This window comes from Maribacter thermophilus (genome assembly GCF_001020565.1).
GTDB classification, from domain to species: Bacteria; Bacteroidota; Bacteroidia; order Flavobacteriales; family Flavobacteriaceae; genus Maribacter; species Maribacter thermophilus.
Genome location: NZ_LDAS01000001.1, coordinates 1,714,985 through 1,772,655, shown reverse-complemented (window position 1 = coordinate 1,772,655; position 57,671 = coordinate 1,714,985). Strand labels below are relative to the sequence as shown.

Below are 57,671 nucleotides of genomic sequence, written 5' to 3'. Positions count from 1 at the left end.
GTCGTGGCGTTCGGTACCTATAATGGCCAAACCACCAGCTTTTTTTACTTCTTCCGAAAGTTTAATATCCGTACCCCTACCTGCCATGTTCGTAGCGATGGTAACTACGCCCGGTTTACCGGCCTCTGCCACAACATCGGCTTCTTTCTTATGGAGTTTGGCATTTAATACATTGTGGGGTACTTTACGTACGCTCAAAAGTTTTGAGAGCAATTCTGATATTTCTACCGAAGTGGTACCGATCAATACCGGTCTTCCCGCTTTGCTCAATTGGGTAACTTCCTCTATAATGGCATTGTATTTTTCCCTTTTTGTCTTATAGATCAAATCGTTACGGTCATCACGGGCTATAGGCCTGTTTGTAGGGATCTCCATAACATCAAGTTTGTAGATTTCCCAAAATTCCCCTGCTTCGGTTACGGCCGTACCTGTCATACCTGCCAGTTTACGGTACATTCTAAAATAGTTCTGTAAAGTAACGGTGGCAAAGGTTTGTGTTAATGCTTCGATCTTAACGTTTTCTTTTGCTTCAATGGCTTGGTGAAGACCATCGGAATACCTACGGCCGTCCATAATACGACCGGTCTGTTCGTCTACGATCATCACTTTATTGTCCATAACAACATATTCAACGTCCTTTTCAAAAAGCGTATACGCTTTAAGTAATTGACTCATTGTATGGATACGTTCACTTTTTACCGTGAAATCTTTAAAAAGCTCTTCTTTAAGCTCAGCTTCTTTTTCAATATCAAGATTTTGTTCCTCTATCTTGGCGATTTCTGCACCGATATCTGGCATTACAAAGAAATCTTTGTCCTCTGCACCGGATATATAGTTTACACCTTTATCGGTCAACTCTATCTGGTTGTTTTTTTCATCGATAACAAACAACAGGTCTTCGTCTACCTTAGGCATTTCACGGTTGTTGTCTTGCATGTAGAAATTCTCGGTTTTCTGAAGTAGTTGTTTTACACCTTCTTCGCTCAAGAACTTGATCAATGCCTTGTTTTTGGGTAAACCTCTGTAAACCCTTAATAAAAGAAAGCCTCCTTCTTTGGTGTTGCCCTCGGCAATTAATTTTTTGGCTTCGGCCAGTACACCTGTCAAATGTTGTCTCTGTTTCTGGACTATTTCACTGACCTTTGGTTTTAGTTCGTTAAATTCATGTCTGTCACCCTCTGGTACTGGTCCAGAAATAATCAATGGTGTACGGGCATCGTCTATCAATACAGAATCGACTTCATCTACAATAGCGTAGTTGTGTGGTCTTTGCACCAAGTCTTTTGGTGTATGTGCCATGTTGTCCCTTAGGTAATCGAAACCAAACTCGTTATTGGTACCGTAGGTAATATCGGCATTGTATGCGGCCCTTCTACCGTCAGAGTTAGGTTTGTGGTGGTCTATACAATCTACGGACAAACCATGGAATTCGAAAATTGGTGCCATCCAGGCACTATCCCTTTTTGCCAAGTAGTCGTTCACCGTTACAAGGTGTGCGCCATTTCCGGTAAGGGCGTTTAGATATAAAGGTAAAGTAGCCACTAAGGTCTTACCTTCACCCGTTTGCATTTCGGCAATTTTACCTTGGTGTAGTGCAATACCACCGATCAACTGAACATCGTAATGCACCATGTCCCATGTAACTTCTTTACCTGCGGCGTTCCATGAGTTTTTCCAGATGGCCTTATCCTCGTCTAGGGTTACATATTCTTTCTCTCCAGATAATTTTCGGTCATTTTCCGTCGCGGTCACGGTCAAGGTTTCGTTGTTTGCAAAACGCTTGGCGGTCTCTTTGACTACAGCGAATGCTTCGGGAAGAATCTTGTTTAGGGTGTCTTCCGATATTTTATAGGCTTCTTCTTTAAGTTTATCTATTTCTGCATAGATATCCTCGTTTTTGTCAATGTCAGTAGATGCTTTGACTTCTTTTTCAAGAGTGGCAATTTGTTCGGTAATGTTCTTATAAGAATCTTTTATAGTCTGTTTAAAAACAACCGTTTTGTTTCTAAGTTCATCTAAACTTAATTTTTCGAACTCGGATTCGAACGACTTTATCTGATTTACTATAGGCTGTAATTCTTTTACATCTTTTTTTGACTTGTCACCAACGAAAGCCTTTAGTACGGAGTTAATAAAATTCATATGTATTTGTAATTTACATTGAAAATTTGCGAAACCTAAGATTCAATGTGTTTTTCAATAAATTGTTTGTAGCCGATGATCGGTATCGGCACTTCAGTTAAACAAAAGGTGTTCCAGTATGGCTTTGAGCCATAAATTCCTTTTAAGACTGTCAAAATTACATAAAAAAAAAGCCTCCGAGGAGACTTTTTAGTAGTTATTTATGATATCAAATATTAATATTCGTCCTCATTCCAGAGGTAATCTTCTTCGGTTGGGTAGTCTGGCCAAATCTCCTCGATAGACTCATAGATTTCGCCACCCTCTTCCTCCATGGATTGTAAGTTTTCTACAACCTCTAAAGGTGCACCGGTTCTGATTGAGTAATCTATTAACTCATCTTTACTTGCCGGCCAAGGTGCATCACTTAAATAAGACGCTAGTTCTAATGTCCAATACATGGTAATTGTTTGATTTTAAATTTTTTGCAAAAATAATTTTTAAATGTAAATAGCCAAGATAATTTCTATTTATTTCAGCATAGTTATCAACATTTTTTTCGCATTGATAAGTTCATAACGTTTAAAATATGAAATTATTAGTCTTTTTTGTCAGGAATCCATTTGATTTCCTTTACTGATAAATCTCTTGACAATTTTCGTGCCAATACAAAAAGGTAATCGGACAACCTGTTTAGATATGAGAGTACCCTGTCATCAAAGGGTTCGTTTTCATATAACAATACCGCCATTCTTTCAGCCCGTCTGCAAACGGTACGTGCAATATGACAGTATGACACGGTTGTGTGGCCCCCGGGAAGAATAAAATGTGTCATCGGCGGTAGTTCGTTGTCCATGGTATCAATGGCCTTTTCCAAAAAGGCAATATCATTATCATTTATTTTGTCGATGGTAAGGCGCTCGTTCCCATTTTTTAAAATGCTCTTTTCGGGTGCTGTCGCTAAAATGGCGCCAACAGTGAATAGCTTTTTTTGTATCGTAATAAGCTGTTCTTTGCTTAAAGTATCTATATTTTGGTCGCCTATGAGGCCCAACCATGAATTTAGCTCGTCCAAGGTGCCGTAACTCTCTATGCGCATATGGTGTTTAGGTACCCTGGTGCCACCAAAAAGTGCCGTAGTTCCCTTGTCTCCTGTTTTGGTGTATATTTTCATTGATAACAATGGATTGGTTTCTTGAAATGGATAAAGCGGTTATTTGTTGGGGTCGTTTCTCTTGTAATTATCCATAAATTTTCTCGATTTCCTTTCTTTGGATTTTCTTCGGTTAATAATGGTGATTGCCAGGTATATGGCAAATACGACACCTAAAACAATGTAAATAGTGTTGTCCATAATTAAGAGCTTATATTATAAATTTAGGGGTTTATATCCGTATCTTAAAATGTTGTTTTGCCTGCTCTCTCCTAAAAAATATCAAGCCACAGTAAAATAAGTCTATACTGACAGTGACTTCGGGTAGTTTTTTAATGGACTCCCATAGTCTTGTCCGTTCTTTTGAGTTGTGAATGCCTTGCACCAACAGAGCGCTATCATTATGATATATCTGCTTTGATATTTTGTCTAAAAGTTCATTTTTAGAATCTGTAAAAATAATATCGTAGGGCGTGGTGTTGTATTCTAAATGACCGAATTTTGAGTCTAAGGTCGATTTTAACGAATTGTCCGGTTGTATTAAACCTACCTTTTTATATTTAAAATAGGATATGCTTTTGAATAATACATCTTCGGTAATCGAGCACCTTTTGTTTCTTTTTTGATATAAAGATTTGGTAATGAAGTTGTACACAAAAGGAGAATGTACACCGTGTTGGTTGGTGGACGATAACAGAAATTTTAGGTAAGCAAGTAAACGATACACCGGTTAGCCTCTTGAGTAGAATTTGAGCCGGCCAAAGTATATAAAATTATTGGTTTTTTAAAGATGTTATCAAGTAGCTTTAAATGAAAACTGTATTCTTTTAAGCCATTTTGGCCTTGTTTCTTTTGGTCGTAAAAGACAAAGCTTTGGTTACCCTTGCGTTTTTGAACTTGTACAACCTTGCAACCTCGGTGTTGGTTTTAAAATCGGTAGAGTTAACGATTTTGGTAACGATGGTCATTTCCATGGTCTCTACCTTTTCTTCCGTAGTGTTTTTCTGGGCCTGTAGTGTTGTTCCTATAAAAAGGATAAAGAAGATGGTTGCTATTGTTTTCATGACTTGCGTTTGTTACATTATTATAACTACCGCAAGTGTATTTTGAAGGGTGGTGAATCGCTGAAAAACCCCAATTTCTCGTTATCCGACATGTAACCGGACAAAGTGCGAAATTCACTCGATGAACGGTTCGGGCGCCTATTTCACTTTATCGATTTTTAAAGCAGTTAAACCGTAGTTTTTAATTTTTTAAGGAACCTATAGCCTTGTTTAACCCTCCATTTTGGCCGATAGCTCAAACCATCTTTCGGTTTTTGTGTCAATGGCATCGGTAACTTCCCCAAGTTCTACGGATAAAGCTTCTATTTGTTCTCCCGATAAAGAAGTATCTGTAAATTTATTCTGTATTTCCTGTTTTTTGTATTCCAATTTTTGTATTTCGTTCTCTAATTGTTTGAACTCTTTTTGTTCTTGATAGGATAACTTAACGGATTCCGTTTTTTTCCAGGTGTTTTTAGGTGCTTCGGTTTTATCTTTCTGTTCTCTTTTTTCTATTACCTGACTGTCTTCGTAGGCTCTGTAGTCAGAATAGTTTCCGGGAAAATCCTCAATTACGCCCTTGCCCTTAAAGACAAATAGGTGGTCTACTATTTTGTCCATGAAATAGCGATCGTGTGAAACAACGATTAGGCAGCCCTGAAAATCTAACAGGAAGCTTTCCAGTACATTTAAGGTAACAATGTCCAGATCGTTCGTAGGTTCGTCTAGAATAAGGAAATTAGGGTTTTGGATAAGAACTGTGCATAGGTATAACCGCTTGCGTTCTCCTCCACTAAGTTTTTCTACAAAGTCATATTGTTTTTTTCTGTCAAAAAGAAAGCGTTCCAAAAGTTGTTGTGCAGAAATTTGCCTTCCCTTCATCAACGGAATAAAATCTCCGAACTCGCGAATAACATCGATAACTTTCTGACCTTCCTTTATTTGTATGCCTTTTTGGGTATAGTAACCAAACTTGATGGTTTCGCCTACCACTACTTTGCCACTGTCGGGTTGGTCCTTTCCCGATAATATATTCAAGAAGGTAGATTTTCCCGTACCGTTTTTTCCTATAATGCCGACTCTTTCCCCTTTGGTAAAAGAATAATCAAATTTGTCTAAAATGGGTTTATTGGGAAACGATTTTGATATTTTATGAAGCTCAATGATCTTGTTTCCCATGCGCTCCATATTTATTTCCAACTGAACCTCGTGCTCTTTTCTACGTTGGCTGGCCTTTTCTTTTATCGCATTAAAATCGTCTATTCTAGATTTCGACTTTGTAGTCCTTGCTTTTGGCTGGCGTCGCATCCAGCTCAGTTCCTTTTTAAAAAGTATTTCCGACTTATGCTGCTCAACCGCCTGCTGTTCTATTCTTGCTTCTTTCTTTTCTAGGTAATAAGAGTAATTGCCCTTATAGGGGTATAGTGTGCCGTTATCCAACTCCAATATTTCGTTACAGACACGTTCTAGAAAATAGCGGTCATGCGTGACCATGAAAAGCGTTAGGTTTTCTTTTGCGAAATACTCTTCTAGCCACTCTATCATTTCTAGGTCAAGGTGGTTCGTGGGCTCATCAAGAATTAAAAGATCGGGTCTGTTTATAAGTGCATTGGCTAAGGCCAAACGTTTTTTTTGTCCACCTGAAAGCTTTCCTACTTTGGCGTTCAGGTCTTCTAGCTTTAATTTATAAAGAATCTGTTTGTACTGGGTTTCAAAATCCCATGCCTCAAACCTGTCCATGGCCTCAAAGGCTTTTTGGTAAGCCTCTGTGTCTTCTGGGTTTGCCAGTGCTTTCTCGTAATTCGCAATTACCTGAAGTATTTCATTGTCGGAAGCGAAAATGGTTTCCTCGACCGTTAACGAAGGATTCATTATTGGCTCTTGCGCCAAAAACGATACTCTAGTGCTTTTGCGATAATTTACCTGCCCAGTGTCTGGAGTATCGGCTCCCGACAGAATATTTAAAATAGAGGTCTTTCCGCTACCGTTCTTTGCGATCAAGGCAATCTTTTGGTCTTTGTTTATGCCAAAGGAAAGATTTTCGAACAAGACCAATTCCCCGTAGGATTTGGATATATTTTCAACTGTGAGTAGGTTCATGTATTGTTAGGTGTGTTATTGTGTGTTTTGTTTTTTTAGATACATGATTATATAAACATACCTTAAGAACAAAGCCGCTAAGATAAAAATGAGCAATATAGAGAATACCTGAACTTTCAGGATCCATAAAACTATATTTATAAACAAAAGCCCCAGTATTAAGGTCGTATAATTCTGAAACCATTTGGGCAGCTTTCTTTTTGCTATAAAAAAGGCGGCGATAATATTGGGGGCAAAGGCCCACAAAGCATTGAAATTCATTTTGGTAGCTTCATGATCTGTGAAAAACCATAAAAATAATATGAGAACTCCCGCAAGACCTGTAATTGCAAAGAGAGCAACGTCCAACCAACGGGTTCTTTTGTTTTTCTTGAAATCTTTATAGGTGATAACAAAGACCGTTATCATTAACAGTGCCAGCCAAAATATAGGTGTTAAGATAAAAAGGGGGGCGTCTTCTTTTGGAGGGATGTTCAATATAACCTGTTCCTTTTTTACCAAGGGTTCACCGTCTATGGTGGTTTGTTTCATTTGCTCGTAAACATACAAGGGTAAAAACATATGTTCGTAAGGGGTGGCCTTTCTGTCGATTACCGCACCTAGTGCAAGATCAATACCGAAGTTGGACCATGAGTTTACCTCTAGGTTTTGGTGTATTAGCTGCCTAAAGGTATAATGGTCCTTAAAATGTGTGTAATCGTACACGAGTTTGTCCCCCAGGTTTTTTTCAAATACCAAGGGTATCCTAGTGGCGCAGTTGTCAAAAAGAAAATCATATTTATATTTGCGATTTTCTGGTAGTAAGTTATGCTCTAAAAATGACACTATTGCTTTTCGATGATCTAAATTTAGGTTTAGTTTTTGCTCTTTTACCCAGCGTTGTTCCAATTGGTAGCTGCGCATAAAATATTTAAAAGGAATGCGAGATATAGTATAGGCGAGTTTTCCCCGGGTAAAATTCAAATAAAAATTGGGGTCTTCAAAATCGTAGGTACCGTAACCATATACTACATCTATGCCTAAAGAAGGGTCTTTAAAACGTATGGCGCTATGGCCGAATTTGGCTGCTAGTTCATCACCGGTGCCAACGGTGAGCAAGCTTAACTCCGATAATGGGGACAATTGGGGGCCTTGTGAAAAAACTTGGATACCAAAAGTCAAAAAACAATAAAATAGAAATACTTTCTTTAACATGGATTAATCTCGTCGATAACTGAACAAAGATGCGAATAATAACCAATTTATCTTATTTTTACTAAAATTGATTGAAGATATTATGCGAAAACATATCCCCAATTTTATAACTCTTTTAAATGTCTTCTGTGGCTGTGTGGCGACAGTTTTTGCAGTGTTGAACAAGTTGGAAATGGCAGCTTTGTTCGTTGTTTTGGGCATTTTTCTAGATTTTTTCGACGGACTCGCAGCTAGGGTCTTGAACGTTAAAAGCGAATTGGGGCTTCAGCTAGATTCTTTGGCGGATATGATTACAAGCGGTCTTGTGCCGGGTGTTGTTATGTTTCAGTTGCTCGCCATGTCGCAAAGTGGAGGGTGGAGTTTAAATACCACTTCTTTTTTAGAAACAGATAATTTTCAGTGGTCTGCGGTGGTGCCCTTTGCGGGCTTTATAATTACTATGGGATCTGCTTACCGTTTAGCCAAATTTAATTTGGACGAGAATCAGGTTTCTTCCTTTATAGGGCTACCGACTCCTGCCAATGCTTTGCTGATCTTGTCGTTGCCATTGATACTTTTTTACAATGGAAGCAAAGGTATCAGTGAGATTATTCTAAATCAGTGGTTTTTGTTGGTTCTTACGCTTGTAAGTGCTTATTTGCTCAATTGCAATTTGTCGTTGTTCGCATTAAAATTCAAGAATTGGGGCTTTAAGGACAATGCCCTACGATATGTATTTTTGATTGTTAGTTTAATTATGTTGATAACGATGAAATTTTTGGCAATTCCTCTGATTATTGTGTTTTACATAGTTAGTTCTTTCGTGGCACAAAAGTTCTAAGGTGTTTTTTTGATATTGTCCCTAATAATAATTTGATAAGAATATGTCAGACTCCGTACAGGGTGATAACACCGAATTTTGGTTAAGGGGTCCTGTAAAGGGGATACCGTCTTTATTGCAACCTGCGGCGCACGCACTGTTGCAATCAAAAAAGGAACTGAAGATATATACAGAAAATTTACCTTCAGATCTGTTATGGAAAAAGCCCGAAGGTAGGGCATCTATAGGATTTCATATAAGGCATATTACCGGGGTTCTGGATCGGATGATGACCTACGCCAAGGGAAAGGCGTTAACCGAAGAGCAGTTTAAGTATTTGAGAAGCGAAGGGGAGAGAAATGGCTCTTTATCGGCCGATGATCTATGCAATCTTTTTGGTGATCAAGTAGAAAAAATGCTCCGATATTTTGAAGGTATTTCAGAAGATGAGTTAAAAGAGATAAGAACAGTGGGTAGAAAAAAACTTCCATCAACTGTTTTGGGGCTTTTGTTTCATGCGGCAGAACATAGTCAACGGCATGTAGGGCAGTTGTTGGTTACCGTTAGTTGGCTACAATCTTTGCAAAAATAGAAAGTCTAACTAACGGCCGAAAGAAAGATAAAACAAGCATTTTGAATATAGCACCTAGAATAGAATTTTTAGAAGATAAAAAATTGGTAGGTGTATCGCTGTCAATGAGTTTGATAGAGAATAGGACCATAGATCTCTGGAGGTCTTTTATGGTACGCAACAAAGAGATCAAGAACAAGGCCAATTCCGAATATATTTCTTTACAGGTTTATCCAAAGGATTATTACCAGAACTTTAGTCCCGCCAATAAGTTTGTAAAATGGGCTCTTGTAGAGGTTACGGATGCGCATGTCGTACCCGATGGAATGGAAGTTTTTGTACTGTCCAAAGGTAAGTATGCCGTATTTGATTATAAGGGGTTGCCAAACGATGCCAGAATTTTTACCTATATTTTTCAGGAATGGTTGCCCAATTCGAAATACCAATTGGCAAATCGTCCTCATTTTGAAGTGCTTGGGGACAAGTACAAAAATAATGACCCCAATTCAGAAGAGCAGATCTGGATTCCTATACAATAAAAATGAAAGAATCTAGAAAAGTACCTTGGTATTACCTGTTTATGTTGATTTTGGCAGGGGAGAGTGTGTTTATCCTGCCCTTTGTATTACAGCGGGTTTTTAGGCCTACGGTTTTAAAAGTATTTAATTTGGACAATGTTCAGTTAGGTCTGTGTTTTTCGGTATATGGTTTTGTTGCCTTGGTTTCCTATTTGTTCGGTGGTCCGCTGGCGGATAGGTTTCCCCCAAGAAAATTAATAGCGATGGCCTTATGGTTAACCGCATTGGGAGGTTTACTTTTTGCTACTTTTCCAGATTATTCTACATTACAACTTCTATACGGTTTTTGGGGGTTTACCACTATTTTCCTTTTTTGGTCGCCAATGATAAAGGCTACCCGTGTATGGGGTGGGCATCGGTCGCAAGGAAAAGCTTTTGGTTTGTTGGATGGGGGAAGGGGACTTGTAGGGGCTCTTTTTGGTACCATGGGGGTAATGGTATTTTCTTTTTTTATGGTAAACGAGTTGGATCAGGCTTCTCTTGAAGAAAGTAGATCGGCCTTTAGGTATGTTATATTGACCTCTTCTGGTATTGTAACGGTAGTAGGGGCCTTGGTTTGGATGTTCATGAAACTACCGCCCCAAGTAGAGAAAAAAATAATAGTAGAGCGTATTACCGTGTCGCAGGTAAAAGAAGTACTTGCGCTGCCATCGGTATTGTTGCTTATGGTTATTATTCTTTGTGCCTATGTTGGGTACAAGATCACGGATGTTTTCTCCCTCTATGCTCAAGATGTTATGTTGTACAACGAGGTAGCCTCGGCCCAGGTGGGTACCTTTTTGCTTTTCGCAAGACCTTTTGTTGGAATATTGATAGGGGTTTTGGCAGATCGTTCAAGACCTGTTCTATGGCTATTTATTGGTTTTGTTATCGCCTTTTTTGGGGCTTTGGTCTTTGCTTTGGGTATAGTGGTGAACGTTTCTTGGCTCTTGTTTTTGCTTTCTATACTAGTAGTGGCAATAGGGGTATATTCGGTAAGGGCACTTTATTTTTCTGTAATGCAAAGTGGAAAAATTCCTTTATTGTATACCGGTACTGCCGTAGGTCTAATTTCTTTGGTCGGTTATACTCCTGATATTTTTGCCGGGCCGGCCATGGGATATTTGCTAGATACTTCACCAGGTTTAAAAGGGCACCGGCATGTGTTCTGGATGTTGGCGGTGTTTTATTTTGTTGGGGGTATGGCGGCTTACCGATATTTTCGGTTGTATGGTAAAAAGTTGTGAAAGTACCACAAGAACGAATGCGGTTAGAGCTGGTTATTAAAAATCCAGCTTCTTTTTACGAAGTTCAAAATTCTGGCCTAAATAGACCTTACGGACCATCTCGTCTGCAGCAAGATCTTCTGGAATACCTGATTTTAGAATTCCGCCTTCGAACATGAGGTACGAACGTTCTGTAATGGCCAAGGTTTCTTGTACGTTGTGGTCTGTTATTAGAATACCTATATTTTTATTCTTTAATTGGGCCACGATTCGCTGAATATCCTCCACTGCAACGGGGTCTACCCCTGCAAAAGGCTCATCCAACAATATGAATTTTGGGTCGGTCGCCAAGGCCCTCGCTATTTCTGTACGTCGTCTTTCTCCACCCGATAGCAGGTCTCCCCTGTTTTTGCGAATATGTCCTAAGCTGAATTCTTCGATGAGCGACTCCATCTTCATGTGCTGTTCTTTTTTGCTCAACTTTGTAAGTTGAAGAACACTTAAGATGTTTTTCTCTATACTGAGTTTTCTAAAAACCGATGCTTCTTGTGCCAAATAGCCGATACCGTTCTGAGCCCTTTTGTACATAGGAAACTTGGTGATTTCCATATCGTCCAAATAGATGTTTCCCCCGTTTGGTTTGATAAGGCCCACGATCATATAGAACGAGGTTGTTTTTCCTGCCCCGTTAGGTCCAAGAAGACCTACGATTTCTCCTTGGTTTACTTCTAAAGAAATACCTTTGACCACTCTACGGCCACGGTAAGACTTCATTATATTTTCGGCTCTTAGCTTCATTTTTTCAAATCTAACCTATATTCACTTCCAACAAAAGGATTTAGCACTAATTTAACCTTGGGTCGTTTCCAATGTTTCCCAGTACTCGTAAGCCCGTCTTAAGTGTGGAATTACGATGGTACCTCCTATTAGAGTAGCAATACTAAGTGTTTCCATCACTTCTTCTTTGGTGAGGCCTTCTTTGTAGCAGCTCTCTAGGTGGTATTTAACGCAGTCGTCGCAACGCAAAACGGTAGAGGCGACCAAGCCTAAAAGTTCTTTGGTCTTAACATCCAAAGCGCCCGCCGTGAAAGCGTTCGTATCCAAATTAAAAATACGTTTTATTATCTTGTTGTTGTCCGCCAATATTTTATCGTTCATTTTAGAACGATAGGCGTTAAATTCCTCAACTGCGTTTGACATTTGCTTTTGCTTTTTTAGCTTCTTTTTTGGCTTCTCTTTTTAACACTCTTCCAGAAATATAGATACTTACTTGGTATAGGATTAGGACGGGTATTGCCACTATAATTTGACTCGCTACATCAGGAGGTGTAATTACGGCGGAAAGAATCAATACTACCACTAGGGCAATTTTTCTGTACTTTTTCATTATTTCGGGTGTCACCAAGCCTACTTTGGTCAAAAAGAAGATGATGATCGGTAATTCGAAAAGAACACCACATGCAAGTACGGCCGATCTAACGGTACCTATATAAGAGTCTAGGTCAAACTCGTTCAAGACCATTTCACTTACTTGGTAAGTACCCAAAAAGTTAATGGATAACGGAGCCACAATATAATATCCGAAAAGAACACCTAAAAAGAACAAAAGGGATGCTATTAAAATGAATCCTTTAGAGTGTTTACGTTCTTTTTCATAAAGGCCAGGGCTAATAAATTTCCACAGTTCATACAATACGTAAGGAAACCCAACAATAATTCCTACCCAAATAGCAGTCCAGATATCTGCCGAAAATTGCCCCGACATAGTTCTACTCTGAATGGTAAAGGGTAATTTGTCTTTACAAAAATCCGATTCAATGTTTATAAAATTTGCCGCCCTACAGAAAAATTCGTAGGTAGGGAAATCCATCTGTGACGGTCCAAATATGATAACGTCAAAAATAAAACGACTAAAAACAAAAGCCACTATTCCTATAAGGACAACGGCAATTGTAGATCGTATCAAATGCCATCTTAATTCTTCAAGATGGTCTAAAAACGACATCTCGTTCGGGGAGGTTGTGCTTTTGTCTGCCATTATATAATACCTTCGTTTATAAGGTTATGTAAGTGGATTACACCAGCGTATTCACCATCTTGAAGGGCCAATAACTGTGAAATTCCTTTTTGTTGCATTAGTTCCAGGGCCTTAATGGCCAAGGTATCCATTTCGATGGTCTTTGGGTTCTTAGACATTATATCGGCGGCCGTCAACCCTTTTATATTGTCGTGGTTGTTCAACATTCTTCGAATATCGCCGTCGGTTATAATGCCAACCACTTTGTTTTTGTCCAAGACGGCAGTGACGCCTAACATTTTTTTAGAAATCTCTACAATTACTTGTTTTACTTCCGTGTTTAACTGAACCTGTGGAATTTGATTGTTCTTGGCTATGTCAGATACTCTAAGGTAAAGTCTTTTGCCGAGTGTGCCACCAGGATGAAACTTTGCGAAATCGGCACTGCTGAAGCCTCTTAGCTCTAGAAGAACAATGGCCAGTGCATCACCCATAACCAGTTGTGCGGTGGTACTGGTGGTAGGGGCCAGGCCATTTGGGCAAGCCTCCTTTTCCACAAAAGTATTTAAAACGTGGTCTGCTTGTTTGGCCAAAAAAGAATCGGTATTGCCCGTCATACCTATTAGAATGTTTTTTCCTCTTTTTATAAGGGGAACCAACATTTTTATTTCCGGGGTGTTGCCACTTTTAGAAATACATATGACTATATCATTGTCCTGAATTGTTCCCAGGTCGCCATGTATGGCATCGGCCGCATGCATAAAAATAGCAGGTGTTCCGGTAGAATTGAGCGTAGCTACTATTTTAGAAGCTATAATGGCACTTTTTCCAATTCCCGAAATAACAACTCTGCCCTTTGATTCTAGAATGCAATTAACGATTCTGGAGAAGTCTTCGTTCAAAAGTGTTGTAAGATGCCCAATGGCATCCCGCTCTTTTTCAATCGTTCTTCTAGCCAAGTCCAGTATAGTGCTGTCCGGTGTCAATGTATTATTCAATTTTATCAATGGTATTCCTAAAAGAATGTGTTATCTTTAAGATTGCAAAATTACGTAAACTTAATTTTATAGGATCTCTATCAGATAATAATTTGGTTGTACGTTATAGATTTTTGAGATTTGATTTTGATATAGGTTAAAAGCGAATTATAATTGCGGTGACCTTGAAAATTTGATATACTTTATAAAATTGAGTGAGATTGATATACATGCCTCGTTAAAGAAATATTTTGGATTTTCACAATTCAAGGGGCTACAGGAGGACGTTATTAAGAATATTTTACAAGGGAAAAATACTTTTGTGATCATGCCCACAGGAGGGGGCAAATCGCTTTGCTATCAGCTTCCTGCATTAATGCAAGAAGGTACGGCAATCGTGGTTTCGCCATTAATTGCCCTGATGAAGAACCAGGTAGATGCCATACGAGGGGTGTCTTCACAGACGGGTATAGCCCATGTGTTAAATTCTTCGCTTAACAAAACGGAAGTAAAACAGGTAAAACAAGATATAGTAGATGGCGTTACCAAACTACTGTACGTTGCCCCCGAATCACTGACCAAAGAGGAGAATGTTGAGTTTTTGCGTTCGGTGAAAATTTCTTTCGTGGCGGTAGATGAGGCCCATTGTATTTCTGAATGGGGACATGATTTTAGGCCAGAGTACAGAAACTTAAGGTCTATTGTGGCCAGATTGGGAGAGAACATTCCTATGATCGGATTAACGGCCACGGCTACCCCTAAGGTGCAAGAAGACATAATTAAGAACCTTGGTATCAACGATGCCAAACTTTTTAAAGCATCTTTTAACAGACCTAACCTATTTTACGAGGTTCGTACAAAGACCGAAAATGTAGATGCCGATATTATTCGTTTTGTAAAACAGAATGCCGGTAAATCGGGGATCATTTATTGTTTAAGCAGGAAAAAAGTCGAGGAACTGGCCCAGGTCTTGCAGGTTAACGGGATTAGTGCGGTACCTTATCATGCCGGTTTCGATGCCAAAACACGGTCTAAGTATCAAGATATGTTCTTAATGGAGGACGTAGATGTTGTAGTGGCTACCATCGCTTTTGGTATGGGTATAGACAAACCGGATGTTAGGTATGTGATCCATCACGATATTCCGAAAAGTATCGAAAGTTATTACCAAGAAACCGGACGTGCCGGAAGAGATGGGGGAGAAGGCCATTGTTTGGCGTTCTACTCGTACAAAGATATAGAGAAGCTAGAGAAATTTATGTCCGGTAAACCTGTTGCCGAACAAGAAATAGGTAATGCATTGTTGCAAGAGGTGGTTGCGTATGCCGAGACCTCTATGTCCAGAAGAAAATTTATGCTCCACTATTTTGGCGAGGAATTCGACGAGGTAAATGGTGAAGGTGCCGATATGGACGATAACACCAGAAATCCAAAAGAAAAGGTAGAGGCCAAGGACGATGTGGTAAAACTTTTAAAGGTTGTTCAGGGAACCAGCGAAAAATTTAAATCCAAAGAAATTGTAAATGCCCTGAGAGGTAAGAACAACGCAATTATCAGTTCTCATAAAACAAACGAAAAAGATTTTTTTGGAATTGGTTCTGATAAGGATAAAGGCCATTGGATGGCATTGATCAGACAAACCCTTGTGGCCGGTCTGCTAAAAAAGGAAATAGAGCAATACGGAGTATTGCATCTTACAGAAAAGGGGCTGGTATTTTTAGAGAATCCTACTTCGTTTATGATGACGAAAGACCATGTATACAATGAAGAAAATGACAATGCTATTGTTGGAGCTTCAAAATCGGGAGGTGTTGCCGATGAAAAATTGTTGAAGCAGTTAAAGGATTTGAGAAAGGCGCAGGCCAATAAGCTTAAGGTGCCTCCTTTTGTGGTCTTCCAAGATCCGTCGTTAGAAGACATGGCGCTCAAATACCCAATATCTCTAGAAGAATTGCTTAATGTACATGGTGTTGGTGAGGGTAAAGCCAAAAAATACGGCACCCCTTTTGTTAACTTCATAAGAACATATGTAGAGGAAAATGAGATTGTAAGACCCGATGACCTTGTGGTTAAAAGTACAGGGGCAAATTCTGCCTTAAAATTATACATTATTCAAAACGTAGATAGAAAATTGCCTTTAGATGACATTGCTTCGGCCAAAGGGTTGGAAATTCCCGAGCTTATTAAAGAAATGGAGCAAATCGTATTTAGCGGAACTAAACTGAACCTCGATTATTGGATAGATGAGGTTTTGGATGAGGACCAACAAGAAGAGATACACGATTATTTTCTGGAGGCCGAAACTGATAATTTGGAAGAGGCCATGAAAGAATTTGATGGAGATTATGAAGATGAGGAACTAAGGTTGTACCGTCTTAAATTTATAAGTGAAGTGGCCAATTAAGGTTTTTACTTAATTTTGTTCTTATTTTTTTGTTGAACTGTCTGTGATATAAAAACAAAAATCCCATTTCATTTAGAAATGGGATTTTTAGTTATACCAAGTCTGTGCTATCTGGCCGTGGTACCGTTGCCTGCACCGTTAATTTTTCCTCTTCTGAGCTGTCTTTGGATTTTTTTAATTGCCGATTCTATTGATTTTTCGGGTTCAATAATATTGTATTCTCCCCAAAAATCGGGGTCAGCAAAACCAATGGCCTCATCACTCAGAATAATATCCGATTTTACACGGTCTTTGTATTTTGGGATCGTGTTGTCTGTATTTCTTTCCCAATCGGTTATGGCCATTTCACAACTCATGCTGTATACAGAGTTAAACAGTCTCTTGTCCCAGTCTACCTTAAATTCTAAGAGAACATTGCTGTACCCATAATACCATTTACCATCTTTTTCCCTGTAATCTACCCTATAGGCTACTTCTGTTGGCCAAACCTCTGCATTTTTCGGTTTTTTTCTTACGAACATTTTAGAGGCCAGGTCCTTATTGGTGATGTTAAGTGAGTAAATGGCACTGGTCAGAATTTTATTTTCCGCATCTATATATAGTTTTCCGGTGTATAACGGGTCTATGATTTCGGGTTTTTGTTCAAATTTTATAACATAAATTAATTTGTCTCCCACGCGTGTAGAGTTGACAAAAGAAAAATTATAGTGTTCAAAATAGTTGTCTGAAAAAATGTAATTCGGGTATTTTACCATATCAACAAATAGCGCGTTAAAAGGCCCCCCTTGCAATTTCAGTGCTACGGTGTCCAGTTTACTATAATCGGTACTTTTTCTGGCCTTGAACAGTTTTAGGGCATCGGTTCGGTCATTTGAATAAGGGGCTTTGTAAATATTTACAACAGCCTCTGACAAGCTTACGTTTTTTCTTCTTTTCTTTATGGTTTCCCTATAAAAGGCGGTCATTACCGTTGGATGATCTATATAGTTCTCACCTCTCTTTTTAAGTGTTTCCCTCACCAGTCTGGCGGCATCTCTGGGTACTATTAGGCTTACTTCTGGAAGCTCGGTAATAAGTTCTTTCATACCTATCTTGTTTTTGTCTTCGGAAAAGTTGGACAGTGGGAGTGACAGGGTTTGATAACCTAAAAATGAGATAATAACATTGTTGCCCGCGTTTTCTTCGGGTACTTTTAATAAAAAGGCGCCCTCTGTGTTGGTAATGGTGCTAATGTTTGTGCCTTCTAAAGTAAGGGTGGCAAATACCAAAGGTTTTTTGGTTTGCTGGTCAAATACCTCCCCTAAGTATTCTTTGTATTTATCTTCTTGGGCGTAAAGTGTAATATTGTTGATGACAATGGCCAAAACCGATAAAAGAAGAATACGAAACAGGGAATTTTTGTCTAGTGTAAGTGCTTTCCGTTTCATATCTGTGATTTTTGTTGATTTAAGATTCCTTTTATTTCTAAGTTAGTGATTTTTAGGTTGATATACTGTTAATTTTATTGATTAATAATTATAGATACCTCTAAACCCTCTTTAGGATGCCTTTGAAATTTTTAGGTATTCTGATGGGTTGTAGTTCGTAAATTTTTTAAATGCTCTATAAAAAGAGGCCTTACTGTTAAATCCGACCTCAAATGCCAATTGCGACATGGTCAATTGCTTGTTCTCGTAATCTATTAGCATGTTTTTGGCTTCCATGATCCTGTATCTGTTCACAAAATCAAAAAAGGATAGGTTAAAATGTTCGTTGATTATCTGTGAGGTCTGGTTTCTAGAAAGATTTAAAAGTAGGCTAAGGTCATCCAATCGTAGTTCGTTATCCAGATATGGCTTTTGATTTTGCATTATTTCCACCAGCTTTTCTTTCATCTCTAGGGAGAGGGCCGGTGAAATACCGCTTTTTCTATATTTTATGAAAGGTAGTACCTCTCTAAGGTTTTTACCTTCAAAAACATCGGGCTGTACAAAACCGAAAAAGGCCAGTAGTCCTATAAAACCTACGATGACTATATCTACGAAATAATCATATTTTGGGTCCATAATATTAAATCGGACCAGAAATATGTATAGTGAGAACATGAATACAAATCCGGCATAAGAGCCAACGAACCATTTAAGCCAAACATTTTCTCGATACCCAAGCTTTCTATTTTTTCTAAAACTTTGAAACGAAAATACAGCGTAAAAAGACATTAGTAATATTACCAACCAAATTCCGTACGAAGGCCAGGGAACATGTTGGAATACCGTACCTGCTTCTACAAGCTGTAGTTTTTCATCCGTAGGTAAAAAATAAAAAGGTGAAAGCGCTCCAAATATTAGAAGAAAGGGGATAAGAAAAACTAAATCAGTAATCTTAAAGGTGACTTTTTTGGTAACACGTCTTATATACATGTATACCAAAGGACCATAAATGGCCCAAACGGGAAAGTGTACTAAATTAAAATGAACGAAAGGTTCGGTTTCCAATACACCTGACCATCTTAAGACATTGTTCAGTAATTCAAAAGAAAACAAAAATGTATATGCTGCTAAAAACCTGTTTGCGACTACATCCCCTTTCTTTTTTATGACGAACATTATAGAAAGTGCAATCCCAATAAGAATAAAAACCGTAAAAAGACCTATTATGAACCACATAGTAAAAAATGTTCTTTTTACTAATTTAACAATAGGGGGCAAAAAAGGTGTCTCTTATTGTAGGGTTTTTGGCAATTGCCTATAAATAGGAGGATGCGGCAGTGTTAGTTTTTGAGGTGTTATTTTGCCTAGTCATCCGTTTTTGTGGAGTTGCTCACCAATCTATTTATTTCTTTCAGCTCTTGAGACGTAAGATCTCTCCATTTTCCTACGGGTATGTCTAGATGTACGTTCATTATTCGGATTCTTTTTAATTTTTTCACCCTGTAATCCAAGTATTCGCACATTCTCCTTATTTGTCTATTTAGACCCTGTGTCAATATTATCCTAAATTGATATTTACTTACTTGTGCTACTTCGCATTTACGGGTAACCGTATCCAAAATAGGAACGCCCGCTCTCATTTTTTTTAAGAAGATGGGGGTTATGGGTTTGTCCACGGTTACCAGATATTCCTTTTCATGGTTGTTTCGGGCCCGTAATATTTTGTTGACTATATCGCCGTCGTTGGTCAAAAAAATCAGGCCTTCGCTGGGCTTGTCCAATCTGCCTATCGGAAATATTCTTTCCGGATAATTTATAAAATCAATAATATTGTCTTTTTCTACCCCTGTGTCCGTAGTGCAGACAATGCCCACAGGTTTGTTAAAAGCAATATAGACCGATTCTTTTTTAGGTTTTGAAACCGTCTCGCCGTCCACTTGTACCAAGTCGCCTTCAACGATTTTGGTTCCCATCTCTGGTACTTTTCCGTTAATGGTGACCCTACCTTGTTCTATAAGTTTGTCGGCAGCTCTTCTAGAGCAGTAACCTGCTTCGCTTAAGTATTTATTTATTCTGGTTTCCTTCATTTGCTTCGGCATAGATTATAATGCTATATCTAGTCGTTTTGTCTTTCTAATTCAAGTCTGTAGATCTCTCTGCCCAATTCCGCTAAAAATGGCAGCCCTATTTCTTCATATTCATAAATATCATCGTTAAAGATACCATTCTTGTTTACTAGAATAGTGGCGGTCAATAAAAAATCTATATTGTTTTTGGTGTCTTTTATATATGCGCAGTCGGTTAGCGTACCATAGGCAAAACCTACCTTGTTGTATATCTCAAGATGGTCGGGTATGGTGTTCTTATTATCGCCGAACATAAAAAACTTACAATAGCCATCGTAGTATTCGTTGGGATCGTACCCGGCATTACGGGGAAGGGTTCGCATGGTATTTAATAAAAAAGAAGCCTGTTCCTTAGAAATGTCGAACCTTTTTTCTTTGGCGAATAGTTCTGGGAAAATTACCCGTTTAAGTACCTCGTGTTGCGAGGTTATGGGGTAGTAGTTTTTTAATGAAAAATTAAAAGGGGCGTCTATAAGTTCTTCGTCTTCAAAATAACCTTTTCCTTTTTCTATTTTGTTTAGCGCTAAAGGTTTTGGAGCGGTATTTATACTGGGGTCGGTAATGCCAATAGTGCTGTCGTTGAGGTATATGATCAGGGGCTTGGTCCTTAAATCTTCACTATGGTGCCCAAGCCTGTGCGATATGCGAACGGGGCCGACTCCCTTGAGCTGTAGTGATCGGTTAATGGCGTCTTGCCCCAGCAATTCAAACAAGCGGTTGTTTGCTAGGTTGTCGCTTACCGCAAAAATTTGAGAGATATCTTTCGCAAATGTAGACTCTATGGAGTCTCCTTCTACAAAATACTTTACGTCCCTATCTAAGGTATCTGTTTGGTTGAGTCTTTCCAAGGCCAAAACGGCAATAGGAAACTTCACAGTACTGGCAGGATAAAAATAATTATGATCGTTTACCTGAAAATCATAATCGGTGAGAAGCAAACTGTCATTTCTTCTGTCTATTTTGGTATATCTTATTTGAACTTCATAGGTGTCCAGACTATCCATTACCCTAGCTATTTTTTCATTCTGGGAAGACAGGGCTTCTTGCAGTAGGTTTGGGTTTTCCTGTTCTCCCTTACAAGAAAAAATAAGTCCCATTGTCATGGGCAATAGAAGAATATGTTTAAAACAGGAGTGTCTAGTTTTCTTCATAAATTTCTCCTCTATGAGGTTTTAAGGCATCTCTCACTGGAATCATATTGGGTTCCTCTACAACCATATAGGCAATACTGTGCAATTCGTTTATCTTGGAGAAACCGGTAATGGTAAGGTTTAATTTTTCGATTGCGATAAATTCCTTTAAATGTATTTCGTGGTGCTCCGCTGTTTTTAAGGATTCCGGACCTCTAAAATCCCAAATAAGTTTTATTTTTCTATTCAAAATGAAAGGGTTTTATCAGCCAAAATTAATCTTTGATTTTAAGAGAACCATACATATTACACGAGATTTATTAAATGGATGTACATGTTTATGGTTCACCCCAGAAAGATAATTTAAAATTTGGACACCTAAAATTGTGTTAACTAAAACCGCCACCGTTTGTACAGGATGATCTAATTGCTATTTTTGCACGATGTTTATGTCTCAAATAACAAAATATAGATCGGTTCTTTTTATGGGGGCTATCTTGTTGTGCTCTATATTTTTATCCTGTAGCTCGTATTTTAAAAAGAAAGAGGAAAAAGAACCTTTGGCGCGGGTCGGGGAGACATACCTTTATAAAGAAGATGTTGCCCCGTTGATTACAGAGGGTATGTCTAAAGGGGATAGTGCCTCTTTTGTTGCCAATTACATAAATAATTGGGCATCAAAGCAATTGTTGTTATCCAAATCAAAAATTAATCTGCCGGAAGAAAAACTTAAAGAGTTCAATGCTCTTGTAGATGCGTACCGTACAGATCTGTATACCAGGGCCTATAAAGAGGCATTGGTTTCACAAGGTGCGGATTCGGTGGTGACAGAAAACCAGTTGCAAAAATTCTATGAGGAACAGAAAGAGAACTTTAAACTAAAAGAACGTATTGTACGTATTCGTTTTATAGAGTTGCCTACAAACTTTTTAAATAGGGAAGAAGTTACAAAAAGACTTAAAAGCTTTGAAAAAGAGGATTTGGTTTATCTCGACTCTATTGGGGTGCAGTTCAAAAAGCTAAATTTCAACGATTCTATCTGGGTAAGTAGCTCTAGGATTTTTGAAGAGATACCTCCCATAACCTTTGATAATCAGGATAGATACTTAAAAAAATCACAATTTTTTGAATTAGAGGATTCAATCGGGGTATATTTGGGAAAAATAGAGGAAGTAAAGGAGGTGAACGATATTGCCCCACTTTCCTATATAGCGCCTACCATAAAACAAGTTTTATTAAGCCGCAGAAAAATGGACTACCTGCGCAAATTAGAAACTGAAATCATAGATGAAGCAATTAAAAAGAAAGAATTTGAAGTTTTTACAAACGATAAATAGAGCCGGTTATGTGTTATTGTTAAGCATAAGTTGTGGGGCTCTTTACGCGCAAGATGTCAATACAGAGGTAGTAGACCAACAGGCAGAAGCAATGGATAGCGTTGCAGAAGCCACTGTTGAAACCAAAAAGGACTCTACAAACAATTTTAAAAAACTAAAATTGGACGGTATTGCCGCAGTGGTAGGTGATTACGTAATATTGGAATCAGACATTGAAAAGACCTTGATCGATTTAAAAAGCCAAGGCGCATCTACAGAAGATATTACCCGTTGTAGTCTTTTGGGCAAATTAATGGAAGATAGGTTGTATGCGCACCAAGCTGTTCAGGATAGTATATTGGTGTCCGACGATGAGGTGAATGCCGTAGGAGATAGACAACTTCAGTCCTTAGTACAGCAAATAGGGTCCATAGAAAAAGTGCTGAAGTATTACAAAAAGGAGGATGAGCAGAGTTTTAGGGAAGAGTTGTTCAAGATCAACAAGCTTAGAATGCTTTCCGAGAAAATGCAGCAAGATATTATTGCCGATATAGAAATAACGCCAGAGGAGGTTCGTCAGTTCTTTAATAAAATACCAGAGGACGAACGTCCTGTATTTGGTGCGGAATTGGAAATTGCCCAAATTGTAAAGGCACCTAAACCAACAGAGGCCGAAAAGCAAAAGGTTATAGATAAACTGAACCAGATTAAAGCTGATGTAGAGGATAACGATGCAAGTTTTAGTGTAAAGGCGATATTGTATTCACAAGATCCAGGTTCAAAGTCCAAAGGTGGATTTTATAGTATCACCAAGGATACCGGTTTTGATAAAACATTTAAGGATGTGGCCTTTAGTTTAAGGGAAGGAGAGGTCTCAGAACCTTTTGAGACCATTTTTGGGTATCACATCATATATATTGAAAAAATTAGGGGGCAAGAGCTGGATCTAAGGCATATTTTAATGCAGCCAGAAATATCCCAAGAAGCATTGGACGAGGCGAAGAGGGAGTTGGATACCATTCGAAAGAAAATTATGGATGGTGAATTTACCTTTGCCGAAGCAGCACTAAATTTTTCAGATGAAAAGGAAACCAAATTCGACGGGGGGCTTTTAAGAAACCCAAAAGACTTTAGTTCTCGTTTTGAGTTGACAAAAATGGATCCAACACTCTACAATCAAGTAAGAAATCTAAAGGACAATGAAATTTCTTATCCAATATTGGAAGAAGATCCCAGAGGGGGGGCTTCAAAATATAAGATACTTCAGGTAACCAATCGCTATGATGAACATGTAGCCGATTTTGCAAAGGATTATACCAAAATACAGGAGTTGGCCCTTACGGAAAAGCAGTACAAGGCCATTAAAAAATGGATGGACGAACACATCGAGGATACCTACGTAAGTGTAAACGAGGCGAATAGAGAATGCGATTTTGCTAATAACTGGGTAAAAGAATAGGTATGTCTGATGTTGAAGCGGTCAAACTTCTGGTACAGAAGCACAACGCACTTAAAAGTGAAATAGCCAAGATTATCGTTGGCCAAGACAATGTTGTTGATCAAATTCTGCTTTCTATTTATACGGGCGGGCATTCCCTTTTGATAGGTGTTCCCGGTCTCGCAAAAACCTTAATGGTAAATACTATAGCCCAGGCGCTTGGCTTAGATTTTAAGCGCATACAGTTTACCCCGGATTTAATGCCCAGTGATATTTTGGGTAGTGAGGTTCTAGATCAGAACAGAAATTTCAAATTTATTAAAGGCCCCATATTCTCGAATATTATTTTGGCCGATGAGATAAACAGAACACCGCCAAAAACCCAGGCAGCGTTGTTAGAGGCCATGCAAGAAAGAGCCGTTACCATTGCCGGGCAGCAGTATAAATTAGAGTTGCCCTATTTTGTATTGGCAACCCAAAACCCTATTGAGCAAGAAGGAACATACCCATTGCCAGAAGCGCAGTTGGATCGTTTTATGTTTGCGATAGAGTTAAAATACCCTACGGTAAAAGAAGAAATACAGATAGTAAAAAATACGACCTCTACTTCAAAAGTACAGGTGAGACCCCAGTTTAATGCTGAGGAAATTCTTAATGTACAGCAGTTGGTCAGAAGGGTGCCAGTGCCCGATAATGTGGTAGAGTACGCCGTAAACCTGGTCAACGGTACCCGGCCAAATTTAGAAACGGCATCCGATTATGTAAAGCAATACGTTGATTGGGGGGCTGGCCCAAGAGCATCGCAAAACCTTATATTGGCTGCAAAGGCTCATGCAGCGGTCAACGGAAAATACTCTCCCGACATAGAAGATGTTCAGAAAGTTGCCTATGGTATATTGAAGCATCGTATAATCAAAAACTACAAAGCCGAAGCCGAGGGCATTTCGGAAGAGGCTATTATAGGTAAGTTACTTTAATATTTAGTGCGGTGCCGCCTGATATATGGTCGTAATGAGGCTCTTTTTTGGTGTTCTTTTTTTAAACTTAGGGGGGTAAATTACATGGATTGGCAAAAAAGCTATTAATCCTGTGACTTAAATTTTAATTGCCCCATAGATTTTCTTAATTTTACGGAATTGCTTTAACCTTAAAATAAATAAATAATGGCATTCGATATTGATATGATTAAAGGGGTGTACGCCAATATGGCCGAACGGGTGGATAAAGCTCGTGAACTAGTGGGGAGACCGCTGACCCTTTCGGAGAAGATTTTGTATTCACATCTTTGGGACGGTAGCCCGACGAAGGTATTTACAAGAGGTAAGGATTATGTTGATTTTGCTCCGGATCGTATTGCATGTCAAGATGCAACGGCACAAATGGCATTGCTTCAATTTATGCAAGCAGGTAAGCCAAAAGTGGCCGTACCTACAACGGTACACTGCGACCATTTGATTCAGGCTAAAAGTGGTGCTGCGGCCGATTTAAAGTCTGCGAACAGTACCAGTGCGGAAGTATTTGACTTTCTAGAATCCGTGTCCAATAAATATGGTATAGGTTTTTGGAAACCGGGAGCCGGTATTATTCACCAAGTTGTTTTGGAGAATTATGCTTTTCCTGGTGGAATGATGATCGGTACCGATTCTCACACCGTAAACGCCGGTGGATTGGGAATGGTGGCTATTGGTGTCGGTGGGGCCGATGCCGTAGATGTAATGGCAGGTATGGCTTGGGAGCTGAAGTTTCCAAAATTGATAGGGGTAAGATTGACCGGTAAAATTTCTGGTTGGACCGCTCCAAAAGATGTAATCTTAAAAGTAGCCGAAATATTGACCGTAAAAGGTGGTACAGGTGCTATCGTAGAATATTTTGGTCCTGGGGCCAAAGCTTTGTCATGTACGGGTAAAGGTACCATATGTAATATGGGGGCTGAGATAGGAGCTACCACTTCTACCTTTGGATATGACGAATCTATGGAAAGGTACCTTAGGGCTACCGATAGGGCAGATGTTGCCGATGCGGCCAATGCCGTTAAGGAACATTTGACTGCGGATGCCGAAGTGTATGCAGATCCAGAGAAATATTTTGATCAAGTGATCGATATTGACCTTTCTAAACTTACACCGCTTTTAAACGGACCTTTTACTCCGGATCTATCTACTCCCGTAGGAAAGGATATGACAAAAAAGGCAACCGAGAACGAATGGCCTATGCAAGTTGAGTGGGGTCTGATCGGTTCTTGTACCAACTCTTCTTATGAAGATTTATCAAGGGCTTCCTCGATTGCACAGCAAGCCTTGGACAAAGGATTGAAAATAAAAGCGGAATTAGGAATCAACCCTGGTTCTGAGCAAGTACGTTACACTGCGGAGAGAGATGGTATTTTGGGTATATTCGAAAAATTGGATGCCAAAATATTTACAAATGCATGTGGACCATGTATCGGGCAATGGGCAAGATATAGTGATCCCAAAAATGCACCTAAGAACAGTATAGTACATTCTTTTAACAGAAACTTTGCCAAACGTGCGGATGGCAACCCTAATACACACGCTTTTGTGGCATCTCCAGAAATTACCGCGGCCATTGCAATTGCGGGCCGATTGGATTTTAATCCTATGGAGGACACTTTGATCAATGAAGACGGTCAAGAAGTAAAATTCGATGAACCAACAGGATGGGAATTGCCTCCAAAAGGTTTTGAAGTAGAGGATGCCGGTTATTTGGCACCTATAGAAGATGGTTCTGGAGTTGAAGTTGTCGTTAGTCCGGAGTCGGAAAGACTACAATTGCTAGAGCCCTTTGTACCTATTAAGAACGAAGAGTTGCAAGGTGTTAAATTATTGATCAAGGCCTATGGTAAATGTACTACCGACCATATTTCTATGGCCGGACCTTGGTTGCGTTTTAGAGGGCATTTGGACAACATTGCCAACAATACCCTTATAGGTGCTGTCAATGCTTTTAACAAAAAGACAAATTTGGTAAAAAACCAATTGACAGGTGAATATGAAGGTGTGCCAGATACGCAAAGGGCATATAAGGCCAAAGGAATAAAATCTATCGTTGTGGGTGATCATAACTATGGAGAAGGCTCCTCTAGAGAACATGCCGCTATGCAACCTAGACATTTAGGTGTTGCCGCTGTCTTGGTCAAGTCTTTTGCTCGTATCCATGAAACTAATTTGAAGAAACAAGGTATGTTAGGGTTAACGTTCGCCAATGAGAACGATTATGACCTAATTCAAGAAGATGATACCTTTAACTTCTTGGATATTGCAGATTTTGCACCCGACAAGCCTTTAACTATTGAGGTTGTTCATGCAGATGGCAGTAAAGATACCATTATGGCGAACCATACCTATAACGAAGCTCAGATTGGCTGGTTTAGGGAAGGTTCTGCATTGAATGTAATCAAAAAGGAAAACGCTGCTTAACATATAAAGCAAAATAAGTAAAGAAAACTCCCGATAATATTCGGGAGTTTTTTAGTTTTGGGTACTACATTTTAAAAATGAAGAGACAAACTGTTTATACGCTTTTAATAATCGCTTTTGTTTTATCTTTTTTCGTGACCCCTCTAGGTGACTACAGCAAAATTTTATTGAATAGATGGTTGGCAACCGCCCCTACCATTATCAGTAAGGAGAATAGGGGTAAAATATCGGATTACGATTGGAAATTGAAAGATGAAAAATGGAATCAGTTTAATTTTGAAGAGGCTAGGGGCAAGGTGGTTTTTATCTCTTTCTGGACTTCATGGCATTTACCGTCGCAAGCGCAATTGAAAGACATTCAATATTTATACGATAAGTATAAGGGAAGGGTAAATTTTTATATCATAACCAATGAGGAGCGGGCGCCTGTAGAATTGTTTATGGAAAAAGAAGGGTATACATTTCCGGTTACCTATCAAATTATTGGCGAGAGGAGTCCCCTGGGTATTTTAAAGCCGCCAGGATCTTATATTTTGGATAAGAACGGTTATGTGGTGGTCCATCAAAATGCAGTTGCCGATTGGGACAACTCAAAGACCGATCGTTTAATTCAAAGCTTACTGGAAGAGTAGGGCTTGTAGTTTTACTTTTTAAAGTATTTAAAGGGAACCATTAACATCCCAAAACATTCCCCGTCTTTTTTGCCTAAATGTTTATGGTGCATCTTGTGGGCTCTTCTAACTCCTTTTGCATACCAATGATTGGCATTTCTAAATAGTTTAAACCTTTGGTGAATAAAAATATCATGAACTAAAAAATAGGCGATACCATAGGCTAAAATTCCAAGACCTAATGGCCATCCATACCAGTAACCGGTGCTTCCCAAATAAAATAGCACCATACTTACAATGGCATAAAAAATAAAAAAGGCGTCATTTCTTTCGAACCAAGAATCATGGTCTTTTTGGTGATGATCTTTATGTAGGCTCCATAAAAAACCATGCATAATATATTTATGGGTAAACCAGGCCATGAATTCCATAAAAAGGAAGGTGCCTAAAAAAATCGATATCCAGATTATAACATTCATTTAGACTAAATTCATTTTGTATTTTACATAAGACCGTGCCAAAAGGCTAAACTTTTCATAGTTGGGTACTCTTATACGAGCACTTTTAATATCCAAAGAAGGGGTGTTCTGTAGTTTTTTTAATAGGCGATAATAATATCGGTAAGCTGTAAAAACCCCAAATTTGGCTTCTATAGGTAGTTTTATGATGCCAGAGTAACCTAGTTTAAAATCGGCCTTGATTTCATTTACAATTGCGGTTTTAGAGCTTTCGTTGAGGGCAGAAAGATCTGTGTTGGGAAAATAAGACCTATTTAGTTCTTCAAAATCGGTTTTTACATCCCTGAGGAAATTTACTTTTTGAAATGCCGACCCCAAGGCCATTGCCGACTCTTTAAGGTTGTCATATAGTTCGTCAGAGCCCTTTACAAAAACTTTTAGGCACATTAGGCCTACAACGTCCGCAGAACCATAGATGTACTCTTTATATTCTTCATTTGTCTTGTAAATAGTCTTGGTTAGGTCTGTCCTCATGCTTTTCATAAAAGAGGAGACTAAGTGTTTTGGAATGCGATACTTGTGAAAAGTATGCTGAAATGAATTTAAAATGGGGTTTAAGCTGATTCTATTGATCAATGCTGCTTCAAGATCTTCTTCGAATTTATTAAAGAGTAGATGCTTATCGTATTCATGAAAAGTGTCCACGATTTCGTCCGCAAACCGCACAAAACCATAAATGTTGTATATATCGCCCCTTATGGAGCTATGAAGCATTTTAGTTGCCAAGGCAAAGGAAGTGCTATAGTTTTCGGTAACTATTTTGCTGCATTGATACGATACCTTGTCAAATGTTGGTTTCATAGCTATAAGTTAGGTATTTTTTATGATAAGTTCAGAAACTAGTTTTCCAGAGATCAAAGAAGGGGGAACACCGGGGCCAGGCACCGTAAGCTGACCTGTAAAGAACAAGTGCTTTACTTTTTTACTTTTAAGTCTAGGTCTTAAAAAGGCGGTTTGCGAAAGGGTATTTGCCATGCCGTAGGCATTTCCCTTGTATGAGTTGTACCGCTCTTTAAAATCGTTTACACAAAAGGTTTCCTTAAATAAGATATTGTTTTTGATCTCTTGGCCTGTTCTAAGTTCAAACCTATCCATGATAATATTAAAATATTGCTCCCGTAGTTGGGGAGTATCTTTGAGATTAGGGGCAATGGGGACCAGAAAAAAACCTGTCTCACAGTTTTCCGGAGCCATTCCCTTATCGCTTATGGATGGAAAATTGGCGTAGAAAAGTGGGGCGGAAGGCCATTGGGGGGTATCGTATATTTCTTTTGAGTGGGTATCAAAATCCGTGTCAAAGAAAAGATTGTGGTGTTCTATGTTTTTCAACTTTTTGTTAAACCCGATATAGAAAAGAAGTGATGAGGGGGCGAAGGTTTTTTTGTTCCAATACGATTCAGGGTATTGTCTGTGGTCTTTGTCCAAAAGACTCTCTGAATGATGGTAGTCGGCACCGCTAAGAACAATATCGCATGTAATGGTTTTTTCATTGCAGATGATGCCTACGCTCTTGTTGTTTTTTACCAAAATCTTATCGACAGGGCTATTGGTGTGTATTTTGACTCCGAGTTCTGTAGCCAAAGATGCCATAGCTTTAATAACTTGGTACATACCGCCCTTTGGGTGCCACGTGCCAAGGCCAAAGTCAGCGAAATTCATAAAGCTATAAAATGAAGGGGTGTTGCTTGCCTTTGCACCAAGAAAAAGAACGGGAAACTCTAAGGTGGCGATTAATTTTGGGTTGTTAAACTTTTTCCTAACAACGTTACTGATGGTTTTAAAAAACTGGTCTACTTTTAATATGGTTTCTTTGGTGACCAATTCAAACGGTGAGAGTCCTGGTCTAAGCACAATCTTGTTAATGGCAATATCGTAGTTTTCTTGGGCTTCGGAAATAAATTTTCTGAGTTTGGAGGCGCTTCCTTTTTCAATCCGTTCAAATTCCGTACATATTTTGTCCATAGAGTCCCCAATGGTAATGACATCGTCGGAAAAGAAAATTTTATAGGCCGGACTCAGCTTGTCCAAGGTATAATAGTCAGATGTGCTTTTGTCGAAATCATTAAAAAACTTGTCAAAAATATCGGGCATCCAGTACCAACTGGGTCCCATGTCGAACGTGAATCCGTCTTTGGTCAATTGAGATGCCCTACCACCGATAACGTCGTTTTTTTCGTAGATGGCTACCTCGTAGCCTGCTTTTGCCAAATAGCAAGATGCGGATAACGAAGAAAAACCAGAACCGATTATAACAACGTTTTTGTTCATAAGCGACTTTATAGTTCGTTGACCACTTGGTCTATAGAGGTGAATGTTTTTATATAGTTGGGCAATTTTGAAACCTCTACATGTTTTACCTGTCTGCCCAATATCCAAAAATTGGGATTTGAATATTTTGAGGCCATATTTTCAAAGTTGCGTATGTATGTGTTAATGTGGTCTTTGTCCGGTTTTACCGTAAAGTATGATAGGAAATAGATGTTCTCAAAGTATCTCATAACATCTACAAGGTTTTCCAGCGGTACGGTTTGCCCTAGGTAAACGCATTTGTAACCCTTTGATAAAATCTCATAATTAAGGTATAGAAGGCCTATTTCATGAATTTCATTTTCTGGTAAGAACGAAACAAATACTTTGTCGGTCTTGGTAGGGGTGGGTTGTTGGACTTTTTCTGTGTTGATTAAGATTTTCTGTTTTATCAAGCCGGTAATAAAATGCTCATGGGCGGGGCTTATGGTATCTGTCTGCCACAACAATCCAATTTCGTTTAACAAAGGAATAAATGTTTCTTTGAATACTTCTCTAAAACTACGGGTGCTCAGCAATTTGTTGTACGTTTCAAAAAAAAGTGTTTGGTCAAAGTTGACCATGGCCAATTTGAACGTATTTAAGACATGGGAGTTATTGTTCTTTTTTGATACCACTTCTTTGACTCTTAGTGGTATTTCTGCTTCTGGTATTTTGGCTATTTTGGATATTTTGTAACCATTGTGATATAGTAATGTTACATTTAAGAGCTTTTGTAAGCTGGCGATACTATAGTTTCTAATGTTGGTATCGGTACGTTCGGGAGATAAAAGGTTGTACCTTTTTTCCCAGATTCTAATGGTGTGTGCTTTAATGCCTGAAAGGTTTTCCAAGTCCCTAATGCTAAATACTTTTTTTGGCATTGTTTATTTATTTATGTAAAAAGTTAAACAAATTTACGATTTAAGATGAAACAAAGCCTTTAAAAGAAGTTAAATTGTTCAAAAACAAAAAAAGGCCGGGTAAATTACCCGGCCTTAAGTGCCCACGACTAGATTCGAACTAGCACGTTCTTACGAACACTACCCCCTCAAGGTAGCGTGTCTACCAATTTCACCACGTGGGCAAATTTTATTTTAGCGTCGGTAAAGATATAAAGGTATCTTTTAAATCAAAGAAAAAATCATCTATAACTGTGTAAAAGAACCCTATTTATCTATTGTTCAAAACATTCTTTGGTCTTCTGTTTGCCAAAACCAATTTTAAACTAAACCTCTCTTACAAAAATGTTTCTACCGAATGCTTTTTCAACACAAAAAATAAAGCCTTGTCTATCTTTAGATAAGCAAGGCTTTTGTATTTGAAAGTGACCGGGCTGGGGCTCGAACCCAGGACCCTCTCCTTAAAAGGGAGATGCTCTACCAACTGAGCTACCAGGTCATAATTTCAGTGCAAATCTTTTCCCGTTTGCGGGTGCAAATATAAAACCATTTATTTATTTCACAAGCCTATTTGGTGAGAAATTTATTTTTTTTTGAAATCAGGTCAAATTAGCTGAATTTTACAGAAAATGTCAGAGGTGAAAATTGTATTGTTGGGATATATGGGCAGTGGTAAGACCACCATTGGAAAAATTTTGGCTAAAGAATTGAAATGTAATTTTTTAGATTTGGATGAGTACATTGAAACTGCCGAAAAAAAGGATGTAAAAAGTATCTTTAAAGAGAAGGGAGAGGTGTATTTTCGAAAAAAGGAAAATTTTTACCTCAACGAAATTTTAGCAAAAAAAAATAATTTTGTTTTGTCTCTTGGAGGGGGAACACCTTGTTTTGGAAATAATATGCAGCAGATTAATGAGGCTACCCAAAACTCTTTTTACATTAGAACGGATATAGCGGATCTTACGGCCAGACTTTTGAACCAAAAGGCGGAAAGACCTTTAATTGCGAATTTGAGCAATAACGAACTTCCCGAGTTTATAGCCAAACATCTTTTTGAAAGGAGCTATTTCTATAATCAGGCACACCATACAGTACACAATAAAAATAAGACCCCAGAAACGGCAGCGCAAGAAATAAGAGAACGTTTAGTCTAGGAAAACGCGATTTTTTTTAGGCTCGAACAGTACGTTTACGTGCTCTTGCAAAGATGTGGAAAGTGAAATTCCCTTAAAATCGGCCTTAACAGGATATTTTTTGTGGTTTCGGTTTACCAATACAGCTGTTTTAAGCTGTTTTAAAGGAGTTTTTAAAAAGTGGTGTACACCGTATATCAACGTGGTACCCGAATTTAGGACATCATCTACTAAAACCACTGATTTGTTTTTGTAATCTTCTTCGGGCAATGATGTAGATACCCCGCTTTCCAATGGGTTGGACTTATCCATCATTACCTTGCACAAGGTAATTTCTGCCGGGGTAATTTTTTTAAGTACGGTTATTATTTTTTTAGCAAAATTAAGACCGCCACCCACAATGCCTGCAACTATGATCTCTTTTTCCGTTACGTTGGCCTCATAGATCTGATAGGCGATACGTTCTATTTTGTGCTGAATTTGTTGGTGGGTAAGAATGTTTTGTTCCATAATCAAAATTACTCTTTACGAGTTTACAAGTTAGCTATGTTTTTATGATTTTTATGTATTGCTGGGTAGATTTGTGTTAAAATCGACCGCATGGTGCTTAATCCGTTTCGTCTAAAGGAGTGTCGAGATAATCGTCTATTTCTCTCCGGTCTTTTTTTGTAGGGCGTCCTGTTCCTTTCTTTCTATAATATTCTTTGGAAAACTTTAAAAGTTCGCTATGTTCAAAAGCTTCTTTTGGTGTGGTATCCTTTCTGTAGATATCCACTAATTTGGCCCCGACCCTGCTAGGGGGTATGTCCAAAACCGTAAACTGATAGTCGATTTGATTTTTTCTTACTACAATTTTATCCATAGGAAAAACCTCCCGACCAGGTTTGGCCACTTGGTCATTGATCTTTACATGCCCTTTTTTACACGCAGTGGTGGCAAGGTTGCGAGTTTTAAAATAACGGGTACTCCATAAGTATTTGTCAATGCGCATGGCAAACTAAAATCTTTGTTAACTTAACTCCACAAAAATAAGGGAAAATTGTATCTTGCAAGCTTAAAATATTGTTGATGAAATTGAAAAATATCTTTGGTGTAGCTCTGGCAATTGGTTGCATATGGTCATGTAAAAATGATGATGATGACGAAATAGAAGTAGTTCCGCCTAGATCTATTATTGAAGTGTCGGCGGAAGATGATGAGGAGATTGTATCTTTTTTGAAAACGCATTTTTTTAATTATGAGGACTTTCAAAATCCCCCTGCCGATTTTGATTACAAAGTTGTTTTTGACACTATTGCCGGTGATAATAGTGACAAGGTCTCTATATATGACAGTAATGAACTTGAAGGTATAGAGTTAGGCTCAGAGGTAATATCCGTTAAATCTTCTGATTTTGGTATCTCTGACGAAGAAGAAGCCGACCATACCTTATATTATTTAATTGCTAGGCAAGGAGCTAAGGAAGGGAAACCGACCATTGGTGATAATGTCTACTTAAGATATGAAGGGTTGCTTTTAGACGGTACGTTGTTCGATGCTTCAGCCAATCAGCCCGTACAATTCAATCTTTCTACCGTGGTTAGAGGATTTGGTAATGGTATGGAATACTTTCAAACCGGTATGGGGCCTATAGAAAATGGAGACGGTACGGTAAGTTATGAAGGTTATGGGGTAGGGGCGATATTTATACCTTCTGGTTTGGCCTATTTTAATAATACTTCGGGGTCTGTAATATCTTCTTATTCTCCCTTGATCTTTAAAGTAGATGCTTTTGCCTATGAAAAAGATACCGATTATGACGGTGATGGCATCCCTTCTTATTTGGAGGATGTTGATGGAGATGGTAATTTAAATAACGACAATACGGATGTAGAAACCGAATTTACATCGTATTTGGCCAACTATAACGACCCTGATGATGATGGGGACGGTATACCTACCATAGAGGAAATAGAATTGGACGATGACGGTAATTTTGTAGGCTTCATTGATACCGATGGTGATGGGGTTCCAGACCATTTGGATAATGACTTATAATAATAGTATGGCATTATAAAATAAAAAGCTCTCATTTAGTATGAGAGCTTTTTTTGTTTTTTGTTGGTTATGACGAACTATATTTTTAAGGATAAACTTAAAATCAGTTGATCAGGCCTAGTGTCTATTCTACTGGTGCCTACCGTAGTAATGTTCGTATTGATAAAGGTAGCTTCGTTATCGCTAAAACCTCTTTCGTAACGTAGGTCTATTCCTAATTTACCAAGGTTTACCCCGGCACCTATGTTCATACCAACGGTAAAATCGTTTTCTACATCGTCTATCGTAATACCATCGTACTCGGTATCCAATATATATTGAAAAGAAGGACCGGCAAAAACATGCAATGGGCCAATAACTTTAACACCCAATAAAATAGGAGCGTCTAGTTTGCTCATGTCAAAATCGTCACCATTGTAATCAGATTTGGTTTTTGTATAGACCAATTCTGGGCGCACATAAATTTTTGCTACACCGAGTTTACCAAAAATACCAAAATGGTAGCCTACATTTCTATCAGGGTTACGGGCAACATCACCTGCAGATTCAAAATAATCGCCATTGGCATTATAGTTTAAACCTGCTTTAATACCGAATCCGGATTCACTCTGGGCCATCGCTGATAACCCTGTCAATAACATAACAGTGAGAAAAAGTACTTTTTTCATATAGTTTTATTTTAATTGAAATAACTGATATCAAGAACAATACCAATTATTTCAATACTCGTTATACCATCAAAACGGTAGGTGTTCGCGTTTATTGTTTCATAAAACGGACATCAATGTTAATTCTTGGTCTATGTACATTGTTCGTTATTATTGGTAGAAACATAAAAGCATCTTTAACTTTTATTAAGTTTTATAGACTAGTAGTTCATTATCTTTGCAACTTTATTCTAGACTATTGAAATTTACTTTACATAAAACCGATACGCTTAGCAAGGCAAGAGCAGGTACCATGGTTACAGATCATGGAAAGATACAGACACCTATATTTATGCCTGTTGGCACCGTGGCATCTGTAAAAGGAGTGCATCAAAAGGAATTACGGGAAGAAATAGATCCTGATATTATTTTAGGAAATACCTACCATCTGTTTTTACGACCAAAAACCGAAATACTTCATAAAGCAGGTGGGCTGCACAAGTTTATGGGATGGGATCGTAATATCTTGACAGATAGTGGCGGGTATCAGGTATATTCTTTATCGGCCAACAGAAAGATAAAAGAGGAAGGAGTCAAGTTTAAATCGCATATAGACGGTTCCATGCATATGTTTACGCCCGAAAATGTTATGGAAATTCAAAGGGTGATAGGGGCCGATATTATTATGGCTTTTGATGAATGTACCCCGTACCCATGTGATTACAACTACGCTAAAAGATCTATGCATATGACCCACCGTTGGTTAGATAGATGTATAGATCACTTGAAAAAAACACCTTTCGCCTATGATTATTCCCAAAGTTTTTTTCCAATAGTACAAGGGTCTACCTATAAAGATTTGAGAAAACAATCTGCGGAGTATATCGCCAATGCCGGAGCTGAAGGCAATGCTATTGGAGGGCTTTCTGTTGGGGAACCGGCAGAAGAAATGTATGCCATGACAGAGGTGGTGTGCGATATTTTGCCCGAAGACAAGCCAAGATATTTAATGGGAGTGGGTACGCCCATTAATATATTGGAGAACATTGCTTTGGGTATAGACATGTTTGATTGTGTAATGCCTACAAGAAATGCCAGAAACGGAATGCTATTTACGGCACACGGAACCATAAACATCAAGAACAAAAAATGGGAAGATGATTTTTCTCCCATAGATGAAATGGGAACTACATTTGTAGATAGGGAATACTCCAAGGCTTATTTAAGGCACTTATTTGCCGCCAACGAGTATTTGGGCAAACAAATTGCAACGATACACAACCTAGGTTTTTATCTTTGGTTGGTTCGTGAAGCCAGAAAACATATATTGGAGGGGGATTTTTATACCTGGAAAAACAGTATGGTAAAACAAATGGATAAAAGACTATAGTGCTTACAATTATAGATAAATATATACTAAAGCGTTATCTGACCACCTTTGCGGTGATGTTGCTCTTGTTCATACCCATAGGGATCATGGCAAACCTCGCCGAACAGATTGGTAAGATGATAGATAATGAGGCACCTTTAAATGAAATATTGGTGTATTATCTAAACTTTACGATATATATAGGCAGTCTTTTATTTCCCATTTTTCTTTTTTTATCGGTCATATTTTTTACCTCAAAATTGGCCAATAATACAGAGATTGTTGCGATTTTAAGTTCCGGGGTCTCTTATGGAAGGTTTTTAAGGCCCTATTTGATAGGGGCCACCATTATTGCCATAATTATGTTTTTTATGACCATGTTTATTGTGCCACAGGCAAGTATTGGTTTTAACGAATTTAAATACAAGTACTTAAAGCGTGGTAAGCAAGATAGGGTCACCAATAATATATTTAACCAATTGAACGAAACCGATTTTATCTACGTAAGTAGTTTTGATCCGGCAAGGCAATTAGGGCATAATTTCACCTTTGAAAGGTTTAACGAAAATAATAAGTTGGATTTTAAGATTTCTGCACAGAACATAAGATGGGTAGAGAAAGATAGCAATTACAGGTTAACCTCGTATGTAAAACGTAAAATGGTGGGCGACTCGGCCCACATAGAAAGAAAAAGAAGATTGGATACCGTCTTTTCTTTTAAGATAGATGATCTTACTCCGGTATCTTATGTTGCGGAAACCAAAAATTTGTTCGAATTAGATAAGTTTATTGCGGATCAAAAACGTAAGGGAGCTTCAAATATTAATACCTATATTTTGGTGAAATATAAAAGGTGGGCCTTACCGTTGACGGCCTTTATCTTAACGATTATTGCCGTAGCTGTATCCTCTGTAAAAAGAAGGGGAGGAATGGGAGTGAACCTTGCCTTTGGTATATTGGTGGCCTTTGTTTTTATCTTTTTTGACAAGGTTTTTGGTACGTTGGCAGAGCAATCCGGTTTTTCTCCTTTGTTGGCCGTTATTATTCCAAACGTACTCTTTGGTATCTTGGCTTTTTATCTTTTACAAAATGCAAAAAGATAGGACGTTAAACCTAATCCATTTACATTTTATAGTTTTTATCTGGGGGTTTACGGCCATTTTAGGTAAGTTAATATCCATAGATTCCTTGCCCTTGGTTTGGTATCGAATGACCATTGCTGCATTGGCGATTCTTGGTTATATGCTTGTTTCGGGTTTTAGTTTTAAGGTTGATAAAAAAACTTTTTTATGGTTGGTATTGGCCGGTATTGTGGTTGCAGGGCATTGGGTTACGTTTTTCTATGCAATTAAGATAGCTACTGTTTCGGTTGCGTTGGCCATGATGTCCACAGGAGCTTTTTTTACCGCCTTGTTAGAACCGTTGTTGTTTAAGCGTAAAGTGATCGCCTATGAAATTCTATTTGGATTAGCGGTGATAATGGGGCTAATGCTCATTTTTAGGGTAGAGTCTACCTATAAAGAAGGAATGGTCGTAGCATTGTTATCCGCATTTTTGGCCGCTGTTTTTTCCCTCATCAATGCAAAATTGGTTAAAAATCATAGGCCCTCTGTGATATCATTTTATGAGTTGGGGATAGGTGTACTCTTCTTGTCATTGATTATGGGGTATAGAACTAATTTCGATTTGCACTTTTTTGAAATTGACATGGCCGATTGGTTTTATTTATTGATTTTGGGGCTTGTTTGCACTTCCTATGCTTTTATAGCCTCTATAAAGGTTATGCGCGTTTTAACCCCTTATACAGTAATGCTAACGACAAATCTAGAGCCTATATATGGTATTGTACTGGCATGGTTTATTTTTGGGGCCGACGAAAAGATGAACCCTTTGTTTTATGTGGGTGCTTTAATTATACTGATTACAGTAGTCTTGAACGGAATACTAAAATATAAGACTCGGATAAAATAGGTGGAGCGCTCTAGAATACTTATTAAAGTTTTATCTTTGCCTGCACAACTAACTAAATCTTATTAGAGAACTATGGAGTATTTGGATTTTGAGCTTCCAATAAAAGAGCTGGAGGAGCAATTGGACAAGTGTATGATTATTGGGGAGGAGAGTGATGTTGATGTTACGGAAACCTGTAAGCAGATAGAGAAGAAACTGAACGATACTAGAAAAGAAATATATAAGAACCTGACTGCATGGCAACGTGTTCAACTTTCTAGACATCCTAATAGACCCTATACCCTAGATTATATAAATGCCATTTGTGGTGATACTTTTTTAGAATTGCATGGCGATCGTACCGTTAAGGACGATAAGGCAATGATCGGTGGTCTTGGTAAAATAGGAGACCAAAGTTTTATGTTCATAGGTCAGCAAAAAGGATATAATACCAAGACACGGCAATACCGTAATTTTGGTATGGCAAACCCCGAAGGATACAGAAAGGCATTGCGTTTAATGAAATCTGCCGAAAAATTTGGAATTCCTATAGTTACTTTAATAGACACTCCAGGTGCCTATCCTGGTATTGAGGCAGAAGAACGAGGCCAAGGTGAGGCAATCGCCAGAAATATATTTGAAATGACCAAGCTAAAAGTGCCCATTATTGTCGCCATTATAGGTGAAGGAGCTTCTGGAGGTGCCCTAGGTATAGGCGTAGGCGATAAGGTACTAATGTTGGAAAACACATGGTATTCGGTCATATCACCAGAATCATGTTCTTCTATCTTATGGAGAAGTTGGGAGTATAAGGAAAAAGCGGCAGAAGCCTTAAAACTTACCGCTACCGACATGAAAAAATTGAAATTGATCGATGAAATTGTTAGAGAACCTGCTGGCGGAGCACATGCCAATAGAGAAAAGACTTTTGAAATCCTGAAAAATAAAATTGTTTCAAATTTCGAGGAATTACAAAAGTTATCACCAAAAGAATTGGTGAAACTACGAATGGAAAAATATGCAAATATGGGTGTATTTAATGGTTGAGATACCATTTTAGGAACCTGACGACAAACCGAGGATGAAAATCTTCGGTTTTTTTATCTTATCAACATAAAATTGTAATTTACTAACAACCAATTGTTAGTTAACTGTGAACATCGAAAACGTGATTTTTCAAGTTAACTAAAGGTTAATTGTATATTTTCGCAATATGGAGAACACAAAACCTATCGTTGGTCGAAAGATCGACAAATCTACGATTATAAACCTTGAAAGGGGTAAAATTCCACCTCAAGCCGTTGATTTAGAGGAGGTTGTGTTGGGTGCAATGATGATTGATAAAAAAGGTGTTGATGAAGTTATCGATATTTTGCATCCCGATGTTTTCTATAAGGATGCCCACAGGTTTATATATGAGGCTATATTTGTTTTATTCGAAGAGTCACAACCTGTAGATTTATTAACTGTTTCATCCCAGTTAAAGAAGGCGGGAAAACTTGAGGCGGCCGGAGGGGACTTTTATTTGATAAAATTGACCCAAAAAGTGGCATCTTCTGCCCATATCGAGTTTCATGCAAGAATAATTCTCCAAAAGTACATTCAGCGAAGTCTTATAAAAATATCGAACGAGATAATCGAAGAAGCCTACGATGAATCTACCGATGTTTTTGATCTATTGGATGCCGCAGAAGCTAAATTGTACGATGTTACCCAAGGTAACTTAAAACGATCGGCAGAAACCGCACAAAATTTGGTGATTCAGGCAAAGAAGAGAATCGAGGAGATCGCCAATAAAGAAGGCTTAAGTGGTATACCATCCGGTTTTGATAAATTGGATAAGTTGACATCCGGTTGGCAGCCTAGTGATTTGATCATTGTTGCTGCCCGTCCAGGTATGGGTAAAACGGCACTTACCCTATCTATGGCCAGGAACATGGCCGTTAATTCAAATACCCCGGTTGCATTCTTTTCTCTTGAAATGTCATCCGTACAGTTGATTACAAGGTTGATTTCTTCCGAAACCGGACTTTCTTCAGAGAAATTAAGGACAGGAAAATTAGAAAAACATGAATGGGAGCAATTGAACGTAAAGGTGAAGACCCTTGAAAAAGCTCCATTGTTTATAGATGATACCCCTTCTCTTTCAATTTTCGATTTAAGGGCAAAGGCACGTAGGTTAGCATCACAGCATGGCATTAAAATGATCATGATAGATTATTTGCAGTTGATGACCGCCGGTGGAAGCCAAAAAGGAGGGAACAGGGAGCAGGAAATTTCAACCATATCTCGAAACTTAAAGGCTTTGGCAAAAGAATTGAACGTACCCGTTATAGCCCTGTCACAGCTCTCACGTGCAGTAGAAACCCGTGGCGGAAGTAAGAGACCTATTCTTTCCGATTTAAGGGAATCTGGAGCTATTGAGCAAGATGCGGATATTGTATCGTTCATATACAGACCGGAATATTATAAAATAGAGGAATGGGACGATGAAGAACGTACCCCTACCCAAGGCCAGGCAGAATTTATTGTAGCCAAGCACAGAAATGGAGGGCTAGAAAACATTCGTCTTAAGTTTATTGGTAGTCAAGGTAAGTTCGATAACCTAGACGATTTTGATTCTCCGTTCGAGTTCCAGTCTAAAATGAACGCTAACGAAGAGAATCCGTTCACGACCAAAAACTTGCCCAGTGCAGACGATGCCTTTGGTAGTTCTATGAATCAAGGAATGCCGGAAGACGATGATGTACCGTTCTAAAATAGGATATTGCTGTAAGGAGGGTAGTATAAATCGGCTGGTGTAAGCATTCATAGGTCACTTAATACATGCACTTTTCAAAATCTTTAACGATTCTTAAAATATCGTTTTATTGTTTTTCGTTTACTTTTGAGTAGACTTCACAATATAAAAGGTATGCGTAAAGGTTTTTTGGTTCTAGTTCTTTTCTTTTTTTCGATGTCGCTTTTTGCTTCGTCGATTCTTATTCCCATGGATGCCGACACCCAAAAGAATCATTTGAAGGCATATGGAATTACGTACTGGGTGTTATCCAAACAACAAAAGGTGCAATGGCTTTTAAATTATAGGGGAGGTTCCTTTTTATTACCGGACGGGGAAGTAATTAGAAAAGAATGTCAGATCAGGGGTGTATCTTTTGAAGTTTTGTCAGACGATCAGGCTAATAATATATTAGACGAAATAAGTAGTCCGTCAAGAAATCAGGATGCCGTTATTTTAGAAAAAGCACCAAAAATAGCAGTTTATTCACCTAAGGGGAATCAGCCTTGGGATGATGCGGTTACCATGGCATTGACCTATGCCGAAATTCCGTACGTTACCATCTATGATGAGGAAGTTTTAACCGATAAATTGGCTCTGTACGATTGGTTGCATTTGCACCATGAAGATTTTACGGGACAATACGGTAAGTTTTATGGGGCCTATAGGGCGGCTCCTTGGTACATAGAAGGAAAAAAAGAGGCGGAGAAACTGGCAAAAAAAATGGGGTATGACAAGGTTTCTGAAGAGAAACTTGCGGTAGCCCTAAAAATAAGAAACTATGTAATAGGTGGGGGGTTTATGTTCGCTATGTGTTCCGCTACGGATAGTTTTGATATTGCGCTGGCGGCAGAGAATGTTGATATCTGTGAGCCTATGTTCGATGGAGATCCTTCCGACCCTAATTACCAAGCAAGTTTGGATTATGGTAACACTTTTGCTTTTACGGATTTTACATTGGAACGTAATCCGTTAAAATATGAGTTTTCGTCTATTGACATGACTTCGCAAAGAGGTAATGTTCCTAAAGAATCCGATTATTTTAGTTTAATGGATTTTTCCGCAAAATGGGATCCGGTACCTACTATGTTGTGTCAAAATCATACATCTTTGGTAAAAGGGTTTATGGGGCAGACGACGGCTTTTAAAAGAGAGGAAATAAAACCTACGGTATTGGTTTTAGGAGAGAATAAGATAAATGGAGAGGCCAGGTATATACATGGAATAAAGGGGAAAGGCTTTTTCACTTTTTATGGAGGGCACGATCCGGAAGATTACCAACATAGGGTTGGCGATCCAAAAACGGAGTTGGAACTGCACCCTACTTCTCCCGGTTATCGCTTAATTCTCAATAACGTGCTTTTTCCGGCAGCAAAGAAAAAGAAACAAAAGACCTGATAAGAATCTTTACTCGTTAGAAGTATACTGTATAAATAAAAAAACCGTGGTCTAAGACCACGGTTTTTCTTTATAATAAATGTTCTTGCTTTCTGGTTTATTGGAACAACAAGATTGGTACTATAATTTTAGAATACACCTATAAAATGGCTTCCTTCTACGTTTACCAATTCTGCACCCTTGGTAACTTCACCTGTTTCTGTTTCTATAACATAGATGTTTCCGTTCTGCCCTACAGGAGCTTCTGTAACGTATATTTCAGTTCCGTCTACCACAAAACCTTGGTATTGGAATAGGTAGAAATCTGTATCATATGGAATGTCATCAATTTTTACAGCTGTTTTAGCATTTAAGTCAGCTAAGGCGAAAAAGCCTTGTGCTCCTGCAACACCTTCTGCAGATCCGTTATGACGGTAAGCAATAACAGCTTTTCCGTTAGCGGCAGGTCTCCAAGCAAGAATGTAAGCACCTTCTACACCTAAGGCATCATCTAAATTAAAAACATACGAGTCGTCATATTCGTTATCGGCGTCAATTTTTAAAATATGAGAACCCTCAGGGTCACTTTGGTTTGCTTGGTATACACTTCCGTTGTATTCAAAGGCATTGATACTACGATATCCATTAGTGTTTCCGTGTCCTACGGTAGAGGTAATCACAGTTGGGTTTAACAAAGAAGGGTAATCCAATACAATGGTCTTAGAGCCTAATATCTCGTAATCACTGTCACTTTCTCCTGTGGCAGGGTCAACTTTGCTTAAACGGGCGCCGATATATAATTTATCTCCGGCGGCATTAAGTGTAGGCATGTCAATTCTTGAGATGTAGTAACCGGCAGCTTCTTCTTCTTCGCTCAAAGGAACACTATGCTCTTGAAAATTGTTTATTTGAGAATTTACCAAATCTAATGTTACAATACCCATAGTAGCATTTGTACGGGTGTAATTTCCTTCTTCGTCAGTTTCAATTTCTGTAGATACATAAACAGCGGCTCCCGTTTGGTCTCCGTCAAATAATTTTATCCATCTTGGAGCGGTACCTACATAGGGGGCGATACTTATCTCTGATCCTGTTTGTGTAAAAGTTTGTCCGCCTTCTACAGTGTATTTGGAGTAATTTCCTCCTGTATCGCCGGCATAGCTTATATTAAAAATAGTATTGCCGTCTTCAGAAGACTGTAAGCGGGCGGTTCTATTGGAAGGTACTATAAATCCGTTATCAAATGGTTCTATAGAGACCGTAGGATCTTTCGCATCTTCACTGCTTACGGCATAAATTAAAGTCCCTCCGTTTCCGTCTCCAGGCTCTTCGCCCATTCTTGCCGCTGCAACGGTAATCCATCTAGAATCAGTTTCGTTTCCTGTCTCAGTTTCCGTTTCGGTATCAATATCAACATCAACAGAATTGTCATCGCTACTACAAGCGGTCATTAGGCCTACCGTTAGTACAGTAGCGGCCAAGGTTTTATAATTCAAAAAGAATCGTTTCATATTAAAAAGTATTTATATGGTTAAAAATTATTGATTCGATAATTTATTTTTAAATAAAAAGCCCTTCCGGGTTTTTGTACCGATAGGTTGTCGTATACCGGTTTGTCAAATATGTTTTTGATGTCGAAACTTGCTACAAATCTGTTGCCTGGAAATATGTAACTAAGTCCAAAGTCTTGTTGTAGTTGCTCGGGTACTTTAAAAAAGTCATCGCCCACAGTATTGGAACCTTGTGAAACCAGATAAGAAAACTCATCGGTATAGTATAGGTTGTAAAAGAGGTTTAATTGCGATTTTTTCTGTACAACATTTTTAAATGAATAGCGCAAACCACCGTTCATGGTAAAAAATGGTGTATTTGGTACGTCAATTTCTACCCCATTGTTTTCGATAGTCAGATCAAAACGGGAAATATTGAAGTTGAGCCCAAAATTGTTGTTATAGGTATAGTTCAATTGCGCATCTATGCCTTTAGAGGTTCCGCTGCCTTGGTTTACATAAAGTATTAACTCATCATCTACATTTAATGAAGTTTCTATAGGCAGACCAATTCTGTCTTTTATGTTTCTTGTGAAAAGATTGGTAGAAACGGTAAATTGGTGTTTTTTAATATTGAACGCCCCAAACCGAAATCCAAGATTATAATTATCGCTTTGTTCTGGGTTAATACTGGAATTGGCTACTACGTTATCACCGTCATTACCGAATATTTCGGTTTCGTTCGGTAATCGTATGGCTTTTTCAGCCGAGGCCAAAAGTGTAACGTTTGGGGTAATGGCATAAGAAGCGGCAAAGCCATACCCATCATATTTTTTATTGCTGCTTACAACTTCGTCGACTATGATGTCGTTACCGTTTGTATCGGTTGCAATAGCAGGGTCTACACTGGTCGTTTTTTGTTGATAGTGTTTTCCGAATATACTAGCTTTTAATTTTTCATCGAAAGCGTTTAGTTCGTAGGTTAGGGAAAATATGTTTTTGTGTAGATCCCTAGTGCCATAAAATGTATTTTCCAAAATTGTACGTAAAGGATCGCTATCTTCCCTGTCGATCCCACTATACACATGGTTCAGTAAAAACTTGTGATGGTCGTTAATGGCATAGGACAGACCAGATCTAATAGATGCTACGTTTCTTTTTATTTGGGCCAATGTAGGTCCTCCTTCTTGTTGAGAGCCCCATGTATATTGATATTCATCTCCTTTATAATCTATAGCTCTTTCTCCTGTCCAGCTATAGGCCCATGCAACAGTGTCATTAACAGTACGGTTTCTCTTGCCATATGCACCGTTTATATTTACATCCAACCCCTTGGTAAAAAGGTCTTTCTTTTGGTACGTGAGATTGGCCAATAAGGCATCTGATTCCAAGAATCGATCCTTATAAGGGGTAATGGTCATAAAAGCTCCATGCTGTACTTCTTTGTAGTCGTCGGACCCTGTAATACCGATGAAAAACTGATCGGCCCATTTTACATCTGTATAACCAATCTGCACCAAACCACCCGTAGATCTATATGCATCGTTAAATCTTCTTGCGGTAATAGGCGTTTGTACCCCACCTAGACCTGTAACAACGACACTTCTTCCTGAAACTTTGTAATTGTTGTCGGAGTAATTGTTAAAAAGAGAAGCTTTTACGGTAAACCCTGAATTTTTAGAACGGTAGGTACCGTTAACACTTGCTTGTATGGTGTTGAAAGACCCATAAGAAAGAGAGGCATTTAAATTGTTCTTGGCTTCTTTGTGAAGTACTATATTGATGGCCCCACCCAAAGCATCATCTGCCAGATGTCCGGGTACTACACCTTTATAAACCTCAATATTCTTGATCATTGATGGGGGAATACTGTTTAGGTTAAATGAAGAACCGTAGATGGAGATGGGGATACCGTCTATGAAAATTTTTACGGCATCACCCGAAAGACCGTTTAAACTATAGTTGACATCCGAACCTAAACCTCCATTTTGACGGATTTTTACACCGACCGTTGTATTTAGCAATTCATTTGTTTGAATATTTCTAAGGCTAGCCTCTTTTGTTTTTACGGCGTTTACAGCAAAACCTTCTGTTTCTGTCTCTGTCTCCGTAGACTTACCGTTTACGGTTACCTCATCTAAATTCTCTGCTGTTTCCTGTAGGGTGAAATTAATTCTAATGGAATTGGAACTTTCATTGATCTCAATGGTTTTTGACCGTTTGCCATAACCGATAAATGAAACAATGATTTTTTGTTTTCCAAAAGGAATCTTACTTATGGTATAAGATCCACTATCATCTGTCAGCACCCCAAGTTTTAGGCCTTCTACCACAACATTTGCATAGGGCAGGGGATTTCCGGAAGTATCGGTTACTTTACCGGAAATGGTACCAAAAGTTTGCTGTCCGTGGACTGATGAGAAAACTATAAGAAATAAAACAATGTATAAGTTCTTCATATCATTAAAAAAAGACCTTTCTTTTTATTAAGATTTAGTCTAAATAGATAACTTTGCAAATCTAAAAACAGGATTTGGGGTATAGTACCGCAAAAAGAATTTTTATATACGCAAAAGGAAGTAATGAAGTTAGAGGAGAACAGTACTGATTATGGAAATTTGCTGTGTAAAGAAATACACGTGAAGCAGTTGTTTAAAGACAGTTATTTCGAGAATTCTGTTCAGTTTAACAATGTGGAAGTCACGAATAAAGATGATGTTGCGTTTATAAACGGTATTGATTTTTCTAATCCACAACAACTTTTCGAATTTGATTCGGAAATAAGGGTTATCAGTGATCAGCACTTGATTAAATTCCATTTTTCGTTAGAAGGTACCTATTCTTATCAACCCTTGAGCCATATAAAATACTTGGTTCAAATTCCCGAGAATCACTGTAATATGTTTTATTACCCTACTACCGAAGGGCGTGATATATTTTATAAGGGCAATGCGAAAGTGTTTGAGATCTATATAAAACCAAAGTTATTGCCAAAGCTTCTCGGTACTCATTTTAAAAAATCGTTCGGGAAACTACAGCATGCTATTCTAAACTCTAATTCTTTTGTGTTGTGGGACAAAAGCAAATTTATACCGCCCCAGATTCGTAGTAAGATCAATGAGATTGTGCAATGCCCTTACAAAGGTGAGATAAGAAAAAGGTATTTAGAGAGCAAACTGACTGTGTTGTTGATCGATTTTTTGATGGGAAGACAAACATTGGAAATATCGAAGAACAATAATAAACTGATGAATTCCGATTATTTGGCCTTGGTAAAGGTAGAAGCCCATATTAGAAAAAATCTGAAGGAACCGCTTAAGATTTTGGATCTTGCCGAAATAGCCGGATTTAATGCGACAAAATTAAAACGTGATTTTAAAAAGGTGTATGGCATGCCCATTTTTAGGTATATTACCGCATTGAGAATGGAAGCGGCAAAAAGTTTAATAGCCCAAGATGGGGCAACTATAGCCCATGCCGCCTATGAGGTTGGTTATTCTAACCCTCAGCATTTTACCAAAGCTTTTAAAAGAACCATGGGGTATTTGCCAAGTAATCTAAAATAAGATAGATCGTTGCACGATTGATTTCCACTTTACGGCTTATGTGAAAAAGAGTTGTCGACTTTCAATAATAATGATTATTGTCCGTTTTGTTCCAAAAACCAATTATATTGAAAAGTGCTTCTCTACTATTAATATTCCTTTTTTTGTCCGTTTTTATTGCATGGGGCCAAAACCCAAAACAAAAATCCGTTGACTATTATTCGTGGAACTATCCCTTGGTGAAAAGTATATCAAGGAATATTGGTTTTTCGGTAGATGAAGAGCCCTTACCTGTAAGAGCGGCTATATTTTATAGAAATGGGGAGGAAGTTGATTTTTTGGAAGGTCGAAATGTAAAAACTACCATCTCTTCAAGTTTTGTTAACGATTTAGATCTATGGTCATATAAAACAGTACCTTTTGATAAGGCAGATGTAAGAGTGTATTTTGTTCCGCAACCTACTGTATTTAAAGTAATAGGGTATAAGGAAAAGCGTGGTGTAAATGGGGATGAGGACAGGTATACGGGTCAATTGAAAATGCTGAGAAGTTTAAAAATAGAAGTAAAGGATACTCAAAACAATATGCTGTATGAAACTGTTTTAGAGGATGTTAATGAGCTTCATAGCATTTCAGCGTTTGAAAACCAATCTATTAAAACAGAGCAAAAGGCGATAGATTTAATGAAGGCTCATTTTTTGGAAAACCCGGAAAAATATTTTGCACGGGCTGGTGGAAGTTTGTCCGGACCTTTATATTATAAGATGATAGTGCACTTACAAGATGTATTAGATGTAAGACGTAAAAAATCGACCTTATACCTATATTCCTATAACAAGAAAAAGGGATATGATTTTTCCGAACTTCAAAACTCCATAGATCAACTTGTTAATTTGGCCGACATTGATCCTGGTCCACATTATCAATCGCTATTGGAGGATAGACTACTTCCTAAAATCGATTTTTGGAGGACCCAGGTAACAAAGTATAATAAAAAGGACAAGAAGGAACGTAAGATTGTTTGGGGGCTTTTGGCCAACATTTCTGGAGCATATTACGCTTTAGGTGAAAATGAAAAGGCTTTGGAGGTATATAAGGAAATTGAACAGTTGAACTATAGAGCAAGTTATACCTATCTAAAAGACATGCCTTTAGAGCAGATTTCCAAAAAAGAAAACTTTTTTGGTGAAGGAAAAGATCAAACTACTGGAGCACCACCAAACTTTAAAGGTTCTCATAACCCTAGTTACGTGTTTTATCAAAATACAGGTGCAAGGCTCTTAGGGGTTAATGAAGCCATGCGGTCGAAAGCTGACCTTCAGAAAAACGAAGAAAAAGCATTGGTCTTGTATAAGTTATTGAGCCATTATGAGTATTTGGCCGAATTAAAGAGATTAAGTAAAAAATTCAATGATAAGGGTGATGTCAATGTCGGTTTTGAAGAAACAGATGCGTATTTTGTTGAAGTGTTTAATAGGGAAATAAAAGAATCGGAGGAGATTAAATATCTGGATTTAAGTGTTCTTGAGGATAAGGAGAAAATTTTGGTCACCAAGATATCACAAGAATTAATCGATTTTTACGAAGTTTATGATAAGGAAATATCTCTGAACAAAACCATCTCCAGTGATTCAGAAGAACTTAAAAGACTGTTCGATAAGCGGATGGTTATTTTATCTAAGCTCTTTTTGGATGAAAAATATGAAAAAAGGGAACTGGACAATAGCATTGTTCAGCTTACAGATCTTATGTTGACGGTGAATAACGAAACTATTAGACAATTACCCTTACTAGAGCTCCTGTTAGATGAATTATCCAGTGAGAATAAACTTCGCTATACAGATAACCCCCGGCTTTTTAAGCAATTGTTTAAAAGGTACCAGAAAACATACGTGTTGTTGTTTGTAGGTGAAACCACTATAAAAAAGTATTTACATCATAGTGCCATAAATGGTATTAAAGAGGAACTAAATGATTATTACAGATTTTATAGGGCCGATTTTGATGAGGTCGAGAGTAAGTATAAAAACTTGCATAACGAGGCGAGAGTAGTTAAAATATTATCAACCTTCATAAAATAAAATGATAAAATTTAAAAGGATTATTTTTATCTGTGTCGTTGTGCTGGTACATAGTTGTGGCTCTATGGCTTTAAGTAGTTATGAAATGTCCCCATCGCATCACGAACCTTTTGATGTGACTAATAATTTAGAAATAGAAGTGTTGTTAGTGGAGGAGGTTTCCTATGATTCCAATGCTATTAATGTTGATTATGAAATTAAAAATAACTCGAACGAATTATTTAAGCCCGACTTTGGAAAATTCAAGGTGTTTTTTAGCATCTTTACCCAAGATGGTAGAGAAATTGGGCATTACAAGAATTTGTACAAACAGATAGCCCCTAACTCCAGCATTATTTTATCTGAGAAGATCAACTTGTCCGTTTATAGATATAAGACCATAAAGGCAAGAATACTTGTAGAATAACATGGAATTAACTTGTTACCAGCTTTTCTAGAATTCGCTCTACACCCAAATTGGTATTGCTATCGGTAAGGTAGTTGGCCGCTTTTTTTACATTCGGATGCGCATTTTCCATCGCGAAGCTAAAATGGGCCAAGGACAACATTTCAAGGTCATTGTTATAATCGCCAAAGACCATAGTTTCTTCCGGTTTAATATTATAAAGTTCCTGTACCTTGTTCAAGGCATAACCTTTGTGGGCATTTGGACTTGAGATGTCTACCCAATTTTCTCCGGATACCTTTACTTTTAATTTTTTTTCTAAATGGGATACACTGGGGTAAATATATTGCTCTGAGCTTTCAAAGTGATAGATGGCGATTTTGAGTATTTCCCCATCAAATTCTTTTAGGTCTTCCAATACTTTGTAATCTGTATAATATTCCCTTAGTTTTGATTCAAATTTTTCCGAACCTTTTTTAATATAGGCATTGTGTTTGCCGCAAAGTACAGGATAAATATTGTCAACAGGTTCTAAAATATCCAATACCGTATTTTTGTCTTGGTAGGGTAGAGGGGTAGACAAGAGTTCTGTGTTCTGTTGCATGGCAAAACCGCCATTTTCGGCAATTACGATAATATCATTTTTTATCGGAAGTAATTTATCTACGATACTATGGTATTGTCTACCGCTGGCAGCAACAAAAATAATGCCCTGTTGTTTCATTTTTTTGAAAAGCTCAAAAAAACGATCGCTAACTTCGTGGTTGTCGTTTAAAAGAGTTCCGTCCATGTCGGAAACGACCATTTTAACCTTTGATAGATCCATATATAAACAATAATAAATGGTAAAGATATTTCAATGAAGCCTATTAAAAGGAAGAAAGCTGAAAGTTTTACCTTTATTTAATAATATTTGAAAATGAAGCTATATCAAAAAGAACTTGTATTACGGCCATATAAACGTGGGTATCATTTGATAACGGAAGAAATTTTGGGGAGTATACCAGAAATTAGGCATATTCAAAAAGGTTTTTTGCAGGTATTCATCAAGCATACATCGGCTAGTTTAACGATTAATGAAAATGCCGACCCAACCGTTAGAGAAGATTTTGAAAGTCATATCAATGTTATGGTACCTGAAGATGCTCCTTATTACATCCATACGTACGAAGGTCCTGATGATATGCCGGCGCACATAAAAGCATCATTAATGGGAGCATCGGTACAAGTACCAATTACAAACGGAAAATTAAATATAGGAATATGGCAAGGTGTGTATCTTTGTGAACATAGAAATTATGCCCAGGGTAGAGGGTTGGTGATAACAGCTTGGGGTATGTAGAAGAGTATGCCAATAGTACGGCCCAATAAGTTATGTTGTGATAACCTTTATGTATGGCAAAATGGTTGGTTTCGTTATTTAAAGTAGAAAAAATGGACCAAAATAAAAAAATCCGATTCGTTAGAATCGGATTTTTTAAAGTGAGATATATTGTTTGTTATTTTACTTGCTCAACGATTGCTTTAAAAGCATCAGGGTGGTTCATGGCCAAATCGGCTAAAACTTTTCTGTTAAGTTCTATGTTATTGGCTTTTACCTTACCCATAAACTGAGAGTAAGACATTCCGTGTAATCTGGCACCTGCATTAATACGGGTAATCCATAAAGAACGGAAAGTTCTTTTCTTGTTTCTACGGTCTCTGTAAGCATATAACATTGCTTTTTCAACCGCATTTTTGGCTACTGTCCAAACGTTTTTACGTCTTCCAAAGTAACCTTTGGCTTGCTTCATCACCTTTTTTCTTCTGGCTCTAGAAGCTACTGCATTTACTGATCTTGGCATTTTTTTAAATTTTTTGTAGTAGGCGTCCTAATCAATTCAGGAACTTTTTTGGCCTAACTCCATGGTTAATAATTTTACCTTTTGTTGTTCAATTACTTTAAGCGTAATTGTTCTTTAATACTGTTAACATCATGCTGGTGTACCAGGGTATCATGTGTCAACGCAAGCTTACGCTTCTTAGACTTCTTTGTAAGAATGTGACTTTTAAAAGCGTGCTTTCTTTTAATTTTACCGGTACCGGTAAGCTTAAAACGCTTTTTGGCACTCGATTTTGTTTTTTGTTTAGGCATTTTCTCCTATTTATTTAATTAATCTCACTTTATTATGCTGAAACTGCCCATAACAAGTATAGGCAGCACTCAGTATTTTCTAATGCATTTCAAGTACAAAGAAATGCTTTTTATTTTCCTTTAGTTTTAGGGGCGATGAACATGGTCATTCTTTTACCCTCTAATTTTGGCATTTGTTCAACTTTTCCAAGTTCTTCCAGTTCAGATGCCAATTTCAATAACAATATTTCACCTTGGTCCTTATATACGATAGACCTACCTTTAAAGAAAACATATGCCTTTAATTTAGCTCCGTCTTTCAAGAATTTCTCGGCATGCTTCTTTTTAAACTCGTAATCGTGATCGTCGGTATTAGGGCCAAACCTAATTTCTTTAACAACAACCTTAGAGGCTTTGGCCTTCATGGCCTTGTCTCTTTTCTTCTGTTCGTATAAGAATTTCTTATAATCGATTATTTTACAAACAGGAGGATTCGCCTTAGGTGAAATCTCCACCAAATCCAATTCAAGTTCTTTGGAAATATCCAAAGCCTTTCTTATTGGATATACTCCAACTTCCACATTGTCTCCTACTAATCTTACTTCTGGAGCAAGAATCTTTTCATTAATGTTGTGAGGGTTTTTGTTTTCCCTTCTAGGTTGAGGCCTGAATCTTTTACGTATTGCTATGACTTAATATTTTTTAATTAAACTTAATTTTTCTAAAACGACTTTAAGGTACTATTTATTTCTTTTGTTACCAAGTCATTAAATTGTTCAATGGTGATTGCTCCTAAATCTTCACCTCCGTGTCTTCTAACGGATATAGTATTTGCAATCTCATCATTTTCTCCAACAACGAGCATGAATGGTATTTTATTCATCTCGGCTTCCCTGATCTTTTTGCCTACAGTTTCGTTTCTGTTGTCAATTAGGGCGCGAATTTCGTTATTTTCTAATGATTTTAAAACTTTTTCAGCATATTTTTCATGTTTCTCGCTGACCGGCAATACAATAGCTTGATCGGGAATCAGCCATAATGGAAAATTACCCCCCGTATGCTCCAGTAACAGGGCTATAAAACGTTCCATGCTTCCAAAAGGAGCTCTATGGATCATTACAGGTCTGTGCATTTCATTGTCACTTCCCTTATAGGTAAGATCAAATCTTTCCGGTAAATTGTAATCTACTTGTATGGTTCCTAGTTGCCATTGTCTTCCAAGGGCGTCCTTTACCATAAAGTCCAACTTTGGTCCGTAAAAGGCAGCTTCACCACTTTCTATTACATAATCCAGACCTTTTTCTTTGGCTGCATTGATTATTGCTTGTTCTGCTTTTTCCCAATTTTCAACACTTCCTATATATTTATCCGGATTATCCAAGTCCCTTACCGATACTTGGGCCGTGAAATTGTCAAAACCTAAAGAACCTAATACATATAAGGATAGGTCTATTACATTTTTAAATTCTTGATCTAGTTGGTCAGGTGTGCAGAAAATATGGGCATCGTCTTGAGTAAAACCTCTTACACGTGTTAGGCCATGTAGTTCACCACTTTGTTCATACCTATATACGGTACCAAATTCAGCATACCTTTTAGGAAGTTCTTTATAGCTAAACGGTTTTGTGTTGTATATCTCGCAGTGGTGAGGACAGTTCATGGGTTTTAGAAGAAATTCTTCGTCTTTCTTCGGTGTGGTTATAGGTTGAAAACTGTCTTCGCCATATTTAGCATAATGACCAGAGGTAACATAGAGCTCTTTTTGGCCAATATGTGGGGTTACCACCATTTCATAACCAGCTTTCTTTTGGGCTTTTTTCAGAAAGTTTTCCAGGCGTTCTCTTAAAGCTGCGCCTTTTGGTAACCATAAAGGAAGTCCTTGTCCTACTTTTTGCGAAAAGGTGAAAAGCTCCAATTCTTTTCCTAGTTTTCTATGGTCTCGTTTTTTTGCCTCTTCTAGAAGCTCCAAATACTCTTTTAATTCCTTTTGTTTTGGGAACGATATACCGTACACCCTTGTTAGTTGAGGCTTGTTTTCATCACCTCTCCAGTATGCGCCGGCAACACTTAAGATTTTAATGGCCTTTACAATACCTGTATTGGGGATATGTCCTCCACGGCATAAATCGGTAAAGGTATCGTGGTCGCAAAAAGTGATAGTGCCGTCTTCCAGGTTTTCGATAAGTTCAACCTTATATTCGTTTCCTTGGTCTTTATAAAATTTAAGGGCATCCGCCTTAGAAACAGAACGCATTTTATAATCGTGCTTGCCACGTGCAATTTCCAATGCTTTTTGTTCTATTTTAGGAAAATCCTTTTCTGAAATAGTACCATTGGGTAGGTCTACATCATAATAGAAGCCGTTGTCAATTGCGGGGCCAATGGTTAATTTAACCCCAGGGTATAATTCTTCCAAGGCCTGTGCTACAATATGTGATGTAGAATGCCAAAATGCCGTTTTACCTTCCTTGTCATTCCATGTATATAAGGTTAGGGATCCGTTGGTAGATAAAGGTGTGGTGGTTTCTACTATTGTGTTATTGAATTTTGCTGAAATAACATTTCTTGCAAGTCCTTCACTTATAGTCTTTGCAACGCCCATTGGGGTAATGCCTTTGTCAAATTCTTTAATAGAGCCGTCCGGCAAAGTAATTTCTATCATCTTTTATTTTTGTAACAGGAAGACAAAGATAATATGTTGTGATAATGTCCACAATATATTGTAGCTATGTTTTGTGATAATTATACATATATAGGTAGTTGTTTATGTTTTGTTGTGGCTTTACAGATATTACTTCTGTACATGTGGTTAGGCTTTCCTATTATATAGGTGATTTTTTATATTGCTTTTCATAGAGCGATGCATTTTTTTAGGGTGTAGTGGAGGTTGTAAGATGTTCTTTTATAGGGTGTTTGAAAAGGGGTGTGAATTTTATGTCAAAAAAAAGTGATTTTTTTCTTTTTAATTTAAAAAAGGGTCTTACATTTGCAGCCCGTTAGACGGATACCCTTAGGGGTTCCGCGGGGAGATCCTGGGGATCGCGACGTTCATTGTTTTTTGAGGTTTTACGGGGGCCGGAAAAGAAAAAATAATTTTTTTCAAAAAAGGTTGCCGGTTTAAAAAACAGTTGTATATTTGCACCCGCTTAGGCAAACAGCCAAGCAAAAAAAACGGGGAACGGCGCAGTTCGGGAGACGTTTTTACAGGAATGGAAGTTCATTGAAATATTGTGGAGAAAAGTCGTTTTGGGAGGTTTAGGTCTTCTAGGGCGACGGTAGAAAAAGATAACAAAGAATTAGATCGAGAGAATCGGGGCCGTGGACGGATTCGGTAGTCGTTGGGACGAATATATACAGAACAACGATGAAGAGTTTGATCCTGGCTCAGGATGAACGCTAGCGGCAGGCCTAACACATGCAAGTCGAGGGGCAGCGGGAGAAAGCTTGCTTTCTTGCCGGCGACCGGCGCACGGGTGCGCACCGCGTATGGAACCTACCTTTTACAGGGGAATAGCCCAGGGAAACTTGGATTAATGCCCCGTAGTACCTATGGGAGGCATCTCTTATAGGTTAAAGGCTTCGGCCGGTAGAAGATGGCCATGCGTCCCATTAGCTAGATGGTAAGGTAACGGCTTACCATGGCTACGATGGGTAGGGGCCCTGAGAGGGGGATCCCCCACACTGGTACTGAGACACGGACCAGACTCCTACGGGAGGCAGCAGTGAGGAATATTGGACAATGGGCGGGAGCCTGATCCAGCCATGCCGCGTGCAGGAAGAATGCCCTATGGGTAGTAAACTGCTTTTATACGGGAAGAAAAAAGGGTACGTGTACCCTACTGACGGTACCGTAAGAATAAGGACCGGCTAACTCCGTGCCAGCAGCCGCGGTAATACGGAGGGTCCGAGCGTTATCCGGAATTATTGGGTTTAAAGGGTCCGTAGGCGGGCCGGTAAGTCAGGGGTGAAAGTCTGTAGCTCAACTATAGAATTGCCTTTGATACTGCTGGTCTTGAGTTATGGTGAAGTTGGCGGAATATGTAGTGTAGCGGTGAAATGCATAGATATTACATAGAACACCGATTGCGAAGGCAGCTGACTAACCATATACTGACGCTGATGGACGAAAGCGTGGGGAGCGAACAGGATTAGATACCCTGGTAGTCCACGCCGTAAACGATGGATACTAGCTGTCCGGGTCCTTGAGACCTGGGCGGCCAAGCGAAAGTGATAAGTATCCCACCTGGGGAGTACGTTCGCAAGAATGAAACTCAAAGGAATTGACGGGGGCCCGCACAAGCGGTGGAGCATGTGGTTTAATTCGATGATACGCGAGGAACCTTACCAGGGCTTAAATGCATATTGACAGGGGTAGAGATACCTTTTCCTTCGGGCAATTTGCAAGGTGCTGCATGGTTGTCGTCAGCTCGTGCCGTGAGGTGTCAGGTTAAGTCCTATAACGAGCGCAACCCCTACCGTTAGTTGCCAGCATGTCAAGATGGGGACTCTAACGGGACTGCCGGTGCAAACCGTGAGGAAGGTGGGGATGACGTCAAATCATCACGGCCCTTACGTCCTGGGCCACACACGTGCTACAATGGCAGGTACAGAGAGCAGCCACGTCGCAAGGCGGAGCGAATCTATAAAACCTGTCACAGTTCGGATCGGGGTCTGCAACTCGACCCCGTGAAGCTGGAATCGCTAGTAATCGGATATCAGCCATGATCCGGTGAATACGTTCCCGGGCCTTGTACACACCGCCCGTCAAGCCATGGAAGCCGGGAGTGCCTGAAGTCCGTCACCGCAAGGAGCGGCCTAGGGCAAGATCGGTAACTAGGGCTAAGTCGTAACAAGGTAGCCGTACCGGAAGGTGCGGCTGGAACACCTCCTTTCTAGAGATTGTCCTTTTGAAGGACGGTCCCCGACGACTGTCGGAAGAGGTCTTCGGTCCCGTTTTTTCGATTTATATAATGAGCTGTTGTTTTTTTTAAGGAAAGTTTCTCCGCGATAACGATATATACAAATACGGACCTTCTTACGGGGAGGGAAGTAGGGACAGTCCCATAGCTCAGCTGGTTAGAGCGCTACACTGATAATGTAGAGGTCGGCAGTTCGAGTCTGCCTGGGACTACGAGCCCCCTGAAAGGGGATACGTTCATAGATTGAAGTACTGGAAATTCTGGAAGTTGGGTCAACTGTCAACTGTAAAGCGGCAACGGGCCACTTGCAGGAAACGGGGGATTAGCTCAGCTGGCTAGAGCGCCTGCCTTGCACGCAGGAGGTCATCGGTTCGACTCCGATATTCTCCACGATCCGCGAAGCGGAAGAACGTTCATTGACATATTGGAACAGGGAAGATAGGGACAAGGGTCCTTATCGACCTAAAAAGAAAGAAACACGAATCTTTATTAAGAGTAAAGAGTACGAATA

53 protein-coding genes, 4 tRNA genes and 1 rRNA gene (1 of these 58 cut by a window edge) are annotated in these 57,671 nt (G+C 38.6%); 25 read left to right on the top strand and 33 right to left on the bottom strand.

Features of this window, described 5'->3' with window-relative positions:
• The 8 genes from secA to AB657_RS07610 all read right to left on the bottom strand — a co-directional run.
• Positions 1-2,142 carry the 5' portion of a preprotein translocase subunit SecA gene (gene secA / locus AB657_RS07640; protein ID WP_047245947.1) on the bottom strand. Its footprint begins 1,221 nt before the window's first position, so only the first 2,142 of its 3,363 coding nucleotides appear in the window; it begins with the start codon at positions 2,140-2,142; the stop codon falls past the left edge of the window.
• 215 nt (positions 2,143-2,357) lie between these two features.
• Complete coding sequence (locus tag AB657_RS07635; RefSeq protein WP_027064442.1) at positions 2,358-2,582, bottom strand: DUF2795 domain-containing protein; 225 nt, start codon at positions 2,580-2,582, stop codon at positions 2,358-2,360.
• A 137-nt stretch (positions 2,583-2,719) separates the two neighbouring features.
• Positions 2,720-3,295 (bottom strand): cob(I)yrinic acid a,c-diamide adenosyltransferase, encoded by a 576-nt coding sequence (locus AB657_RS07630; protein WP_047245946.1) that lies wholly within the window; start codon positions 3,293-3,295, stop codon positions 2,720-2,722.
• A 39-nt stretch (positions 3,296-3,334) separates the two neighbouring features.
• Positions 3,335-3,475, bottom strand: coding sequence for a hypothetical protein (locus tag AB657_RS18070; RefSeq protein WP_198146890.1), 141 nt, complete (start codon positions 3,473-3,475; stop codon positions 3,335-3,337).
• A 31-nt stretch (positions 3,476-3,506) separates the two neighbouring features.
• Positions 3,507-4,001 (bottom strand): uroporphyrinogen decarboxylase/cobalamine-independent methonine synthase family protein, encoded by a 495-nt coding sequence (locus tag AB657_RS18065; RefSeq protein WP_047245945.1) that lies wholly within the window; start codon positions 3,999-4,001, stop codon positions 3,507-3,509.
• A 100-nt stretch (positions 4,002-4,101) separates the two neighbouring features.
• Complete coding sequence (locus AB657_RS07620; RefSeq protein ID WP_047245944.1) at positions 4,102-4,338, bottom strand: hypothetical protein; 237 nt, start codon at positions 4,336-4,338, stop codon at positions 4,102-4,104.
• A gap of 210 nt (positions 4,339-4,548) precedes the next feature.
• Positions 4,549-6,417, bottom strand: a complete 1,869-nt coding sequence (locus tag AB657_RS07615) for an ABC-F family ATP-binding cassette domain-containing protein (protein ID WP_047245943.1) — start codon at positions 6,415-6,417, stop codon at positions 4,549-4,551.
• A gap of 15 nt (positions 6,418-6,432) precedes the next feature.
• Positions 6,433-7,539 carry a lipoprotein N-acyltransferase Lnb domain-containing protein gene (locus AB657_RS07610; RefSeq protein ID WP_232304858.1) on the bottom strand — a complete coding sequence of 369 codons (1,107 nt, stop codon included), beginning with the start codon at positions 7,537-7,539 and terminating at the stop codon, positions 6,433-6,435.
• Between the two features lie 154 nt (positions 7,540-7,693).
• Here AB657_RS07610 and AB657_RS07605 point away from each other — a divergent pair, with 154 nt between their 5' ends.
• Genes AB657_RS07605 through AB657_RS07590 form a run of 4 tightly spaced genes read left to right on the top strand, consistent with a single transcriptional unit; the run spans position 7,694 to position 10,785 of the window.
• A complete protein-coding gene (locus AB657_RS07605) occupies positions 7,694-8,431 on the top strand; it encodes a CDP-alcohol phosphatidyltransferase family protein (RefSeq protein ID WP_047245941.1) in 738 nt (245 codons plus the stop codon).
• 43 nt (positions 8,432-8,474) lie between these two features.
• Positions 8,475-9,002: a DinB family protein gene (locus AB657_RS07600; RefSeq protein ID WP_047245940.1), complete on the top strand. Its 528-nt coding sequence runs from the start codon at positions 8,475-8,477 to the stop codon at positions 9,000-9,002.
• A gap of 41 nt (positions 9,003-9,043) precedes the next feature.
• Entirely contained in the window at positions 9,044-9,520 is a 477-nt protein-coding gene (locus AB657_RS07595; protein WP_232304857.1) for a GyrI-like domain-containing protein, read from the top strand.
• 2 nt (positions 9,521-9,522) lie between these two features.
• The gene (locus AB657_RS07590; protein WP_047245939.1) at positions 9,523-10,785 is read left to right on the top strand and encodes an MFS transporter; all 1,263 of its coding nucleotides are present in this window, start codon (positions 9,523-9,525) and stop codon (positions 10,783-10,785) included.
• Between the two features lie 36 nt (positions 10,786-10,821).
• On the opposite strand, the gene lptB is transcribed toward AB657_RS07590, so the two are convergent.
• From lptB to AB657_RS07570, 4 genes are read right to left on the bottom strand one after another with little or no spacing between them, the layout of a single operon-like run.
• Positions 10,822-11,562: an LPS export ABC transporter ATP-binding protein gene (gene lptB, locus AB657_RS07585; RefSeq protein ID WP_047245938.1), complete on the bottom strand. Its 741-nt coding sequence runs from the start codon at positions 11,560-11,562 to the stop codon at positions 10,822-10,824.
• A 51-nt stretch (positions 11,563-11,613) separates the two neighbouring features.
• Positions 11,614-11,964 (bottom strand): carboxymuconolactone decarboxylase family protein, encoded by a 351-nt coding sequence (locus AB657_RS07580; protein WP_047245937.1) that lies wholly within the window; start codon positions 11,962-11,964, stop codon positions 11,614-11,616.
• Positions 11,948-12,802: a twin-arginine translocase subunit TatC gene (gene tatC, locus AB657_RS07575; protein ID WP_047245936.1), complete on the bottom strand. Its 855-nt coding sequence runs from the start codon at positions 12,800-12,802 to the stop codon at positions 11,948-11,950. Before tatC ends, AB657_RS07580 begins: the two co-directional genes overlap by 17 nt.
• Positions 12,802-13,779: a KpsF/GutQ family sugar-phosphate isomerase gene (locus AB657_RS07570; RefSeq protein ID WP_394332522.1), complete on the bottom strand. Its 978-nt coding sequence runs from the start codon at positions 13,777-13,779 to the stop codon at positions 12,802-12,804. Before AB657_RS07570 ends, tatC begins: the two co-directional genes overlap by 1 nt.
• A gap of 184 nt (positions 13,780-13,963) precedes the next feature.
• On the opposite strand from AB657_RS07570, the gene recQ reads away from it, so the two are divergent.
• The gene (recQ, locus tag AB657_RS07565) at positions 13,964-16,162 is read left to right on the top strand and encodes a DNA helicase RecQ (RefSeq protein WP_047247871.1); all 2,199 of its coding nucleotides are present in this window, start codon (positions 13,964-13,966) and stop codon (positions 16,160-16,162) included.
• Between the two features lie 107 nt (positions 16,163-16,269).
• On the opposite strand, the gene AB657_RS07560 is transcribed toward recQ, so the two are convergent.
• The 5 genes from AB657_RS07560 to AB657_RS07540 all read right to left on the bottom strand — a co-directional run bounded on the left by AB657_RS07560 (position 16,270) and on the right by AB657_RS07540 (position 21,077).
• On the bottom strand, positions 16,270-17,589 hold the full coding sequence (locus tag AB657_RS07560) for a carboxypeptidase-like regulatory domain-containing protein (RefSeq protein WP_047245935.1): 1,320 nt from the start codon (positions 17,587-17,589) through the stop codon (positions 16,270-16,272).
• A 111-nt stretch (positions 17,590-17,700) separates the two neighbouring features.
• Entirely contained in the window at positions 17,701-18,807 is a 1,107-nt protein-coding gene (locus AB657_RS07555; protein WP_047245934.1) for a helix-turn-helix domain-containing protein, read from the bottom strand.
• 128 nt (positions 18,808-18,935) lie between these two features.
• The gene (rluF, locus tag AB657_RS07550) at positions 18,936-19,658 is read right to left on the bottom strand and encodes a 23S rRNA pseudouridine(2604) synthase RluF (protein WP_047245933.1); all 723 of its coding nucleotides are present in this window, start codon (positions 19,656-19,658) and stop codon (positions 18,936-18,938) included.
• A 29-nt stretch (positions 19,659-19,687) separates the two neighbouring features.
• Positions 19,688-20,848: a serine hydrolase gene (locus tag AB657_RS07545; protein WP_084696399.1), complete on the bottom strand. Its 1,161-nt coding sequence runs from the start codon at positions 20,846-20,848 to the stop codon at positions 19,688-19,690.
• Entirely contained in the window at positions 20,835-21,077 is a 243-nt protein-coding gene (locus AB657_RS07540; protein ID WP_047245931.1) for a hypothetical protein, read from the bottom strand. The genes AB657_RS07545 and AB657_RS07540 overlap by 14 nt, the downstream gene beginning before the upstream one ends.
• Before the next feature lie 199 nt (positions 21,078-21,276).
• On the opposite strand from AB657_RS07540, the gene AB657_RS07535 reads away from it, so the two are divergent.
• From AB657_RS07535 to AB657_RS07515, 5 genes are all read left to right on the top strand, one after another.
• Positions 21,277-22,164, top strand: a complete 888-nt coding sequence (locus AB657_RS07535) for a peptidyl-prolyl cis-trans isomerase (RefSeq protein ID WP_232304856.1) — start codon at positions 21,277-21,279, stop codon at positions 22,162-22,164.
• A gap of 91 nt (positions 22,165-22,255) precedes the next feature.
• A complete protein-coding gene (locus tag AB657_RS07530) occupies positions 22,256-23,602 on the top strand; it encodes a peptidylprolyl isomerase (protein WP_157491820.1) in 1,347 nt (448 codons plus the stop codon).
• Positions 23,603-23,604: 2 nt separating this feature from the next.
• Positions 23,605-24,558, top strand: coding sequence for an AAA family ATPase (locus AB657_RS07525; protein ID WP_047245929.1), 954 nt, complete (start codon positions 23,605-23,607; stop codon positions 24,556-24,558).
• A 186-nt stretch (positions 24,559-24,744) separates the two neighbouring features.
• Positions 24,745-27,018, top strand: a complete 2,274-nt coding sequence (locus AB657_RS07520; protein WP_047245928.1) for an aconitate hydratase — start codon at positions 24,745-24,747, stop codon at positions 27,016-27,018.
• A 77-nt stretch (positions 27,019-27,095) separates the two neighbouring features.
• Entirely contained in the window at positions 27,096-27,650 is a 555-nt protein-coding gene (locus tag AB657_RS07515) for a TlpA family protein disulfide reductase (protein WP_047245927.1), read from the top strand.
• 11 nt (positions 27,651-27,661) lie between these two features.
• On the opposite strand, the gene AB657_RS07510 is transcribed toward AB657_RS07515, so the two are convergent.
• The 6 genes from AB657_RS07510 to AB657_RS07485 all read right to left on the bottom strand — a co-directional run bounded on the left by AB657_RS07510 (position 27,662) and on the right by AB657_RS07485 (position 31,834).
• A complete protein-coding gene (locus AB657_RS07510; protein ID WP_047245926.1) occupies positions 27,662-28,108 on the bottom strand; it encodes a sterol desaturase family protein in 447 nt (148 codons plus the stop codon).
• Positions 28,109-28,948, bottom strand: coding sequence for a phytoene/squalene synthase family protein (locus AB657_RS07505; RefSeq protein WP_047245925.1), 840 nt, complete (start codon positions 28,946-28,948; stop codon positions 28,109-28,111). It lies immediately after the preceding gene.
• Positions 28,949-28,957: 9 nt separating this feature from the next.
• On the bottom strand, positions 28,958-30,415 hold the full coding sequence (locus AB657_RS07500; protein WP_047245924.1) for a phytoene desaturase family protein: 1,458 nt from the start codon (positions 30,413-30,415) through the stop codon (positions 28,958-28,960).
• An 8-nt stretch (positions 30,416-30,423) separates the two neighbouring features.
• Positions 30,424-31,317 (bottom strand): MerR family transcriptional regulator, encoded by an 894-nt coding sequence (locus AB657_RS07495; RefSeq protein ID WP_047245923.1) that lies wholly within the window; start codon positions 31,315-31,317, stop codon positions 30,424-30,426.
• Positions 31,318-31,436: 119 nt separating this feature from the next.
• A tRNA-Leu gene (locus AB657_RS07490) sits at positions 31,437-31,520 on the bottom strand.
• A 241-nt stretch (positions 31,521-31,761) separates the two neighbouring features.
• Positions 31,762-31,834, bottom strand: a tRNA-Lys gene (locus AB657_RS07485).
• 130 nt (positions 31,835-31,964) lie between these two features.
• On the opposite strand from AB657_RS07485, the gene AB657_RS07480 reads away from it, so the two are divergent.
• The gene (locus tag AB657_RS07480; protein WP_316933212.1) at positions 31,965-32,489 is read left to right on the top strand and encodes a shikimate kinase; all 525 of its coding nucleotides are present in this window, start codon (positions 31,965-31,967) and stop codon (positions 32,487-32,489) included.
• Here AB657_RS07480 and AB657_RS07475 read toward each other — a convergent pair.
• A complete protein-coding gene (locus AB657_RS07475; RefSeq protein WP_047245922.1) occupies positions 32,481-32,978 on the bottom strand; it encodes a phosphoribosyltransferase domain-containing protein in 498 nt (165 codons plus the stop codon). The two genes, AB657_RS07480 and AB657_RS07475, sit on opposite strands and share 9 nt — an antisense overlap.
• A 97-nt stretch (positions 32,979-33,075) precedes the next feature.
• Complete coding sequence (locus AB657_RS07470; protein WP_047245921.1) at positions 33,076-33,459, bottom strand: RNA-binding S4 domain-containing protein; 384 nt, start codon at positions 33,457-33,459, stop codon at positions 33,076-33,078.
• Positions 33,460-33,536: 77 nt separating this feature from the next.
• Between AB657_RS07470 and AB657_RS07465 the strand changes: the two genes are divergently transcribed.
• A complete protein-coding gene (locus tag AB657_RS07465; protein WP_047245920.1) occupies positions 33,537-34,505 on the top strand; it encodes an FKBP-type peptidyl-prolyl cis-trans isomerase in 969 nt (322 codons plus the stop codon).
• Between the two features lie 77 nt (positions 34,506-34,582).
• Here the strand turns inward: AB657_RS07465 and AB657_RS07460 are convergent, their stop codons facing one another.
• Positions 34,583-35,173, bottom strand: coding sequence for an outer membrane beta-barrel protein (locus AB657_RS07460; RefSeq protein ID WP_047245919.1), 591 nt, complete (start codon positions 35,171-35,173; stop codon positions 34,583-34,585).
• A 238-nt stretch (positions 35,174-35,411) separates the two neighbouring features.
• On the opposite strand from AB657_RS07460, the gene tgt reads away from it, so the two are divergent.
• From tgt to AB657_RS07430, 6 genes are all read left to right on the top strand, one after another.
• Positions 35,412-36,542 (top strand): tRNA guanosine(34) transglycosylase Tgt, encoded by a 1,131-nt coding sequence (tgt, locus tag AB657_RS07455; protein ID WP_047245918.1) that lies wholly within the window; start codon positions 35,412-35,414, stop codon positions 36,540-36,542.
• Positions 36,542-37,624: an LptF/LptG family permease gene (locus AB657_RS07450; RefSeq protein WP_084696397.1), complete on the top strand. Its 1,083-nt coding sequence runs from the start codon at positions 36,542-36,544 to the stop codon at positions 37,622-37,624. The genes tgt and AB657_RS07450 overlap by 1 nt, the downstream gene beginning before the upstream one ends.
• Positions 37,611-38,492 carry a DMT family transporter gene (locus tag AB657_RS07445; protein ID WP_047245916.1) on the top strand — a complete coding sequence of 294 codons (882 nt, stop codon included), beginning with the start codon at positions 37,611-37,613 and terminating at the stop codon, positions 38,490-38,492. Before AB657_RS07450 ends, AB657_RS07445 begins: the two co-directional genes overlap by 14 nt.
• Positions 38,493-38,564: 72 nt before the next feature.
• Complete coding sequence (locus tag AB657_RS07440) at positions 38,565-39,518, top strand: acetyl-CoA carboxylase carboxyltransferase subunit alpha (RefSeq protein WP_047245915.1); 954 nt, start codon at positions 38,565-38,567, stop codon at positions 39,516-39,518.
• Between the two features lie 166 nt (positions 39,519-39,684).
• The gene (gene dnaB, locus AB657_RS07435; RefSeq protein WP_047245914.1) at positions 39,685-41,229 is read left to right on the top strand and encodes a replicative DNA helicase; all 1,545 of its coding nucleotides are present in this window, start codon (positions 39,685-39,687) and stop codon (positions 41,227-41,229) included.
• 156 nt (positions 41,230-41,385) lie between these two features.
• Entirely contained in the window at positions 41,386-42,648 is a 1,263-nt protein-coding gene (locus AB657_RS07430) for a hypothetical protein (RefSeq protein WP_047245913.1), read from the top strand.
• A 128-nt stretch (positions 42,649-42,776) separates the two neighbouring features.
• Here the strand turns inward: AB657_RS07430 and AB657_RS07425 are convergent, their stop codons facing one another.
• Together AB657_RS07425 and AB657_RS07420 are read right to left on the bottom strand one after the other, a co-directional pair.
• Positions 42,777-44,138, bottom strand: coding sequence for a hypothetical protein (locus tag AB657_RS07425; protein WP_047245912.1), 1,362 nt, complete (start codon positions 44,136-44,138; stop codon positions 42,777-42,779).
• 20 nt (positions 44,139-44,158) lie between these two features.
• Positions 44,159-46,576, bottom strand: coding sequence for a TonB-dependent receptor (locus AB657_RS07420; protein WP_047245911.1), 2,418 nt, complete (start codon positions 46,574-46,576; stop codon positions 44,159-44,161).
• A 123-nt stretch (positions 46,577-46,699) separates the two neighbouring features.
• Here AB657_RS07420 and AB657_RS17650 point away from each other — a divergent pair, with 123 nt between their 5' ends.
• From AB657_RS17650 to AB657_RS07405, 3 genes are all read left to right on the top strand, one after another.
• A complete protein-coding gene (locus AB657_RS17650; RefSeq protein WP_052958656.1) occupies positions 46,700-47,683 on the top strand; it encodes a helix-turn-helix domain-containing protein in 984 nt (327 codons plus the stop codon).
• Between the two features lie 107 nt (positions 47,684-47,790).
• Positions 47,791-49,743, top strand: coding sequence for a hypothetical protein (locus AB657_RS07410; protein WP_047245910.1), 1,953 nt, complete (start codon positions 47,791-47,793; stop codon positions 49,741-49,743).
• A gap of 1 nt (position 49,744) precedes the next feature.
• Positions 49,745-50,149: a hypothetical protein gene (locus tag AB657_RS07405; RefSeq protein ID WP_047245909.1), complete on the top strand. Its 405-nt coding sequence runs from the start codon at positions 49,745-49,747 to the stop codon at positions 50,147-50,149.
• A gap of 7 nt (positions 50,150-50,156) precedes the next feature.
• Here AB657_RS07405 and AB657_RS07400 read toward each other — a convergent pair whose 3' ends face one another.
• Positions 50,157-50,954 carry an HAD family hydrolase gene (locus AB657_RS07400; protein WP_047245908.1) on the bottom strand — a complete coding sequence of 266 codons (798 nt, stop codon included), beginning with the start codon at positions 50,952-50,954 and terminating at the stop codon, positions 50,157-50,159.
• Positions 50,955-51,047: 93 nt separating this feature from the next.
• Between AB657_RS07400 and AB657_RS07395 the strand changes: the two genes are divergently transcribed.
• Positions 51,048-51,470 carry a secondary thiamine-phosphate synthase enzyme YjbQ gene (locus AB657_RS07395; protein ID WP_047245907.1) on the top strand — a complete coding sequence of 141 codons (423 nt, stop codon included), beginning with the start codon at positions 51,048-51,050 and terminating at the stop codon, positions 51,468-51,470.
• Between the two features lie 157 nt (positions 51,471-51,627).
• On the opposite strand, the gene rplT is transcribed toward AB657_RS07395, so the two are convergent.
• The 4 genes from rplT to thrS form a co-directional block, all read right to left on the bottom strand.
• Positions 51,628-51,972 (bottom strand): 50S ribosomal protein L20, encoded by a 345-nt coding sequence (rplT, locus tag AB657_RS07390; protein ID WP_047245906.1) that lies wholly within the window; start codon positions 51,970-51,972, stop codon positions 51,628-51,630.
• Between the two features lie 92 nt (positions 51,973-52,064).
• Positions 52,065-52,262: a 50S ribosomal protein L35 gene (rpmI, locus tag AB657_RS07385; protein WP_047245905.1), complete on the bottom strand. Its 198-nt coding sequence runs from the start codon at positions 52,260-52,262 to the stop codon at positions 52,065-52,067.
• Between the two features lie 110 nt (positions 52,263-52,372).
• The gene (infC, locus tag AB657_RS07380) at positions 52,373-52,930 is read right to left on the bottom strand and encodes a translation initiation factor IF-3 (protein WP_084696396.1); all 558 of its coding nucleotides are present in this window, start codon (positions 52,928-52,930) and stop codon (positions 52,373-52,375) included.
• Between the two features lie 32 nt (positions 52,931-52,962).
• Positions 52,963-54,903 (bottom strand): threonine--tRNA ligase, encoded by a 1,941-nt coding sequence (thrS, locus tag AB657_RS07375; RefSeq protein ID WP_047245903.1) that lies wholly within the window; start codon positions 54,901-54,903, stop codon positions 52,963-52,965.
• 699 nt (positions 54,904-55,602) lie between these two features.
• Here thrS and AB657_RS07370 point away from each other — a divergent pair.
• The 3 genes from AB657_RS07370 to AB657_RS07360 all read left to right on the top strand — a co-directional run bounded on the left by AB657_RS07370 (position 55,603) and on the right by AB657_RS07360 (position 57,550).
• Positions 55,603-57,133 (top strand): 16S ribosomal RNA (locus tag AB657_RS07370).
• A 165-nt stretch (positions 57,134-57,298) separates the two neighbouring features.
• Positions 57,299-57,372: transfer RNA gene (locus AB657_RS07365), tRNA-Ile, on the top strand.
• A gap of 104 nt (positions 57,373-57,476) precedes the next feature.
• Positions 57,477-57,550: transfer RNA gene (locus AB657_RS07360), tRNA-Ala, on the top strand.
• Positions 57,551-57,671 lie beyond the last annotated feature (121 nt).

Coding starts and splice junctions, on each gene's coding strand:
- rluF (WP_047245933.1), bottom strand. CDS start 19,658: ATGAAGGAAACCAGAATAAATAAATACTTAAGCGAAGCAGGTTACTGC.
- AB657_RS17650 (WP_052958656.1), top strand. CDS start 46,700: ATGAAGTTAGAGGAGAACAGTACTGATTATGGAAATTTGCTGTGTAAA.
- AB657_RS07445 (WP_047245916.1), top strand. CDS start 37,611: ATGCAAAAAGATAGGACGTTAAACCTAATCCATTTACATTTTATAGTT.
- thrS (WP_047245903.1), bottom strand. CDS start 54,903: ATGATAGAAATTACTTTGCCGGACGGCTCTATTAAAGAATTTGACAAA.
- lptB (WP_047245938.1), bottom strand. CDS start 11,562: ATGAAGCTAAGAGCCGAAAATATAATGAAGTCTTACCGTGGCCGTAGA.
- AB657_RS07515 (WP_047245927.1), top strand. CDS start 27,096: ATGAAGAGACAAACTGTTTATACGCTTTTAATAATCGCTTTTGTTTTA.
- AB657_RS07545 (WP_084696399.1), bottom strand. CDS start 20,848: ATGAAGAAAACTAGACACTCCTGTTTTAAACATATTCTTCTATTGCCC.
- AB657_RS07630 (WP_047245946.1), bottom strand. CDS start 3,295: ATGAAAATATACACCAAAACAGGAGACAAGGGAACTACGGCACTTTTT.
- rpmI (WP_047245905.1), bottom strand. CDS start 52,262: ATGCCTAAACAAAAAACAAAATCGAGTGCCAAAAAGCGTTTTAAGCTT.
- tatC (WP_047245936.1), bottom strand. CDS start 12,802: ATGGCAGACAAAAGCACAACCTCCCCGAACGAGATGTCGTTTTTAGAC.
- AB657_RS07530 (WP_157491820.1), top strand. CDS start 22,256: ATGGATAGCGTTGCAGAAGCCACTGTTGAAACCAAAAAGGACTCTACA.
- AB657_RS07460 (WP_047245919.1), bottom strand. CDS start 35,173: ATGAAAAAAGTACTTTTTCTCACTGTTATGTTATTGACAGGGTTATCA.
- AB657_RS07470 (WP_047245921.1), bottom strand. CDS start 33,459: ATGCGCATTGACAAATACTTATGGAGTACCCGTTATTTTAAAACTCGC.
- AB657_RS07615 (WP_047245943.1), bottom strand. CDS start 6,417: ATGAACCTACTCACAGTTGAAAATATATCCAAATCCTACGGGGAATTG.
- AB657_RS18070 (WP_198146890.1), bottom strand. CDS start 3,475: ATGGACAACACTATTTACATTGTTTTAGGTGTCGTATTTGCCATATAC.
- AB657_RS07430 (WP_047245913.1), top strand. CDS start 41,386: ATGCGTAAAGGTTTTTTGGTTCTAGTTCTTTTCTTTTTTTCGATGTCG.
- AB657_RS07555 (WP_047245934.1), bottom strand. CDS start 18,807: ATGTGGTTCATAATAGGTCTTTTTACGGTTTTTATTCTTATTGGGATT.
- AB657_RS07605 (WP_047245941.1), top strand. CDS start 7,694: ATGCGAAAACATATCCCCAATTTTATAACTCTTTTAAATGTCTTCTGT.
- AB657_RS07520 (WP_047245928.1), top strand. CDS start 24,745: ATGGCATTCGATATTGATATGATTAAAGGGGTGTACGCCAATATGGCC.
- AB657_RS07495 (WP_047245923.1), bottom strand. CDS start 31,317: ATGCCAAAAAAAGTATTTAGCATTAGGGACTTGGAAAACCTTTCAGGC.
- AB657_RS07500 (WP_047245924.1), bottom strand. CDS start 30,415: ATGAACAAAAACGTTGTTATAATCGGTTCTGGTTTTTCTTCGTTATCC.
- AB657_RS07590 (WP_047245939.1), top strand. CDS start 9,523: ATGAAAGAATCTAGAAAAGTACCTTGGTATTACCTGTTTATGTTGATT.
- AB657_RS07425 (WP_047245912.1), bottom strand. CDS start 44,138: ATGAAACGATTCTTTTTGAATTATAAAACCTTGGCCGCTACTGTACTA.
- AB657_RS07400 (WP_047245908.1), bottom strand. CDS start 50,954: ATGGATCTATCAAAGGTTAAAATGGTCGTTTCCGACATGGACGGAACT.
- AB657_RS07420 (WP_047245911.1), bottom strand. CDS start 46,576: ATGAAGAACTTATACATTGTTTTATTTCTTATAGTTTTCTCATCAGTC.
- AB657_RS07440 (WP_047245915.1), top strand. CDS start 38,565: ATGGAGTATTTGGATTTTGAGCTTCCAATAAAAGAGCTGGAGGAGCAA.
- AB657_RS07465 (WP_047245920.1), top strand. CDS start 33,537: ATGAAATTGAAAAATATCTTTGGTGTAGCTCTGGCAATTGGTTGCATA.
- AB657_RS07560 (WP_047245935.1), bottom strand. CDS start 17,589: ATGAAACGGAAAGCACTTACACTAGACAAAAATTCCCTGTTTCGTATT.
- AB657_RS07525 (WP_047245929.1), top strand. CDS start 23,605: ATGTCTGATGTTGAAGCGGTCAAACTTCTGGTACAGAAGCACAACGCA.
- AB657_RS07620 (WP_047245944.1), bottom strand. CDS start 4,338: ATGAAAACAATAGCAACCATCTTCTTTATCCTTTTTATAGGAACAACA.
- AB657_RS07405 (WP_047245909.1), top strand. CDS start 49,745: ATGATAAAATTTAAAAGGATTATTTTTATCTGTGTCGTTGTGCTGGTA.
- AB657_RS07480 (WP_316933212.1), top strand. CDS start 31,965: ATGTCAGAGGTGAAAATTGTATTGTTGGGATATATGGGCAGTGGTAAG.
- AB657_RS07600 (WP_047245940.1), top strand. CDS start 8,475: ATGTCAGACTCCGTACAGGGTGATAACACCGAATTTTGGTTAAGGGGT.
- AB657_RS07635 (WP_027064442.1), bottom strand. CDS start 2,582: ATGTATTGGACATTAGAACTAGCGTCTTATTTAAGTGATGCACCTTGG.
- AB657_RS07475 (WP_047245922.1), bottom strand. CDS start 32,978: ATGGAACAAAACATTCTTACCCACCAACAAATTCAGCACAAAATAGAA.
- AB657_RS07535 (WP_232304856.1), top strand. CDS start 21,277: ATGTCTCAAATAACAAAATATAGATCGGTTCTTTTTATGGGGGCTATC.
- AB657_RS07505 (WP_047245925.1), bottom strand. CDS start 28,948: ATGAAACCAACATTTGACAAGGTATCGTATCAATGCAGCAAAATAGTT.
- rplT (WP_047245906.1), bottom strand. CDS start 51,972: ATGCCAAGATCAGTAAATGCAGTAGCTTCTAGAGCCAGAAGAAAAAAG.
- AB657_RS07395 (WP_047245907.1), top strand. CDS start 51,048: ATGAAGCTATATCAAAAAGAACTTGTATTACGGCCATATAAACGTGGG.
- AB657_RS07510 (WP_047245926.1), bottom strand. CDS start 28,108: ATGAATGTTATAATCTGGATATCGATTTTTTTAGGCACCTTCCTTTTT.
- dnaB (WP_047245914.1), top strand. CDS start 39,685: ATGGAGAACACAAAACCTATCGTTGGTCGAAAGATCGACAAATCTACG.
- AB657_RS07580 (WP_047245937.1), bottom strand. CDS start 11,964: ATGTCAAACGCAGTTGAGGAATTTAACGCCTATCGTTCTAAAATGAAC.